At 65.4% G+C, this 53,877-nt stretch carries 50 protein-coding genes, 5 tRNA genes and 2 pseudogenes; 21 read left to right on the top strand and 36 right to left on the bottom strand.

Annotated features, from left to right (window positions below):
* Positions 1–325: 325 nt before the first annotated feature.
* The 4 genes from murA to BJF89_RS03760 form a co-directional block, all read right to left on the bottom strand.
* Positions 326–1,606, bottom strand: a complete 1,281-nt coding sequence (murA, locus tag BJF89_RS03775) for a UDP-N-acetylglucosamine 1-carboxyvinyltransferase (protein ID WP_075812371.1) — start codon at positions 1,604–1,606, stop codon at positions 326–328.
* Positions 1,607–1,627: 21 nt separating this feature from the next.
* On the bottom strand, positions 1,628–2,476 hold the full coding sequence (gene ramA, locus BJF89_RS03770; protein WP_075812357.1) for an acetate metabolism transcriptional regulator RamA: 849 nt from the start codon (positions 2,474–2,476) through the stop codon (positions 1,628–1,630).
* Positions 2,477–2,675: 199 nt separating this feature from the next.
* Complete coding sequence (locus BJF89_RS03765) at positions 2,676–3,158, bottom strand: DUF2505 family protein (RefSeq protein WP_075812355.1); 483 nt, start codon at positions 3,156–3,158, stop codon at positions 2,676–2,678.
* A 1-nt stretch (position 3,159) separates the two neighbouring features.
* A complete protein-coding gene (locus BJF89_RS03760) occupies positions 3,160–3,960 on the bottom strand; it encodes an enoyl-CoA hydratase-related protein (protein ID WP_075812353.1) in 801 nt (266 codons plus the stop codon).
* Positions 3,961–4,111: 151 nt separating this feature from the next.
* Between BJF89_RS03760 and cysK the strand changes: the two genes are divergently transcribed.
* Positions 4,112–5,047, top strand: a complete 936-nt coding sequence (cysK, locus tag BJF89_RS03755) for a cysteine synthase A (protein ID WP_075812351.1) — start codon at positions 4,112–4,114, stop codon at positions 5,045–5,047.
* A 155-nt stretch (positions 5,048–5,202) separates the two neighbouring features.
* Positions 5,203–5,786: pseudogene (gene epsC, locus BJF89_RS03750) on the top strand (serine O-acetyltransferase EpsC).
* Here the strand turns inward: epsC and BJF89_RS03745 are convergent.
* The 11 genes from BJF89_RS03745 to BJF89_RS03695 all read right to left on the bottom strand — a co-directional run bounded on the left by BJF89_RS03745 (position 5,783) and on the right by BJF89_RS03695 (position 14,169).
* The gene (locus BJF89_RS03745; RefSeq protein ID WP_158026030.1) at positions 5,783–6,070 is read right to left on the bottom strand and encodes a GNAT family N-acetyltransferase; all 288 of its coding nucleotides are present in this window, start codon (positions 6,068–6,070) and stop codon (positions 5,783–5,785) included. The pseudogene epsC and the gene BJF89_RS03745 overlap by 4 nt on opposite strands.
* Before the next feature lie 86 nt (positions 6,071–6,156).
* Positions 6,157–6,229 (bottom strand) — tRNA-Phe (locus tag BJF89_RS03740).
* A 32-nt stretch (positions 6,230–6,261) separates the two neighbouring features.
* Positions 6,262–6,338, bottom strand: a tRNA-Asp gene (locus BJF89_RS03735).
* An 88-nt stretch (positions 6,339–6,426) separates the two neighbouring features.
* Positions 6,427–7,362 carry an MsnO8 family LLM class oxidoreductase gene (locus BJF89_RS03730; protein ID WP_075812347.1) on the bottom strand — a complete coding sequence of 312 codons (936 nt, stop codon included), beginning with the start codon at positions 7,360–7,362 and terminating at the stop codon, positions 6,427–6,429.
* A gap of 83 nt (positions 7,363–7,445) precedes the next feature.
* Positions 7,446–7,519 (bottom strand) — tRNA-Asp (locus BJF89_RS03725).
* Between the two features lie 35 nt (positions 7,520–7,554).
* A tRNA-Glu gene (locus BJF89_RS03720) sits at positions 7,555–7,627 on the bottom strand.
* Between the two features lie 116 nt (positions 7,628–7,743).
* Positions 7,744–8,478, bottom strand: a complete 735-nt coding sequence (locus tag BJF89_RS03715; protein ID WP_075812345.1) for a YggS family pyridoxal phosphate-dependent enzyme — start codon at positions 8,476–8,478, stop codon at positions 7,744–7,746.
* A 28-nt stretch (positions 8,479–8,506) separates the two neighbouring features.
* Positions 8,507–10,543, bottom strand: coding sequence for an aminodeoxychorismate synthase component I (pabB, locus tag BJF89_RS03710; RefSeq protein WP_075812369.1), 2,037 nt, complete (start codon positions 10,541–10,543; stop codon positions 8,507–8,509).
* A 15-nt stretch (positions 10,544–10,558) separates the two neighbouring features.
* Positions 10,559–10,852: a metal-sensitive transcriptional regulator gene (locus tag BJF89_RS03705; protein ID WP_083650472.1), complete on the bottom strand. Its 294-nt coding sequence runs from the start codon at positions 10,850–10,852 to the stop codon at positions 10,559–10,561.
* Positions 10,853–10,890: 38 nt separating this feature from the next.
* The gene (gene ppsA, locus BJF89_RS03700) at positions 10,891–13,329 is read right to left on the bottom strand and encodes a phosphoenolpyruvate synthase (RefSeq protein ID WP_075812341.1); all 2,439 of its coding nucleotides are present in this window, start codon (positions 13,327–13,329) and stop codon (positions 10,891–10,893) included.
* 36 nt (positions 13,330–13,365) lie between these two features.
* Entirely contained in the window at positions 13,366–14,169 is an 804-nt protein-coding gene (locus tag BJF89_RS03695) for a pyruvate, water dikinase regulatory protein (RefSeq protein WP_075812339.1), read from the bottom strand.
* Positions 14,170–14,381: 212 nt separating this feature from the next.
* Between BJF89_RS03695 and BJF89_RS03690 the strand changes: the two genes are divergently transcribed.
* The 4 genes from BJF89_RS03690 (at position 14,382) to BJF89_RS19295 (ending at position 16,800) form a co-directional block, all read left to right on the top strand.
* Positions 14,382–14,933: an LppP/LprE family lipoprotein gene (locus BJF89_RS03690; protein ID WP_075812337.1), complete on the top strand. Its 552-nt coding sequence runs from the start codon at positions 14,382–14,384 to the stop codon at positions 14,931–14,933.
* A 35-nt stretch (positions 14,934–14,968) separates the two neighbouring features.
* Positions 14,969–15,361, top strand: a complete 393-nt coding sequence (locus tag BJF89_RS03685; protein ID WP_222843799.1) for a MerR family transcriptional regulator — start codon at positions 14,969–14,971, stop codon at positions 15,359–15,361.
* 252 nt (positions 15,362–15,613) lie between these two features.
* Positions 15,614–16,372: a DNA glycosylase AlkZ-like family protein gene (locus tag BJF89_RS19300; RefSeq protein WP_255372476.1), complete on the top strand. Its 759-nt coding sequence runs from the start codon at positions 15,614–15,616 to the stop codon at positions 16,370–16,372.
* Positions 16,261–16,800, top strand: a complete 540-nt coding sequence (locus BJF89_RS19295) for a DNA glycosylase AlkZ-like family protein (RefSeq protein WP_255372477.1) — start codon at positions 16,261–16,263, stop codon at positions 16,798–16,800. Before BJF89_RS19300 ends, BJF89_RS19295 begins: the two co-directional genes overlap by 112 nt.
* 251 nt (positions 16,801–17,051) lie before the next feature.
* On the opposite strand, the gene BJF89_RS18810 is transcribed toward BJF89_RS19295, so the two are convergent.
* The 3 genes from BJF89_RS18810 to BJF89_RS03670 form a co-directional block, all read right to left on the bottom strand.
* Positions 17,052–17,204, bottom strand: a complete 153-nt coding sequence (locus BJF89_RS18810; RefSeq protein WP_158026029.1) for a hypothetical protein — start codon at positions 17,202–17,204, stop codon at positions 17,052–17,054.
* A gap of 250 nt (positions 17,205–17,454) precedes the next feature.
* Positions 17,455–17,527: transfer RNA gene (locus BJF89_RS03675), tRNA-Lys, on the bottom strand.
* A gap of 49 nt (positions 17,528–17,576) precedes the next feature.
* Positions 17,577–19,079 carry an acetyl-CoA hydrolase/transferase family protein gene (locus BJF89_RS03670; RefSeq protein ID WP_075812335.1) on the bottom strand — a complete coding sequence of 501 codons (1,503 nt, stop codon included), beginning with the start codon at positions 19,077–19,079 and terminating at the stop codon, positions 17,577–17,579.
* Positions 19,080–19,299: 220 nt separating this feature from the next.
* On the opposite strand from BJF89_RS03670, the gene dusB reads away from it, so the two are divergent.
* Complete coding sequence (gene dusB / locus BJF89_RS03665; protein ID WP_075812333.1) at positions 19,300–20,499, top strand: tRNA dihydrouridine synthase DusB; 1,200 nt, start codon at positions 19,300–19,302, stop codon at positions 20,497–20,499.
* Between the two features lie 65 nt (positions 20,500–20,564).
* Complete coding sequence (gene phoU / locus BJF89_RS03660; protein WP_075812331.1) at positions 20,565–21,302, top strand: phosphate signaling complex protein PhoU; 738 nt, start codon at positions 20,565–20,567, stop codon at positions 21,300–21,302.
* Here the strand turns inward: phoU and BJF89_RS03655 are convergent.
* The 7 genes from BJF89_RS03655 to BJF89_RS03625 form a co-directional block, all read right to left on the bottom strand.
* Positions 21,299–21,817, bottom strand: coding sequence for a gluconokinase (locus BJF89_RS03655; protein ID WP_075812329.1), 519 nt, complete (start codon positions 21,815–21,817; stop codon positions 21,299–21,301). The genes phoU and BJF89_RS03655 overlap by 4 nt on opposite strands.
* Before the next feature lie 63 nt (positions 21,818–21,880).
* Positions 21,881–22,657: a phosphate ABC transporter ATP-binding protein PstB gene (gene pstB / locus BJF89_RS03650; RefSeq protein ID WP_038550043.1), complete on the bottom strand. Its 777-nt coding sequence runs from the start codon at positions 22,655–22,657 to the stop codon at positions 21,881–21,883.
* A gap of 12 nt (positions 22,658–22,669) precedes the next feature.
* Entirely contained in the window at positions 22,670–23,620 is a 951-nt protein-coding gene (pstA, locus tag BJF89_RS03645) for a phosphate ABC transporter permease PstA (RefSeq protein ID WP_075812327.1), read from the bottom strand.
* A 15-nt stretch (positions 23,621–23,635) separates the two neighbouring features.
* Positions 23,636–24,748: a phosphate ABC transporter permease subunit PstC gene (gene pstC / locus BJF89_RS03640; protein WP_075812325.1), complete on the bottom strand. Its 1,113-nt coding sequence runs from the start codon at positions 24,746–24,748 to the stop codon at positions 23,636–23,638.
* 1 nt (position 24,749) lies between these two features.
* A complete protein-coding gene (gene pstS, locus BJF89_RS03635) occupies positions 24,750–25,862 on the bottom strand; it encodes a phosphate ABC transporter substrate-binding protein PstS (protein WP_075812365.1) in 1,113 nt (370 codons plus the stop codon).
* 123 nt (positions 25,863–25,985) lie between these two features.
* Positions 25,986–26,957 (bottom strand): mycothiol synthase, encoded by a 972-nt coding sequence (gene mshD, locus BJF89_RS03630; protein WP_083650471.1) that lies wholly within the window; start codon positions 26,955–26,957, stop codon positions 25,986–25,988.
* 11 nt (positions 26,958–26,968) lie between these two features.
* Complete coding sequence (locus BJF89_RS03625) at positions 26,969–27,649, bottom strand: winged helix family transcriptional regulator (RefSeq protein ID WP_038550046.1); 681 nt, start codon at positions 27,647–27,649, stop codon at positions 26,969–26,971.
* 176 nt (positions 27,650–27,825) lie between these two features.
* On the opposite strand from BJF89_RS03625, the gene BJF89_RS18975 reads away from it, so the two are divergent.
* Together BJF89_RS18975 and BJF89_RS18970 are read left to right on the top strand one after the other, a co-directional pair.
* Complete coding sequence (locus BJF89_RS18975; RefSeq protein WP_255372475.1) at positions 27,826–28,680, top strand: DUF2993 domain-containing protein; 855 nt, start codon at positions 27,826–27,828, stop codon at positions 28,678–28,680.
* A gap of 30 nt (positions 28,681–28,710) precedes the next feature.
* Positions 28,711–29,367 carry an FABP family protein gene (locus tag BJF89_RS18970; RefSeq protein WP_187344670.1) on the top strand — a complete coding sequence of 219 codons (657 nt, stop codon included), beginning with the start codon at positions 28,711–28,713 and terminating at the stop codon, positions 29,365–29,367.
* Positions 29,368–29,395: 28 nt separating this feature from the next.
* On the opposite strand, the gene BJF89_RS03610 is transcribed toward BJF89_RS18970, so the two are convergent.
* Positions 29,396–30,292 (bottom strand): aminodeoxychorismate lyase, encoded by an 897-nt coding sequence (locus BJF89_RS03610; RefSeq protein WP_075812319.1) that lies wholly within the window; start codon positions 30,290–30,292, stop codon positions 29,396–29,398.
* Between the two features lie 60 nt (positions 30,293–30,352).
* Here BJF89_RS03610 and BJF89_RS03605 point away from each other — a divergent pair, with 60 nt between their 5' ends.
* Together BJF89_RS03605 and BJF89_RS03600 are read left to right on the top strand one after the other, a co-directional pair.
* Positions 30,353–31,582 carry a folate-binding protein YgfZ gene (locus BJF89_RS03605; protein ID WP_075812317.1) on the top strand — a complete coding sequence of 410 codons (1,230 nt, stop codon included), beginning with the start codon at positions 30,353–30,355 and terminating at the stop codon, positions 31,580–31,582.
* Between the two features lie 165 nt (positions 31,583–31,747).
* Positions 31,748–31,927, top strand: a complete 180-nt coding sequence (locus tag BJF89_RS03600) for a DUF3073 domain-containing protein (RefSeq protein ID WP_038553056.1) — start codon at positions 31,748–31,750, stop codon at positions 31,925–31,927.
* A 159-nt stretch (positions 31,928–32,086) separates the two neighbouring features.
* Here the strand turns inward: BJF89_RS03600 and purM are convergent, their stop codons facing one another.
* Together purM and BJF89_RS03590 are read right to left on the bottom strand one after the other, a co-directional pair.
* Complete coding sequence (gene purM, locus BJF89_RS03595) at positions 32,087–33,187, bottom strand: phosphoribosylformylglycinamidine cyclo-ligase (RefSeq protein WP_369803640.1); 1,101 nt, start codon at positions 33,185–33,187, stop codon at positions 32,087–32,089.
* A 93-nt stretch (positions 33,188–33,280) separates the two neighbouring features.
* Positions 33,281–33,676, bottom strand: coding sequence for a sterol carrier family protein (locus tag BJF89_RS03590; protein WP_075812315.1), 396 nt, complete (start codon positions 33,674–33,676; stop codon positions 33,281–33,283).
* A 133-nt stretch (positions 33,677–33,809) separates the two neighbouring features.
* Between BJF89_RS03590 and BJF89_RS03585 the strand changes: the two genes are divergently transcribed.
* Complete coding sequence (locus BJF89_RS03585; protein WP_083650474.1) at positions 33,810–34,775, top strand: acyl-CoA thioesterase; 966 nt, start codon at positions 33,810–33,812, stop codon at positions 34,773–34,775.
* On the opposite strand, the gene BJF89_RS03580 is transcribed toward BJF89_RS03585, so the two are convergent.
* From BJF89_RS03580 to BJF89_RS03550, 7 genes are all read right to left on the bottom strand, one after another.
* On the bottom strand, positions 34,776–35,123 hold the full coding sequence (locus BJF89_RS03580; protein ID WP_075812311.1) for a hypothetical protein: 348 nt from the start codon (positions 35,121–35,123) through the stop codon (positions 34,776–34,778).
* Between the two features lie 149 nt (positions 35,124–35,272).
* Positions 35,273–37,660 carry a phosphoribosylformylglycinamidine synthase subunit PurL gene (gene purL, locus BJF89_RS03575; RefSeq protein WP_075812309.1) on the bottom strand — a complete coding sequence of 796 codons (2,388 nt, stop codon included), beginning with the start codon at positions 37,658–37,660 and terminating at the stop codon, positions 35,273–35,275.
* Positions 37,661–37,675: 15 nt separating this feature from the next.
* Entirely contained in the window at positions 37,676–38,347 is a 672-nt protein-coding gene (gene purQ / locus BJF89_RS03570) for a phosphoribosylformylglycinamidine synthase subunit PurQ (RefSeq protein WP_075812307.1), read from the bottom strand.
* Positions 38,344–38,607 carry a phosphoribosylformylglycinamidine synthase subunit PurS gene (gene purS / locus BJF89_RS03565; protein ID WP_075812305.1) on the bottom strand — a complete coding sequence of 88 codons (264 nt, stop codon included), beginning with the start codon at positions 38,605–38,607 and terminating at the stop codon, positions 38,344–38,346. The genes purQ and purS overlap by 4 nt, the downstream gene beginning before the upstream one ends.
* A gap of 89 nt (positions 38,608–38,696) precedes the next feature.
* On the bottom strand, positions 38,697–40,112 hold the full coding sequence (locus BJF89_RS03560) for a cation:dicarboxylate symporter family transporter (protein WP_075812303.1): 1,416 nt from the start codon (positions 40,110–40,112) through the stop codon (positions 38,697–38,699).
* 103 nt (positions 40,113–40,215) lie between these two features.
* Positions 40,216–42,393 carry a S9 family peptidase gene (locus BJF89_RS03555; protein WP_075812301.1) on the bottom strand — a complete coding sequence of 726 codons (2,178 nt, stop codon included), beginning with the start codon at positions 42,391–42,393 and terminating at the stop codon, positions 40,216–40,218.
* Between the two features lie 36 nt (positions 42,394–42,429).
* The gene (locus BJF89_RS03550; protein ID WP_075812299.1) at positions 42,430–43,329 is read right to left on the bottom strand and encodes a phosphoribosylaminoimidazolesuccinocarboxamide synthase; all 900 of its coding nucleotides are present in this window, start codon (positions 43,327–43,329) and stop codon (positions 42,430–42,432) included.
* Positions 43,330–43,492: 163 nt separating this feature from the next.
* Here BJF89_RS03550 and BJF89_RS03545 point away from each other — a divergent pair, with 163 nt between their 5' ends.
* From BJF89_RS03545 to BJF89_RS03530, 4 genes are read left to right on the top strand one after another with little or no spacing between them, the layout of a single operon-like run.
* The gene (locus BJF89_RS03545; RefSeq protein ID WP_075812297.1) at positions 43,493–45,127 is read left to right on the top strand and encodes an ABC transporter substrate-binding protein; all 1,635 of its coding nucleotides are present in this window, start codon (positions 43,493–43,495) and stop codon (positions 45,125–45,127) included.
* Positions 45,128–45,129: 2 nt separating this feature from the next.
* Positions 45,130–46,056, top strand: coding sequence for an ABC transporter permease (locus tag BJF89_RS03540; RefSeq protein WP_075812359.1), 927 nt, complete (start codon positions 45,130–45,132; stop codon positions 46,054–46,056).
* Positions 46,049–46,990 carry an ABC transporter permease gene (locus BJF89_RS03535; protein ID WP_075812295.1) on the top strand — a complete coding sequence of 314 codons (942 nt, stop codon included), beginning with the start codon at positions 46,049–46,051 and terminating at the stop codon, positions 46,988–46,990. Before BJF89_RS03540 ends, BJF89_RS03535 begins: the two co-directional genes overlap by 8 nt.
* The gene (locus BJF89_RS03530; RefSeq protein WP_075812293.1) at positions 46,987–48,660 is read left to right on the top strand and encodes an ABC transporter ATP-binding protein; all 1,674 of its coding nucleotides are present in this window, start codon (positions 46,987–46,989) and stop codon (positions 48,658–48,660) included. The genes BJF89_RS03535 and BJF89_RS03530 overlap by 4 nt, the downstream gene beginning before the upstream one ends.
* A gap of 16 nt (positions 48,661–48,676) precedes the next feature.
* Here the strand turns inward: BJF89_RS03530 and BJF89_RS03525 are convergent, their stop codons facing one another.
* Positions 48,677–49,390, bottom strand: coding sequence for an ATP-binding cassette domain-containing protein (locus tag BJF89_RS03525; RefSeq protein WP_075812291.1), 714 nt, complete (start codon positions 49,388–49,390; stop codon positions 48,677–48,679).
* 225 nt (positions 49,391–49,615) lie between these two features.
* Between BJF89_RS03525 and prpD the strand changes: the two genes are divergently transcribed.
* From prpD to BJF89_RS03505, 4 genes and pseudogenes are all read left to right on the top strand, one after another.
* Positions 49,616–51,130 (top strand): 2-methylcitrate dehydratase PrpD, encoded by a 1,515-nt coding sequence (gene prpD / locus BJF89_RS03520; RefSeq protein ID WP_075812289.1) that lies wholly within the window; start codon positions 49,616–49,618, stop codon positions 51,128–51,130.
* Positions 51,131–52,045, top strand: a complete 915-nt coding sequence (gene prpB, locus BJF89_RS03515) for a methylisocitrate lyase (protein ID WP_075812287.1) — start codon at positions 51,131–51,133, stop codon at positions 52,043–52,045.
* 66 nt (positions 52,046–52,111) lie between these two features.
* Positions 52,112–53,272, top strand: coding sequence for a bifunctional 2-methylcitrate synthase/citrate synthase (locus tag BJF89_RS03510; protein WP_075812285.1), 1,161 nt, complete (start codon positions 52,112–52,114; stop codon positions 53,270–53,272).
* Positions 53,273–53,462: 190 nt separating this feature from the next.
* Positions 53,463–53,877 (top strand): annotated as a pseudogene (locus BJF89_RS03505) (biotin carboxylase N-terminal domain-containing protein); the annotation flags it as partial.

Here is a 53,877-nt window from a genome sequence, read left to right as displayed (position 1 = left end):
AAAGAACAATATTTAACAAGCAATCACGCTTGCCGGTACCATCCCAAACCACCGCGCCACACAACCGGTGCGACAAAAAATACTTGGTTTGTTACGCTATTGAGTTCTCAAACAACACACGCACACAACAACACCCACCAAAAAACAAGGGGGAAGCCACTGCGGCTGATTCACAAGGTACACCACCAGATTACCGGAAAGCAACCCGAAGGTTAACAACCGATCACGGCCAACCCTGCCGTCGCAACCACCAGAACATCATCCCGGCGTCTCGCTGACTCGCATCAATCTACACACACCCCCACCACACCCACAAACCCCCAGGTCAGTGCTTGTGATGGCGGCCTTCGCCCCCGGACTGCCGCTCGACGGTGGCGCCGAGCTCGACGAGCTTCTCGACGAACCCCGGATAGCCACGGTCGATGTGGAAGACGTCGTTCACCTGGGTGACACCGTCAGCACACAGGCCGGCAAGAACCAGACCTGCTCCGGCACGGATGTCGGAAGACCAGACAGGTGCGGAGCTGAGCTCAGTCACGCCTCGGATGCTCACGTGGTGCCCGTCGATAGTCATGTCCGCGCCGAGTCGCGTCATCTCATCGACGAAACGGAACCGCGACTCGAAGATGTTCTCCGTGATCACGCTCATTCCCTCACTCACCGCGCACAGCGCGATGGCCATCGGCTGCAGGTCGGTCGGGAACCCGGGGAACGGAAGGGTCTGGTAGTCCACCGCGGTCGGTCGCTCTTCCTGCGACACCCGGAACCCCGTCGGGTAGGTCTCGACCTTCGCGCCGGCCAACTTGAGTTTTTCAAGAACCAGGTGCAGATGGGCCGGGTCGATACCGCCGACCGTGATGTCGCCGCGCGTCATGGCCGCCGCATAGGCCCAGGTGCCCGCGACGATCCGGTCGCCGACGACCTCATGCTCGACCGGGTTCAGTTTCTTGACGCCGGTGACGGTGATCGTGTTACTGCCTTCACCTTCCAGCTGCGCCCCCATGTCACGGAGCATGAGACACAGGTCCACGATCTCCGGTTCGCGGGCTGCGTTGTCCAGGATCGTGGTCCCCTCGGCGAGCACCGCAGCCGTGAGGATGTTCTCCGTCGCCCCGACCGACGGGAAGTCCAGCATGATCTTCGCACCGGTGAGCTTCTCGGTCTCAGTGACGACGCAGCCGTGCTCGATGCGCGTCTTCGCCCCCAGCTTCTCCAGCCCCGACTGGTGCATGTCGAGGGGCCGGCTACCGATCGCGTCCCCACCCGGAAGTGCGACAACCGCCCGGTGACACCGGGCGGTCAAAGGCCCGAGAACGCAGACGGAGGCTCGGAACTGCCGGACCGCGTCAATGTCTGCGTCCGAGGAAATCTCGGCGGGTGTGTGGATCGTGACCGTCGACCCGTCGAGCTCGACCTTGCAGCCCAGCCCCCTGAGCACGTCCGCCATGTAGGGGACGTCCGCAATGTCGGGACAGTTACTCAGGACTGTCGTCCCCTCCGCGAGGAGCGCTGCCGACATGAGCTTCAGGACGCTGTTCTTGGCCCCGTCCACCCGGACCGAACCGTTGAGACGGGCACCACCAGTTACAAGGAAATGATCTTTCACCCGTCCCATCCTACCCGGGGATCAGGGAAGAGCACCGATCCTGCGAGCGGCGTTGACCGCCTCGTACCGCGTGTGGGCCCCGAGCTTGCGCATGACCGATCGAAGGTAGCTCTTCACCGTCTCCGCGCCGATTCCCATCTCCTCCGCAGCCTCCACGTTGGTGTGCCCCAGTGCAACGCAGGCGAGGACGTCGAGTTCACGGGCTGAGAGCTTCGTCGTCTGCTTGACCCGGACCGGGCTGACCATCTGATCGCAGAGAATTTCGAGGTCACGACGAATTTCGTCGTCGACGACCCGGTTGGCGAGCATACGCAGGCGCGAGTGAGTCGCCCTGACCTGCTCCCACTCTGCACCGGTCATCGACCGAGGTGGCTTCGCCGAGGACTCCCGGGCCCCTCCCCCCTCCGACCGACGCAGCGCGATATTGACGGCGAGATCCTGCTCCAGCACCCGGGCCGTCATCGTGACTTCCTCGAGCACCTTGTCCCCCATCCGTACCGGCGAGTGCACTCCCGCATAGAGGACCCCGCGCATGTCCCGTCCGACGATGACCGGGACGGCGACGATGGAGTGCAGCCCCTCGTCCCGCACGGGGCGGTCGTACTCGTGGGAGATGGATTTGGCACGTGCGTAGTCGGAGACACCGACCGGACGGCGGGTCGCCATCACCCGGCCCCCGACACCCTGACCGGAGTCGATGGTGAGGTTGTTGAGCGCCGGGGTACGTAACCCCACCCACTGGTTGATCACCATGCGCCCGTCAGGCTGGCACGACCCGAACATCGTGACGGGGATGCCCGTCGAGTTCTTCAGTGACGACAGAGCTGATCGGATGGCGTCGTCATCATCCCGGTGACGCTGCTGCTCCACGGCGCACCTTTCTGTTGTGATCGAATGTCACCCCCGATCAGGTCACACCCGAGTGCGGGGGAACACGGGGTTTACAGACCTTGAGTATAGAAAGGTCTGAGTCTTCCCCCAAAACACGCTGGTCCGAGCCCCACTCCCCCGTACCGGGGTTCGTTCCCCACCCCCGGGAAACAAAAGCCGGACACCCCCGTTTCCCTACCTACTCCGTGGCCAGGCGACGGATCCTCTCGAGACCGCCGTCGACCGTCTTGTCCGCGCTCTCCACGAGCTTCTTGGCGATCTTCCCTCCCAGCAGCGGAATTCCGACCTCGGCGATGACCTCCGCATTGACGGTGACGGAGGTGTCGTCGGCCCTCGTGTAGGCCATCACCACGGTCATCGTCCCCATCCCCTTGGGCAACGGAGTGACTGTCGTGGACGTGAAACCGTCATCCTCGATCACCGTGATATCCGAGGTCTGTTCCATACTGAATCCGGTGCTGCCGTCGTCCTTCTCACTGGCCGCGACGACGCGGGCATGCACCGAGCCGTCGTCGTTGACCTCCCGCTCTGCTTCCGTCACGACGAGTTTCGACGTCGATGTCTCGTCGACGGTCAGCAGGTAGGTCTCCGATGACGCGACCTCGTGGACCTTCTCCAGGGGCACGTCGATCGTCCTGGTGAGTTCTGCACTCTTCGACATGTCAGCGGTGCCTCCACTCGGGCTTGCGCTTCTCGACGAAGGCGCTCATCCCCTCTTTCTGGTCCTCGGTGGCGAACAGCCCCCAGAATGCCTCCCGTTCCTGACGCATCCCTTCGAGCAGCGGAGTGTTCAGCGCCGCATCAACAGCCTCCGTCGCCGCGGCCAGGGCCACCGACGACTGGGCCGCCACCGAGTCCGCGACGGTGGCGACCTCGTCGAGGAACCCGTCCGCCGCGAGCACGCGTGACACGAGACCGGAACGTTCGGCTTCCTCCGCACCCATCATCCGGCCGGTGAGGATCAGGTCCATGGCCTTGTACTTCCCGACGGCCCGGGTGAGTCGCTGTGTACCACCCATCCCCGGGATGACACCGAGCGTGATCTCCGGTTGCCCGAATTTGGCCTTCTCACTGGCCAGGATGATGTCGCCCATCATCGCCAGTTCACATCCGCCTCCGAGTGCGAACCCGGAGACGGCCGTGATGATCGGCGTCTGGACCGTGGTGACACGCTCCCACATGGCGTAGAAACGCTTCATCTTGATGTCCGGCCACGTCTGGTCCTTCATCTGCGTGATGTCGGCGCCCGCGGCGAACGCCTTCTCGGAACCGGTGATGACGATCGCCCGGACCGACGGATCGGCGTCGAACTGCTCGAGAGCACCGACGACCTCCTCCATGACGGTCTGATTCAACGCGTTGAGGGCTTTGGGGCGGTTGAGCGTGATGGTCGCGACCGCCCCGTCGACTCCCCCGGTACTCGTGATGATGGTTTCGGCGTCATGCCCTGTCTGTTCAGTCATAACCCGATTGTGTCACAGGATCCCGCCCTGCAGGCGTGCTCCACATTGATACCCGTGGCGAGGTGGGACAACATTGTGTACACTGGCCCCGGAATACAGACAGACCGATCGGTCTGTTGGCCTGAGGGAAACGAAAGGACCATTCACCAGCATGGCTAAGATCTACGAGAACATCACTGACCTGATCGGCAACACCCCTCTGGTGAAGCTGAGCAAGCTGACCGAGGGGCTCCCCGGCACCGTCGCGGTGAAGCTCGAGTCCGCCAACCCCGGCAACTCCGTCAAGGACCGTATCGGTGTGGCGATCATCGAAGCTGCCGAGAAGGACGGTTCCCTCAAGCCCGGCGGCACGATCGTCGAGGCCACGTCCGGCAACACCGGCATCGCACTGGCCACCGTCGGCGCAGCGCGCGGCTACAAGGTCATCCTGACGATGCCGGAGTCGATGTCCCTGGAGCGGCGCATCATGCTCCGTGCCCTGGGTGCCGAGCTGGTCCTCACTCCCCCGCCCGCCGGCATGCAGGGTGCCGTGGACAAGGCCAACGAGATCGTCGAATCGACCGAGAACGCGGTCCTGGCACGCCAGTTCGCCAACCCCGCCAACCCCGAGGTCCACTACAAGACCACCGGTCCGGAGATCTGGGAGGACACCGACGGCAAGGTCGACGTCTTCATCGCCGGCGTCGGCACCGGCGGGACGATCTCAGGTGCCGGCAAGTACCTCAAGGAACAGAACGAGAACGTCCGCGTCGTCGGTGTCGAGCCGAAGGACTCCCCCCTTCTCACCGAAGGGACGTTCGGTCCGCACAAGATCCAGGGCATCGGCACCAACTTCTTCCCGGACAACCTCAACAAGGACATCCTGGACGACGTCTACGACGCCACCATCGACGACTCCGTCAAGTACGCCCGCGAGCTCGCGGCCCAGGAAGGCATCCTGGTCGGCATCTCCACCGGCGCCAACATCTGGGCTGCACTTGAGGAGGCGAAGAAGCCGGAGAACGAAGGCAAGCTGATCGTCGCGATCGTCGCCGACTTCGGCGAGCGCTACGTGTCGACCCTCCTGTTCGACGACCTGCGCGATTAAGTAGACGGCGCACCCGACCCTCACGGCCCCGGAGCACGGAAACGTCCGTATCATCAGGTGACACCCACCTGCACGGACGTCACCGAGCACCGAGGCCGTTTTCCATGCAGAACCGAGAAACACCTTTACGCCCGAGAAGAAGGAGGACTCCACCGGTGAGTCTGCTGCGCACGATCAAGGAAGACCTGGACAACGCAAGGACACACGACCCCGCAGCGCGTGGGGACCTGGAGAATGCCCTGGTGTACTCCGGTCTCCACGCGATCTGGAGTCACCGGATCTCGCATCGCCTGTGGGAACGCGGCGCCAAGGGCCCAGCACGCATTCTCAGCCAGTTCACGCGGTTCCTCACCGGTATCGAGATCCACCCGGGCGCCACAATCGGCCGACGGTTCTTCATCGACCACGGCATGGGCGTGGTGATCGGTGAAACCGCCGAGATCGGGGACGACGTGATGCTGTACCACGGCGTCACCCTCGGCGGATCTGAGCTGGTCCAGCGTAAGCGCCACCCCACGATCGGGACGGCGTGATGGTCGGTGCCGGTGCCAAGGTTCTCGGCCCCATCACCATCGGTGCGCGCTCGGCCATCGGCGCCAATTCGGTGGTCACCAAGGATGCACCGGCAGACTCGATCCTCATCGGCGCGCCTGCGAAAGTCCGCCACCGTAAGGCAGAGGAGCGCACTCCCCTGGTCGACCCCGCCGGCTATGTCAACGACATGCAGAACAACATCTAGCGCACCATGTCGGCGTACTCGGGGTTCTTGGCAATGAACCCCTCCACCGCCGAGCAGCTCGGGAGAACCCCGAAACCCTCGGCGCGGGTGGCGTCCAATGCCGCGGAGATCAACGGGCCCGACAGCCCCCGCCCCCGGAATGCGGGGTCGATGAGTGTGTGGTTGAAGTCGCGGACCTGGCCCAGCTGGACGTACTCTGCGTAGCCGGCGACTGCGTCCCCGATCTGCAGGACGTAACGGCTGCCGTCGACGTCATGGGTCACGGAAATGTTCTCGGTACTCATGGTCACGAGTGTAGGCCTTCCCGCAGAGTGCACACCGAAAGGCAACATCCCCCTCGGCACCGGAGTACCGAGGGGGATGTTCGCTGTGCCCAGACCAGGGATCGAACCAGGGACCTTACACTTTTCAGGCGTACGCTCTACCAACTGAGCTATCTGGGCAAGAAAGCCCGGAGGAGGATCCTCGGACTATCTGGCGACCCTGACGAGACTTGAACTCGCGACCTCCGCCGTGACAGGGCGGCGCGCTAACCAACTGCGCCACAGGGCCATGCACCATCAGCGGTCTGACCTATGTCGATCGCTGTGCACGATGGGTTACTGTACACAGCACCCCGGTAGACAGACAAATGCAATGGTCAGCCGTCCGCGGCGGACAGAATCTCCGCCAACAGCCCGTCACTGCGCGCCTGCCCGTCGGGATCCGGAGATCCTCCCGTCACCAGGATCTCCGTGGCCCCGGTTTTCTCGGTGAGCGTAGTGACAGCGGCGGTGACGTCGTCCGGACTGCCGTATATCGTCGCCTCGAGCCCACGCGCGATACGGTGGCGCTGCTGGGCCGTCAGCTCGGCTTCGTCCAGTGCTGCAGCAGGCTGCAGCGGCATGAACCGTCCCGTACTCCTCGACAGCACCTGCGCCCACACCTCGGGCAGGACAAGTGCCCGTGCCTCCTCGCGGCTCTCCGCCACCGCAATCTGACAGGAGACGACGGAACCCTCCACGTAGGCGGGACGGGGCCCACCGAGGATGATGCCGAGCCCCAGCTGCCGGGCCGTCTCCAGGGACCGCGGCGAACCCCCGGTCAACAGAAACAGCGAGGGAGGATTGTCGACGGTCGGCCGCAACGTCACCGGCGTTTCCCCTCGCAGATACCGGACGACCTCACGGAGGTCCGCAACGAAGTCTGCGCGCGCGTCCCCGGCGTCCTCCGGCTGCCGGAGCGCCTGCCTGACTGCCGGGGTGAACCCCGGGGACGAGCCGAGTCCGATGTCGACCCTGCCGGGGAACAGGGACTCCAGCACCGCGGCCTGTTCAGCCACGACGATCGGCGCATGGTCGGGGACCATGATCCCGGCCGTCCCGAGCCGGATCGTGTCCGTCGCCTGCCCCACTGCGGCGGCGAGAATGCCGGGCGCACTGCCTGCGATGCCGGGAACAGCGTGGTGCTCGGCGACGAGAAAACGGTGGTAGCCGAGTTCCTCGGCGCGCTCCGCCCGGTCCACGACGGCCCGCACCGCCTCAGCGTCGGTGGAGCCGTCGACGGTGTTGGCCCGGTCAAGAAGGGAGTAGCGCATGTCCCCCAACCTAGGCCATCCGGGGGAAGCACGGACAACGCAGCGGGCACACACCGTGTGGTGTGTGCCCGCTGCGTTTACTGCGACCCTGACGAGACTTGAACTCGCGACCTCCGCCGTGACAGGGCGGCGCGCTAACCAACTGCGCCACAGGGCCATTATCTGGTTGTACGGAAGACGAATCTTTCGCAGTACTCCCAACGGGATTCGAACCCGTGTTGCCGCCGTGAAAGGGCGGAGTCCTAGGCCACTAGACGATGGGAGCCCTACCTCAAGCAGAAGAGCGCACGAGAACCGTGTCCGCTTCTGTTCGGCAGCCCGTTCAGAATAAACTACCGACCACCGATTCACCAACACGGAGAGCAAATGGCATGTCAGAGCCTATTTCTTCGAGTAGTCCCGGGCCCCGAAGATTGCCGTACCGACACGGACACATGTCGCTCCCTCCTCAATTGCGGTGCGGAAGTCGCCCGACATCCCCATGGACAGTTCGGTCAACAACTCCGGATCCACAATCCCCTCACGTCGCGTGCTGTCCCTGATATCCCGCAACTGGGAGAAACACCTCCGGACTTCGCCGATGTCATCGGTGTTGGAGGCCACGGTCATGAAACCGCGCACACGGAGACGGTCGCACCGGGCCGCCGCAGCGAGGATCGTCCCGACGTCCTGGGGTGCAGCACCTGTCTTCGCCTCTTCGCCGGAGGTGTTCACCTGGACCAGGACATCCAGCGTGCGGTCCAGCCCGTCCAGTCTGCGTTGCAGTGCCTCGGCGAGCCTGACCGAATCCAGCGCCTGGAACTCATGGGCGTGCTCCGCGATGACCTTGGCCTTGTTGGTCTGCAGGTGGCCGATCGCGATCCACCGCACCGGCAGGTCAGACATCTCGACCGCCTTCCGTTGGACCTCCTGCGGCTTGTTCTCGGCGAACTCGTGCATGCCTGCCGCCACCGCAGAGCGGAGACGCTCGACCGGCACCGTCTTGCTGACAGGCAGGAGCCGTACCTCCGCGGGGTCCCGTCCTGCCTCCAGTGCCGCAGCGTCAACCTGCGCGCGAACGGCGGCGACAGCGTCCCGGAGGTCTTTCACGTCGTCGTGTTCCCCATCGTTGTGCATACCGACCGAGACTAGTCGAGCATGCGCTTCAGAGTCTCAGCAGCGGCGTCGCCTTGACCACCGTCTCCTCGTACTCGCCGTCCGGCGTGGACTGGGCCACCACGGCCCCACCCACCCCGTAACTCAGACGTGCGAACGAACCGTCTCCGGCATACTCGGCGACGAGAGTCCGGATCACCACGGAGAGGTCCACGGAACCGTCCAACGAGAAGTACCCGATCGCACCGCTGTAGATCCCCCGCGGACGGTCCTCAATGTCCTCGAGGATACGCATCGTCCGTTCCTTCGGGGCGCCGGTCATCGACCCGGGAGGGAACGCGGCACGTACGGCGTCAGTGCCGCTGAGGCCGTGGGCCAGTTCCGCAGTGACCGTGCTGACCAGCTGGTGGACCGTCGCGTAACTCTCCACGGCGAAGATCTCCGGCACGTCGACGGTGCCCGGCGCGGCGACGCGGCCGAGATCATGACGGACCAGGTCGACGATCATGAGGTTCTCCGCACGGTCTTTCTCACTCGCACGGAGTTCGGCGCGGATACCCTCGTCCGCCTCGTCCGACTTCCCCACCGGCCGGGTCCCCTTGATCGGCGAGGACGTGACGTGTCCTTCCGCATCGACGCTGAGGAACCGCTCCGGGGAGGTCGACATCACCGTCGCACCAGGTAGGCGCAGGTAGGCACCGAACGGAGCCGGGTTGTCACGCCGCAACCGGTGGTAGATCTCCAGGGTGTCGGGTGGTCCCGACGCAGGAGCCGCCTCGAGCGTGGTCGTCAGGCAGGCCTCGTAGGTTTCTCCCTCACCGATCAGCCGTTGGATCTCCCGGACCTTGGCCGTGTAGTTGTCCCGCCCGTGGAGCTCGACGGTCAGGGAACCGTCGCCACAGTGTTCTGCCTGATCCACAGACAGCGTCCGCACGATACGGGCGACGTCCTCCTGCCACCGCTCACCGTGCGCCCCGTCAAGCGCCAGGAGTCGGACCTCGTCCTCCTCATGGTCGATGACGACGGCCCGGTCGAGGAACAGCAGACCGGCATCGGGTACCGGGGAGGCGTGCCGGTTCGCGGCGCCCTCTCCACCGGAACAGTCGCTCTTCACTCCGTAGCCGAGGTACCCGACCCAGCCGAGTCGGAAGCCACCGGTCGCCGACGGGTCGGAGGGGCCGTCGGTGATGTTCCACGTGGCCAGGTCCGCCTGCAGCCAGCTCAGGACGTCGTCGCCGACGACCTCCCGGTGGCCGTCCCGGGTGACCTCCAGCGTCCCGGCGCCGGCGTCGGCGGTGACGACCGTGTCCGAGGTGCCCATGATGCTGAACCTCGCCCGGGGGTCCCGGTCGCGGTTCCCGTCCAGCCACACCGCGTGCCGGGTGAGTGCGGCGTCGCCGTAGAGGCGGTGGAACAGTTCCTCGGAGAGGAGCCGGGAATCACCACCGGGCAGGGGTACCGTCCGCACCCGCACACGGCGGACCGTGCCGTGGGCCCGGGTCATGGCGGTGAAGTTCGCCAGCAGGTCACGACCGTGGCTGGACTTCACCGACTCCGGGTGGAACTGGACCCCCCACAGCCGCGCATCGGGGACGCTGAGGCCCATCACCGTCCCGTCGGCGCTGCGCGCGGAGATCTCGATGCCCGCTGGGACGTCCGACACTGCCAGCGAGTGGTAGCGCACGACGTCGAATGACGCGGGCAGCCCGTGGAACAGGTCACTGCCGTTGTGCTCGATACGGGAGAGTCGACCGTGCACGGGCTCCGACGCGGGACCGACCGTCGCCCCGTACATGTGGGCGATGAGCTGGTGCCCGAGACAGATGCCCAGCACCGGCAGACCGAGTTCCACGGCGCTGCGGATGACGTCCGTGCAGATGCCGACGTCGGCGGGCTTCAGCGGCGTTCCGGGCCCCGGCGAGATGACCACGTTGTCGACGGTCGCCAGGAGGTCTCGCCCGTCGGATGCCCAGCCGTCCCAGTCGTTCGCGACGACGACGGGGGCGACACCGTTGACCCGGGTGAGATCGTGCACAAGGTTCCAGGTGAACGAATCGTGGTTGTCGATGAGCAGCGTTCGGATCACCGGGATCACATTACGTCACGCCAGGGACAGGAAGAGCTTCTCCATCTCGTCCTCCCAGTCTTCCGGGACGTCGCCGTCCTCTGCGTTGAGGCAGTCCCGCATGCCGCCGGAGATCGCCTTGACCCCGGCGCGGTCCAGTGCGCGGGACACGGCGGCGAGCTGGGTGACGATGTCCCGGCACTCGCGGCCGTTCTCGATCATCGTGATGACCCCGTCGAGTTGGCCACGGGCGCGCCGCAGTCTCTTCAGAACGGCGTCGGACGTCGGATCGGTGAGTTTCACTGGAAGCTCCTGGAGAGGTCGGATCATGTGAGGGGGATACTTTCGTCACTATACCCGGGCCGACACTACGTGTTCCCGCCTCCGTCCGACTCCCCGGCCAGAGCCAGCCACGTCTTCACGACGGTGTCCGGTGTCAGCGACATCGACCCGATGCCCTGTCCCACCAGCCACTCCGCGAAACCCGGGTGGTCGGACGGTCCCTGCCCGCAGATGCCGACGTACTTGTCGCGCGCCACGCAGGTGCTGATGACCGATCCGATCACCTTCAGCACCGCCGGGTCACGTTCGTCGAAGTCGTGGGCGACCAGGTCAGAATCGCGGTCGACGCCGAGAACGAGTTGGGTCATGTCATTCGACCCGATGGAGAAACCGTCGACGTGGTCGAGGAACTCGTCGGCCAGGAGGTAGTTCGACGGCACCTCGCACATCATCACGACCTGCAGCCCCTTCCCCGCCGCGTCCTCTGCCCCGGATCCACGTTCCAGCCCGTGGGTCGCCATGACCTCGAGCACGTCCTGCAGCTCGTCCACGGTGCGCACGAAGGGGACCATGATGCGGACGTTGGTCAGCCCCATCTCCTCACGGACCCGTCGTAACGCCTCACACTCCAGGGCGAAGCAGTCCCGGAACTCCTCGGACACGTAGCGCGCCGCACCCCGGTAGCCGATCATGGGGTTCTCCTCCTTCGGCTCGAACTGCTCGCCGGCGAGGAGGTTCGCGTACTCGTTGGTCTTGAAGTCCGACAGCCGCACGATGACCGGTTTCGGGTCGAAGGCCGCGGCGATCGTCGACACACCTTCAGCCACCCGGCGGATGAAGAACTCCTCCGGGGACGGGTACGCCGCGGTGAGTTCGTCGACCTGTGTCCGCACCTCGTCAGACAGCGAGTCCCGTTCCAGTAGTGCCCTGGGGTGCACCCCTATCTGCCGGTTGATGATGAACTCCATCCGCGCCAGCCCGACACCTTCGTTGGGCAGTGACGAGAACGCGAACGCCTGGTCAGGGGTCGCGACGTTCATCATCAACTTCGTCGGGATCTCCGGCATCGCGTCCAGCCGGGTCTCCTTCTCCTCGAAGGCGACGGCACCGCGGTAGACCCGGCCCGTGTCTCCCTCGGCACACGAGACTGTCACCTCGTCGCCGTCGGGCAGTACGGATGTTGCGTCGCCTGTACCGACGATGGCGGGGATGCCCAGTTCCCGGGCGATGATCGCGGCATGGCAGGTCCGTCCCCCACGCTCGGTGATGATCGCCGACGCCCGCTTCATCACCGGTTCCCAGTCCGGGTCGGTGATCTCGGCGACGAGCACGTCCCCGGTGTCCATCGTGTCCATGTCGCGGATGGAGCGCAGGACGCGCACCGGGCCTGACCCGATACGTTGACCGATGGACCGGCCTTCCGCGAGGACCTCGGCTGAGTCGGCCGCCGCGCGGTCGATCTCGAACCGGGTCAGGACCTGACCGTCCTGCCCCCTCCGGGACACCACGGTTTCCGGCCGGGCCTGCAGGATGTAGAGCTGACCGTCCACCCCGTCGCGCCCCCACTCGATGTCCATGGGGCGTCCGTAATGCTCCTCGATCGCGACGGCGTGGCGGGCCAACGCGGTGACCTCGTCATCGTCGATGGAGAACTGTACGCGGTCGGCGGGGTCGACGTCCTCCCACCGGGTCGCTGAATCTATGCCGGTCCCTTCTGCATAGCGCATCGCGACCGCCTTCTCCCCCACGGTGCGGGAGAGGACGGCGTCCTTGCCGGACTTCCCGTCCTTGATCGCGGGCTTGTAGACATAGAACTCGTCCGGGTTCACGGCACCCTGCACCACAGCCTCACCGAGACCGTAGGAGGAGGTGATGAACACCGCGCGGTCGAATCCGGACTCCGTGTCCACAGTGAACATCACGCCGGACGCCCCGACGTCGGTTCGCACCATCCGTTGGATGCCGGCGGAGAGGGCGACGTCGGCGTGCACGAACCCGTGGTGGACACGGTAGGAGATCGCCCGGTCGTTGTAGAGAGAGGCGAAGACCGCCTTCACCGCCTCGAGAAGGTTGTCGATACCCCCGATGTTCAGGAAGGTCTCCTGCTGACCGGCGAAGGACGCGTCCGGGAGGTCCTCGGCCGTGGCGCTGGAGCGGACCGCCCAGGTGACGTCGTCCGGGTGGGGGTCGGCAGCGACGAGGTCCTCGTAGGCGTCCCGGATGTCGCGTTCCAGCTCCTGTGGGAAGGGCTGATCCAGGATCCATCCGCGGATCTGCTCCCCCCGTCGGGAGAGTTCGGTGACGTCGTCGGTGTCGAGGTCCTCGAGTATCCCCTCGATCTTCTTGTCGAGGCCGTTGACGGCGAGGAAGTCACGGAATGCGTCCGCGGTGGTGGCGAAACCACCGGGGACCCGTACTCCGGCGTCGGCGAGATTGACGACCATTTCACCGAGTGAGGCATTCTTGCCGCCGACCTGGGCGACGTCGTCCATGCCGATGTCAGTGAACGCGAGGATGGTGGTCATGGTGGTGTCCTGTTCATTTCCGGGGATGGTGGGTCCCTACGGCTGTCGCAGATTCATCCTGGTGAGAATGACGCTGGACATCTCCTCGACGCTCATGGCATGGGAGTCGACGTAGGGGATCTTGTGGGAACGGTAGAGTTTCTCCGCCTGGCGGAGTTCCGTACGGCACTGGGGGACGCTGGCGTACCGGCTGCCGGGTCGGCGTTCCCCGCGGACCTGGCTGAGCCGTTGCACCGTGGTGGTCAGTCCGAACAGTCTGTCCTGGAAGGCTGCGACAGCGTCCGGGAGGTGACCGGGGGTGTCATCGTCCGTCAACGGGTAGTTGGCGACCCTCAGCCCGTGCTGCAGTGCCAGGTACATCGCCGTCGGTGTTTTTCCGCACCGGGACGGGGCGAGGATGATGAGGTCCGCACTGTCCAGGCCGCGGAAACTCGCGGCATCGTCATGCTCGATGGTGTACTCCACGGCGTTGATACGGTCGTGGTAGCGGCCGGGGTCACCAACCCGGTGATACTCCGTCGCCGTACCCGTCCGCTCTGCGCCCAGGAACTGTTCCAGGTGGGTCAGATGGGTACCGAGCAGGTCGATGACCTCGCCGGAGGCTTCCGAGACAATGTCCGCGACCGCGGCATCCCTGATCGTGACGAAGACGATCGGTACGTCGCCGTCCTCCCCCGCGATCGTCGTGACCGCCCGGGCCGCGGCTTCCACGGAGTCAACGAACGGGAGGACCCGTCTGCGGAACGAGAACCCGGGGAACTGGGCGAGCAGCGCATTACCCTGGGTCTCCGCCGTGATGCCCGTGCTGTCGGACACGAAGAAAACAGGCCTGGGCACCATGCGCCACCACCTCCACCTTCCGTATAGACGCCAGCACGAGACCACCCGACTTTAACACCGGACCTTGTCGCAGATGTCCGAATCCACCCCCGTTCAGGCCTAGCTGTCGCCGGTTGGACATGTAACGTTCCACCCCTGACGTTCGGTCGCACCAGGTGCAAGGCTTTCACCATCATCACAGCACCACTGATGTTCCGGAAAGGAGTCGAGCAATGACCTCCCGGACACATACGACACACCACCCCCGGATCCTTGCGGCCACAGCGGCCACACTTCTTGTCGTCGGCGGAACCGCTGCGACTGTCGCCACCAGTGCAGCGCAGGGGCCGCCCCCGTCCGCCACTGTTCCCGCACCGGGCGCGCCCTCGCCCGAGGAGGCGGCACAGATCGCCGCAGCGCGGACCCCCGCCACCAGTCTCGGCCCGTGGACGGCCGAGGGTGCCGACACCACCGCCTACAACCCTGACCTGCCGCTCTCGGCGGTCGTCCTCAACCTCGACGGCGCAACCGGAAGCTCACCGCAGCAGGTCGCCCTGTTCGACCACGGCGTATACGTCGGTACCACCGTCCCGGACAGCTACCCGTACCAGCAGGTGACCCGCACCGCCGGCAACATCGTCCAGGTTGACTACCGGTTCCTGCTCCCCGGAGACACCACTGCAGATCCGAGCGGTACGGCAACGTCCCACTACGTCCTCTATCCGCAGCACATCGAACGCACCGGGGCACTACCGCCCGGCGGTGGTGTGCCCCCGGCCAGGTGACACCGGAACCTGGCTCGGCACGTACTGCGACGGGCATGGCTGACGATGAACCACTGGGGATCGGTGACCTGGCGGAGCGCATCGGGGTGACACCCCGTGCACTGCGACACTACGAACAACAGCAGCTCATCTCACCCGGACGCATGGAGAACGGCTACCGGTTCTACGACCGGACGCTGGCGGTACGTGCCGCCAACATCACGAAGCTCTTCGACCTCGGACTCAGTGCCGACGACATCCGTCCCCAGGTCGACGAAGGGTGTCTCGACACCCCCATCGAGCAGCGTCCTGCATGCCAGGCGGAACTCGCGCCGATTCATGCACGACTGGACACGCTGGATGAGCTCATTGCCCGTCTCGATCGGTCCAGGGACCGGTTACGGAAGCATGCGGACAGCATCGCCGCCTCGCTCGGCCAGCCCCACTGACCCGGGCGTCCGCGACCTCTCCGTCGTCTCATTCCCCGTCGGGTTGACCCTGACGCTAGCGGCACAGTCCTACGTTCGTTCGATCAGACGTTCCCGACCCAACGAGGATCATCCCCATGCCCGCATCCCCGCGCCCGACCTCGGCAACTCCGTCCATGAGATGGCTACCTGGTCTGTTGCTCGCGACGTTCGTCATCGGGACGGACGATTTCATCATCGCTGGCATCCTCTGACTCGCGGTAGGCTGAAGCGATGAGCGTACAGGTGTCCAGAGACGATGTCATCGCTTTCCGGCTGCGTGCACACCACCTCGCCGGCCGTCTGGACCAGGGCGGCCTGCTCGATGCCGTCGGAGCGTGCGGCATCCAAAACAGCCCACCGGGGTCGGCACTGCTCGCGCTGCATGCTCGGGCCCAGAGCGTCTCCCAGGAGAAAGTCGACGAAGCCGTCGCAGACGACAAGAGCCTGATGCAGAGCTGGTGCATGCGCGGCTCGCCGTTCTACTTTTCGACCCGCGACGCACCGGTGTTCACCACCGGCGTGCTCCCGCCGACCGAAGATGCGATGCGCCAGTTCATCCGCGGGGCCGGTTCCTCGGTGGACAAGCTCGATCTCAGTCTCACCGACGCCGTGGACCTGACCAAGGCTGAGGTCGGCACGGTGCTGGCCGGTCGCTGCCTGGCGATCGACAAGCTCGGGGCCGATATCGCGGAGCGGATCGCCGACACTCTCCCGGCGGAGCAGCGCCGCCTGTGGAACCAGGAGGGCCCTCATGCCGCCGGCCAGCCCCTCGGCGAGGCCATCGTGCACTTCTGCACCCGGATCCTCACTCTGCAGGGCGTCGTCTGCTTCGCTCCCCGGAGGACAACACGGCCCCGTTCGTGCTGGTCGAGGAGTGGCTGGGCGAGCCGATCCCGGACGTCGACCCGGAGACGGCGCGGGCCGACCTGCTGCGCCGCTACCTACACTGCTACGGCCCGTCGACCAAAGCCGACTTCGCGACCTGGTTAGGCGTCCGAGCCGGCGACGCCAACCCCTGGTGGGACCGTGTCGAAAGCGAACTAACCGAGGTCGATTTCGGGCGAAAAACGTGGATCCTGACCGATGACGTCGACGCTCTGCAGTCGCCCCGCGCAGTGCGGGGCGTGCGCCTGCTCCCGCCCCGCGACCCGTACACGCAGATGCGTGACCGCGAGACCATCGTCGACAAGAAGCACCACAAGGCAGTGTGGAAGACCGTCGGCGCCCCCGGCACGATCCTCTCCGACGGTGCGATCATCGGCACCTGGCGCCCGCGTAAGAACGGGAAGAAGTTGACGATCACAGTCACACCTTTCGAGGGTCTCGACGCGAGCGTCGAGAAGCAGCTCCGTGCCGAAGCCGAGCAAGTCGCAACACTGCGCGGTGCCTCAAAGCTCGACGTCGAGTTTGATGCCTGAATCGCTTCGCGCACGAAGGTCATCGGACCATATTCTGAAGGGACATTCTCTACCGACAACTGCTCAGCTGCCGACCGCAGGTAGCGCAGCCACCGGCTGAGGGTCGGCCCGCTGTCCCGCGCGTAAGAGCTGCGTCGAGGTGGGCAGCTCAGGTCGTCATCACAATGCCCGTGCCGAAGATGCGTACATCGATGCGCAAGCGCGGCAAAGGGGTCGGCCTCCAACGTCTTGCACACAGCTTTCACTGCGTCCTACTGCTGTTCGGTCGCTTCCGCCACGGCGGGAGGTCTCGCCCCGTCTGAGCGCAGCGGTCGTGCCATCGGCATTGTCGCAGCGGGGCTCATGGTGTCCCTGGCCGTCCGTCGTTTCACCGCCAGCGCATCTGCCGACCAGTGACGTGCCATGGATCATCATGGTCAGCCCTCTCCCCTCCTCTCGAAAGCGCGGAACTCCCGGCGCGCTCAGACTGCCGACACGACGCTGAGAACAAATCAGCGTTGAGACGACGACCTCAGGGTGGGTTTGACGTCCAGAACCACCCCCTCGTGGTCGTCTCAGCCCCATGCCCACGCAGCGCCCGCATCCCGCCCCGTGTCCCGGTACCCAGTAACGCAAAACCCCCGGTCAGTCAGTGACCGGGGGCTGTGCTGTTTGTGGGCCCTGTGGGGCTCGAACCCACGACCTGCGGATTAAAAGTCCGTAGCTCTACCAACTGAGCTAAAGGCCCGCAAACGCACCCCGCCGGGCGAGGTGCGTCGTTCAGTCTAGTGCATGCACTACTTCTGCATCGAACCGGTCTCCAGGAACCGGGTGTGGAACTCGAAGGCCTTCGACAGGTCGTGCGGGGTCTGCTGGAACTTGCTCTTGGACGCGGCCTCGACGTACTCCTCCAGCAGCGGCTTGTAGGAGTCGTGGGCGATGTCGATCATCTTCTTCACGCGGTCACGCGGTGCCAGGCCACGCAGGTCGGCGAATCCGTTCTCCGTGATGATCACCATGGCGTCGTGCTCGTGGTGGTCGATGTGAGAGGCGAAGGGCACGATGGCGGAGATGTCGCCACCCTTGGCGACCGACGGACTGATGAACGAGGAGACCTGCGCATTACGGGTGAAGTCACCCGAGCCGCCGATGCCGTTCATCACGCGCGAACCCGACACGTTGGTGGAGTTGATGTTCCCGTAGATGTCGGCCTCGATCATGCCGTTGGTGGCGATCAGTCCGAGTCGGCGGATGACCTCAGGGTGGTTGGAGACCTGCTGCGGGCGCAGGATGATGTTCTCGCGGTAGCGTGCCGCCTCCGAGTTCATCTTCTCCGCGTACTCGGGGGACAGGGAGAAGGAGGTCGCCGAGGCGACGGTCATCTTGCCGGCGTCGATCAGGTCGACCATGCCGTCCTGGATGACCTCGGTGTAGGCGGTGATGTTCTCGAACTTCGAGTCCAGGAGCCCCGCCATCACGGCGTTGGGCACATTGCCCACACCGGACTGCATGATGTAGCGGTCGTACGCCAGACGACCGGCACGGACCTCGCCCTCCAGGAAGTCGAGGAAGTAGCCGGCGATCTTCTTCGAGGTCTCGTCCGCCGGGGTGAACGGTGCGTTGCGGTCAGGGCGGTCGGTCTCGACGACGGCGACGACCTTGCTGGTGTCGAACTCGAGGGCCGTGCCGCCGATGCGGTCACCCGGGGCGGTGATGCCGATGGGGGTGCGCTGCCCGGCAGGCTCGATGCGGTAGATGTCGTGCATGCCCTCGAGGTCGCGGGACTGCCACTCGTTGATCTCGATGATCACCTTGTCCGCGGCGTCGATGTACTCGATGTTGTTGCCCACCGCCGAGGACGGGACGACCGTGCCGTCCTCCCGGATGGCGACAGCCTCGATGATGGCGACGTCGAACTTGCCGAAGAAGCCCTCCTGCACCTGCTTACCGAGGTGGGAGAGGTGAATGTCCCAGTACTTCGCCTCACCGGCGTTGATCTGCCCACGCAGGACCGGGTCGGAGTTGTAGGGGGTACGGAAACTGATGGCGTTGGCCTCGGCAAGGACACCGTCGCAGTCGACGGCGGTTGAGGCGCCGGTGAACAGCTCGATCTGGAAGTCGTCACCACGGTCGTGAGCCGCCTTGGCGCGCTCGGCGATGGCGGTCGGGAGGGCCTTGGGGTAACCCGCCCCGGTGAATCCGGAGGTGCCCACCTTGTCACCGTTGTTGACGAACTCCGCAGCCTCCTGCGCGGTCATGACCTTCGACTTCAGCCCGCTGTGTGCGATGCGATCAGACACTCTTTCTCCTCAATTTGTCCCGTTGTAATCGGAATTATCTCTGCAAATATCACAATTTGTTTCTGTAGCAAACGTGACCTCTGCCACCATTGATAGCACACCAGTGCCGAACGACGGCAGTTCACAGGACTGTGCGGGTGTGACCACACACTCCCGAGTGTAATAGCCCTCCAGATCACATCGCTTTGCACCTCCCCCGCCCTGGTGTGAGAATCAGGGGGTGAGCACCCCAACGACCACCGCACCTGCACCCGCACTCTCCATCGGCCGCTTCGACCTCGACTCCCCCGTCGTCCTGGCTCCGATGGCAGGGGTGACCAACGTCGCCTTCCGGACGCTGTGCCGGGAACAGGAACGCGAACGCATGGGAAGTGTCGCCGGGCTCTACGTCTGTGAGATGGTCACCGCACGCGCACTGGTGGAGCGCAATCCGAAGACGATGCACATGACCACGTTCGCGGCGGACGAGGACCCCCGCAGTCTGCAGCTCTACACGACCGACCCGGAGTACACCTACCGTGCGGCGCGGATGATCGCCGAGGAGGACCTCGCCGACCATATCGACATGAACTTCGGTTGCCCGGTCCCCAAGGTCACCCGGCGCGGCGGCGGCTCCGCACTACCGTTCAAGAGGCGCCTCTACGCGTCCATCGTGCGGGCGGCCGTCAGGGGCGTCTCGGACGCCGGGCACCCCGAGATACCGGTGACGGTGAAGTTCCGCGTCGGGATCGACGACGAGCACCACACCCACCTGGACGCCGGACGTATCGCCGCCGACGAGGGCGCGGCAGCCGTCGCATGTCACGGTCGTACCGCCGCGCAGCGGTACTCGGGTACCGCGGACTGGGAGCAGATCGCCCGGTTGGTGGACCACATGGACGGCACCGGTGTCCCTGTCCTGGGCAACGGCGACATCTTCAAGGCGTCCGACGCAGCGACGATGATGGCCCGGACCGGATGTGACGGAGTCGTCGTCGGCCGCGGGTGTCTGGGCCGGCCCTGGCTCTTCGCCGAGCTCTCCGCCAACCTCCGTGGACTCCCCGTCCCCGAGGAGCCCACCCTCGCCGAGGTCTGCCGCATCATCATGCGGCACGCCGAACTCCTGTCCGCCCATGAGGGCGAGAAGTACGGGGTACGCGAGATGCGCAAGCACATGGCCTGGTACATGCGCGGCTTCCCCGCCGGCGGGGACGTCCGTCGGCAGCTCTCCCAGATCACCGACCTGGAGTCACTGCGCACGGTCCTCGACCCGATGTGGGATTCGGACGCCAGGGCCGTTGACGCCGACGGTGCCCGCGGCCGCCAGGGATCGCCCGGCAAGGTCGCCCTGCCGGACGGCTGGCTCGACGACCCCGAGGACCTGAGCAGTGCAGTTCCGGAAGATCCCGAGGCCGACGGAGCAGCCACCAACGGCGGTTAATGACTCGGGCAAAAGTACCCGGTATTCACCGAGCGGAATAGCCCTCTCACCCGTACACTGGCGCCATGCGTACCGTGTATCAGGAACAGATGCGGATCTTCGCCCATGAACTCGCGGTCATGGCCGACCAGGTCCGGCAGATGATGTCGCAGGCGTGTGACGCCCTGTTCAACCAGGACATCGACACCGCAGAGCAGGTCCTCACGTCGGTCTCGGCCATCGAGGAGCTCCGCCAGAGTGCTGAGACACGGTCCTTCGAGCTGCTGGCGTTGGAGGGCCCCGTCGCCCGCGACCTCCGGCAGGTCGTCTCCGGTACCTACATCGTGGAGGATCTCGCCCGTATGGCGACCCTCGCGGTCCACATCGCCCGTACGGCCCGCCGCAGGCACCCCGAGTCCGCGGTACCGGAGATCACGCAGCCCTACTTCCGTGAGATGGCACGGCTGGTCGACGGCATAGGTGAGAAGTTGCATGATGTGCTTGTGACCTATGACCCCGAAAAGGCGATGGAACTGGCTCTCGACGACGATGCGGTCGACGACCTCCACGAGCACATGTTCCACATCACCGGCAAGAAGGAGTGGCCCTACCCGGTCTCCGCGGCGGTGGATGTGACGCTGCTCTCCCGGTTCTTCGAACGCTACTCGGATCACGCGGTGAACATCGGGACCCGCGTGGTCTACCTGGCGACCGGGAAGCGTCCCCAGGAGTACGAGCTGTCACGCCGCTCCGAAGAGCAGCAGGAGACGATGCGCGAGCAGTTCGACGAGATCCGTCGCCGTTACGGGTCTGACTCGTTCTAGTCGGCCCGACTGGCCACGGACAGCGCCGCCAGCGCGGCGTCGGCCAGGACCTCCGGGGGTTGTGCAGCATCCACCCGCACTCCCGGTTCATCTGCCCGGAGACGTTCCAGTTCGGCGTACTGCGCCTGCAGGACGTCCTCCTCAGGATAGGCCCCGGTACGCTTCAACGACCGCTCCCGGATGACGTCGGCGGTGCCGTGGACGTGCACGAAGAACACGAAACCTTCTGCTTCACGGAAGATGTCCCGCGCGCGGCGCCCCAACCCCAGGCTCACCACGACCGTCGAATTCCCCTGCTCCGCCTGCTCGGTGAGCCAGTCACGGATGGCGTAGGCCCACGGCAGCCGTTCCTCCGGCGTGAGAAAACCACCCTCCTGCATCTTCCGACGGACGTCATCGGGCTGCAGGTCCACCGCAGTGGCCGCGGTGAAACCGGTGCGCTTCTGCAGTTCTGCGGCGAGCGGCGCCTTGCCACTGCCGCTCACCCCCATCAGGACGATATGTACCGGTGCCATCACCGACTCCTTTCCACTGTGCCCCCACTCTGGCACAGAACGGGCGACGGGGGTGGAGAAGGTCTAGCCGAAGCGTCCTGAGATGTAGTCCTCGGTCTCTTTACGGTCGGGGCTCTCGAAGATCTTCTTCGTCGGGCCGACCTCCACCAGGGTCCCCGGCTTACCGGTGGCCTCCAGTGAGTAGAACGCGGTCTGGTCGGAGACCCGCGCAGCCTGCTGCATGTTGTGGGTGACGATCACGATGGTGAACTCCTCTTTCAGCTCGTGGATGAGATCCTCCACGGCCAGGGTGGAGATCGGGTCCAGGGCCGAACACGGCTCGTCCATCAACAGGACCTCGGGTTCCACCGCGATGGCGCGGGCGATGCACAGGCGCTGCTGCTGGCCTCCCGAGAGACCTCCCCCCGGCTTGTCGAGCCGGTCCTTGACCTCCTCCCACAGGTTCGCCGACCGCAGGGAGCGCTCGGCGACCTCACGCAGCTTCTTCTTGTTCTTCTCCCCCGAGAGCTTCAGTCCGGCGATCACGTTCTCCTCGATGGACATCGTGGGGAACGGGTTCGCCTTCTGGAAGACCATGCCGATCGTATTACGCACGGCGACCGGGTCAATGCTGCGACCGTAGATGTTCTCCCCGTCGAGCAGGACGTCCCCCTCCACGTAGGCGCCCGGAATCACCTCGTGCATCCGGTTCAGGGTGCGCAGGACAGTGGATTTACCACAGCCGGACGGGCCGATGAACGCCGTCACCGAACGGGGCGGCACCTCCAGGTTGACGTCCTTCACCGCGTGGAAGTCGCCGTAGTAGATGTTCACGTCGTGGAGATCGAGGCGTTTCGCCATGGGACAGTTTCCTTAACTGGACTTGATCGAGAACTTGTTGGAGATGATCCGGGCACCGATGTTCAGTGCACCGATGAGGATCACCAGGGTGAGCGCCGCCCCCCAGAGTCGGGACAGCACCTCGTCACTGGCCTGGAGCTTGTACATCTCCAGCATGAACAGGGGCAGGGAGCTCTGGTTGCCGTCGAAGACGTTCCAGTTGATCACCGGTGTCGCCCCGACCAGGATCAGCACCGGGGCGGACTCCCCCATCACGCGCGCGACGGCGAGCATCACACCGGTGACGATGCCGGACAACGCGGTGGGCAGCACGATACGTACGATCGTCTTCCACTTCGGCACGCCCAGGGCGTAGGCCGCCTCACGCAGATCCATCGGGACGATGCGCAGCATCTCCTCGGTGTTACGGACGATCACCGGCACCATCAGCAGCACCAGCGACAGGGAGACGGCGAACCCGGAGCGCTCGAAACCGAACATGGTGATCCACATGGCGTAGACGAACAGGGCCGCCACGATGGAGGGCACACCGGTGAGGATGTCGACCATGAACGTGGTCATACGCCCCAGCCAGCCGCCCCGGGAGTACTCCACGAGGTAGACGGCGGTGAAGATACCGACAGGCACCGAGATGACCGTGGTGACGGCCACCTGGGTGAGCGTTCCGATGACGGCATGCACGATACCGCCACCGGCGACATTCGAGAGCTGCCCGAACATGTCGAAGACCCACCAGTCGACGCTGAGCAGGGCGGGGATGCCCCGCTGCACCAGGACGAACAGCACCCACACCAGCGGGAGGATCGCCAGTCCCATGGTCGCGTAGATGACCGCGGTGGCCATGGCGTTGCGGGCTTTGCGTCCGGTGGAGATGTCACTGAAACCGCTCGGCGCAAGTGCAGAGTGCGGACGGTTGTCGAGATCAGTGGGCCCGGTGAGTCCACTAGGTACAGACGTGGCCATCGCTGTCGTCCTCCACTACTTCCTGTTGTTGACCAGAGACCGGGCAGCAGCATTGACCAGGAAGGTCAACACGAACAGCACCAGTCCGGCGGCGATGTAGGCGCCCGCCTTGAGGTCGTCGTTGAATTCTGGCGCGGCGTTGGCGATGGCGGTGGCGAAGGTCGTTCCACCGTCCATCAACGAACCGCGGAAACCTGGCGCCGAGGCGATGACCATGTAGAGCGCCATCGTCTCTCCCAACGCCCTGCCGAGCCCCAGCATTGCGCCGGAGATGTAACCGGACTTGCCGAATGGCAGCACTGTCATCCGGACGACCTCCCACCGGGTCGCACCGAGTGCGAGCGCGGCCTCGACCTGTCCACGGGGGGTCTGGACGAAGACCTCACGGGCGGTCGCGGCGATGATCGGCAGGATCATGATCGCCAGCACCACGCCACCGGTGAAGATGTTGCGGCTGGTGGAGAACGCCGGGGACGTCCCCTGTTCCCAGTCGAAGAGGATGAAGCCGCCGGCCCAGCCGACGAGCCACTCGTAGAATCCGCCGAGGGCAGGCCCGAGGACCTGCATGCCCCAGATGCCGAAGACGATCGACGGCACCGCCGCCAGAAGGTCGATGACGAAGCCCAGGGGACGCACCACACGCTTCGGGCAGTAGTTCGACAGGAAGACCGCGACGCCGAGCGCGATGGGCATCGCGATGACGAGCGCCAGCACGGAGACCATCACCGTGGTGAAGAACATGTTCGGGATGCCGAACTGCATCCAGCCGCCGTCGTTGGAACTGTAGTTCAGGTCCCACCGGTCACCGTAGGTGAAGAAGCTGAACAGACCGTCGCGCTCCCGCGACAACGCCGGGATGGCCTGGAGAAGCAGGAACAGTCCGATGGCACCGATGATGACCGTGATCAACACCGCAGCACCGGTGGACAGCGACTCGAAGACCCGGTCGCCGGTGCGTTTCACCGCTCCTGCGGCACTACCCGTGCCTGCACCACCGAGGCCGTTCGCGCCGCCGGCGCCGTCGGAGCCACCGGCCACGGTTGTCCCCGGAGACTCCCGGTCCTGGCTTCCGTCCTGTGGGGAGCCGGCGTCCGTTCCGGACTCCGTCCCCGGGTGTGAGTTGGTCATACTACTGGAGTGCGTCCACGGCGGTCTCGAGCTTCTCCTTGAACGATCCGCTCAGCGGGATGTAGCCCGCCTCTTCAAGCTGATCGTTCTGGTTGTCGAGAATGGTGTGCAGGAAGTCCTTGACCCGGGCACCGGTCTCTTCGTCGTAGCCGGCCGAGCAGACGATCTCGTAGGTCGTCAGTGCCAGCGGGTAGGCACCTTCCTCCTTCATGCCGAAGAGCGCCTCGGAGTCGACGACGAGGTCGTTGCCCTCACCGGAGAAGGCGACCTGGTCCAGCGCCTTGTTCACGGTCTCGGCATTCAGCTCGGTCGGGCCCGCACCGAAGTCCAGATTGGCAATGCCGAGGTCATTGGCGGTCGCGAAACCGGACTCCACATAGGTGATGGAGCCGTTGGTGGCCTTGACCTGGTCGGCGACGCCCGAGGAGCCCTGTGCACCGGAACCGACGCGGGTGGGGAAGGTCTTGCCCTCGTCCTCCCACAGGCCGTCGGTGGCGGTCTTCAGGAAGGACTGGAAGTTGTCGGAGGTGCCCGATTCCTCGGCACGGTAGAGCACGTCGATGGGCTGGTCGGGAAGATCCACGCCCTCGTTCTCCGCGGCGATGGCCTCGTCGTTCCAGTTGCGGATGTCGCCCTTGAAGATCTTGGCGACGGTGTCGACGGAGAGGTTGAGGTCGTCGACGCCGTCGAGGTGGAAGGCCACCGCGACGGGCCCGACGACCATGGGGAGGTGCCAGGCGGGATTGTCCTCGCAGCGCTTCGCAGCCGCCGCGGCCTGTTCCTCGTCGAGGGGTGAATCCGATCCGCCGAAGTCGACCTGGTCGGCGATGAACTGCTTCTGACCTGCACCGGAACCGGTCGCGTTGTAGGCCAGCACGGCACCGGGGACGGAGGACGAGTAGGAGACACCGAACTGCTCCATCGCCTTCTGCTGGGAGCTGGCGCCCTCACCGCGGAGTTCACCCTGGGTGTCGGAGAGTTCGTAGGAGCTCTCGGAGGTGGTGCCCCCCTCACTGTCCCCGGAGTTCGAGTTCGAACAACCGGTGAGGACGAGAGAGCCGGCGGCGACGGTCGCTGCCGCGGTGGTCAGCGTGCGGCGGCGGGTGGTCGAGATCTTCACAGTGGGTAGTCCTTACACATGCGTTGTGGGTTGACGACGCACCGTACGTTAACGCCCCTTGGTGGACGTCAGACACCGTGAAAGTGAACGGAAGATGAATACTCCGGCGGGTACCGGTCAGATCAGGCCCCGGTAGACCACGTCCCGGTGCACGACGTCGAACCCGAGACGCCGGTAGGTTGCCACCGCCGGAACGTTGTCGCCCTCCACGTAGAGGTCCACTGCATCCGCACCACCGTCGAGCAGGTACCCGATCCCGAGCAGGGTGACCGGTCCACCGAGGCCGCGGCCGCGTGCGGCGTCAGCCAGGCACACCACGTAGACCTCCCCGTGCGGGTCGCCGTCGGGACGTTTCGTCCAGTGGAAACCCAGGCACTCACGGTCGTCGAAGAGGAAGATCACACCGTTCGGGTCGAACCAGTCCGCGCTGCGTGCCTCCTCCAACTTCCCCAGGTCCCAGCCACCCTGTTCCGGGTGCCATGCGAACGCCTCGTTGTTCACCCGGAGCCATTCGGTGTCGACATGCTCCACCCCGAATGCCTCGCACGCCGCGGGGTAGTCCAGGACGGTCAGCCCTTCGCGCTCCACGGTGGCTTTCGCCTCGTCCCGTCCGGCGAGCAGTGTGGTCCGGCGGTCGGCGTCGGTGCAGTCGACCGACATTTTCAGCAGTTCCCGCACGGTCCTCGCGCGCCGACCGTCGGCGAAGTTCCTCGCCGAGTCCAGGTCGCCGTGCGACCAGACGCTGAGCTGGCGCTCGACATCCAGGTGGCGACCTATCTCCCGCAGCATCCCGGTCGCCACTCCACGGCGACGGGCATCCGGGTGGACGGCCAGTTCGGCGACGTAGGACGGGTTCACCGACACCACCCCGACGAGTTGTCCGTCGACCTCGGCGGTCAGGTGACGGTAGCCGTCCTCACCCACCTCGATACTGCGCAGGAACGCCTCGCTGTACGCCGGTACTCCGTCCGCCTCTTCGACGGCGGCGAGAAGGCTCCGGATCTGTTCGGCGGTCCCGTCGTCCCGCGCGGCATCATCGGGGAAGAACTCCCGGTGCACAGGGTTCAGCGGCTTGTTCTTCGCGTTCATCGCGGCTCTCCTCAGGGGGCGTCGAGTTCCACAGCTTTGTACCCCACATTACGCACCGTGGCGATGACCTTCTCGTACTCGTGACCGAGCTTCGCCCGCAGTCGACGCACGTGCACGTCGACGGTACGGGTTCCTCCGAAATAGTCGTAACCCCACACGTCCTGCAGGAGCTGCTCACGGCTGAAGACCCGCCCAGCATGCTTGACCAGGAAGTACAGCAGCTCGAACTCCTTGTACGTCAGGTCCAGTGGGCGACCCTCGACACGTGCGACATAGGTGACCTCGTCGACGATCAGACCGCCGATGGTGGCGACCTGGCTGTCCTCGGCCTCCTCGACGGGGACGGGACGCCTCGTCATCAACATCCGCAGGCGCGCGTCGACCTCTGTCGGGGTCGCCGAGGGGAGAAGGAAGTCGTCCACCGCCCACGAGCCGTCCAGGGCGATGACACTGGTCTCCTCGATGGCGACGGACACCGGCAACGTCGGGTACGCGGCAGCGACCGACCGGCAGAGGTCCCTGGCGCCCAGAAGGTTGCTTCCGGTGACGTCGATCATCACGACCTCGGCGCCGCCGATCTCCTTGACGGACCCCGGCGCCGGCGGGAGGAGCACCACCTCATGGGACAGCAGGGCCAGCGACGGAAGCACCTCTGAGACCTCATCTTTGTCAGAGAGCACGGTCAGTTTCACGGCCGTCGTCCTTCCTTCGGTGTGTCTCGCCGGGAACGCTCCGCTCCGGCACCGTCACCACTTTACACCGGCCGGACCTGCACAATCCCGGCGACCGACCACTGCAACAGCATCGAAACGAAGACGTAACAATGCACTCATTCGGCGCAGCCCCCACCGCTTTGTATGCTGGGGCGGTGACCGAGACCACCCGCCAGAGCACAGGACGCCGCCCCCGACGGACGGTGACGACCGTCGTCCTGATCGTGGTCGCCGTGCTCGCGGCGACTCTCGGAGTCGCCGTGGTGGCGGACAGCCTGGTGGCCGCGCGGGTGGAGAAGAAGATCTCGGACCGGATCTTCCGGGAGTCACACCTGGCCACGCCTCCCCACGTCCAGGTGACCGGGCTTCCCTACCTCGCCGCCGTCTTCACCCACGAGGTGCCGTCGATCCAGGTGGAGTCCACGGACGTGGAGATCCCGGGATTCGGACGGGTGACGGTGTCCTCCTCCGCCACGAAGATCACGCTGGGCAAGGACGCCGTGTTGTCAGGGGACTTCACCGACGCCCCGGCGCGCGAGGTCTTCACCCGCATCCAGATGGACACCGTCGAGCTCGGCGACCGTATGGGCATCGACGACCTCGGGCTGGCGTCCCAGGACGACTCCTCCCCGACCGGCGGCTGGGAGACCGAGGCATACCTCTCCGGCTCTCCCGACGGCCTGCCGGACGAGGACTCCGGACGCTACGAGGTCGGGGTCCGTCTGCGTGTGTGGCAGGGCGACGTCTACCTGACACCGACGGAGATCACCGACACCCCGAACTCCGCCTCCCCCGATGACCTGGACCACGACGTCACCGAGCGGGTCCTGGACGCCTTCACGCTGGAGCTTCCCGGCGAGAACCTGCCGTTCCGCAGCCCCCCGCGACGGGTGTACACCGCCGGCGGAACATTGTTCATCGAGGCAGAGCAGAACTACACACGCGTCAGCGTGGCGGACCTGGCACCGCAGTCGGGCCCGCTGAACGAGGACGAGCAGGCGGGACTCTGATCCCCGGGGCGACCCGGTACGCTGTCAGACATGACTAGCGACAACCCCATTTCAGGTAACGAGGCCGTCGCCCGCGCGGAAGAGCAGGCCAAGCAGACCGCCGGGCGCAACATCCCCACCATCGGTGACCTCCCCGTCGCCGAGGACACCGCCAACCTCCGTCAGGGGCCGAACCTGCACGACGGGCTCCTGGCGCTGCTGCCGCTCGTCGGCGTGTGGCGGGGCGAAGGCCACGCCTCCCCCGTCGGAGGCTCCGACGAGTACGCGTTCGGCCAGCAGATCGTCTTCGCCCACGACGGCGAGAATTACATCAGCTACAACTCGCGGATCTGGCGCCTCGACGACAAGGGCGAGGCCACCGGCCAGGACGTCCGGGAGACCGGTTTCCTCCGCATCAGCGAGAACGACGACATCGAGTTCCTCGCCGTGCACAGCACAGGTGTCGTGGAGGTCATGTACGGTCGCCCGCGCACCGAGCGTGCCTGGGAGCTCGAGAGCGCCTCGACCCTGGCGTCCGAGACCGGCCCTCGTGCTTTCGGCCCCGGTAAGCGTCTCTACGGGCTGATGCCGAACAACAACCTCGGCTGGGTCGATGAGCGCATGGCGAACGCAGCGGACGCGGCGGACGGCGGCAGCGGGGAGCTGGCTCCCTGGATGTCCGCCGAGCTGTCGCGCGTCATCGGGTAGCCGTCCGGTAACCGTCGGGGGTTCCCGCTCAGGCAGTGGCCGCCTCGACGGCCATCGCCTCGACGTCGTCAGCGACCGCGGGTCGAGGCAACTCCACCCCGTCCAGTTCGGTGACCCTGGCGTGGATACGCACCGAGGACACCAGCCAGACGCCGTCGGCGGCCCTCAGGTCCGCCACCGTCAACGGTCGCTGCTCCGTCTCCCATCCGTTCCGGCGTGCCAGTGCGAACAACGCCGCCTGGGTGGTACCGGGAAGGACGCCCGCCTGCTGGCTCGGGGTGACCATCGTCCTGCCGGTCACCGCGACCACCGTGGAGGTGGGGCCCTCCAGGACGCGGTCGTCGTCACCGATGAAAATGACGTCGTCCAACCCCTGCGAGGCCGCGTGTCGGAGAGCAGCCATGTTCATCGCGTAGGACAGCGTCTTCGCCCCCACCAACGCCCAGGGTGAGTCGTCGGAGATGCTGAGACTGAAACCCCGGTGTGCGGTCATGACCCGTACCCCCTGCTCGCGCTGGCGCACCGCGGAGGGCGACTCGGCGCTGACCGTCACCCACCCGGTCACTCTGCCGGTCGACTCACGCCCCCTCGAGTACATCCACCGCAGAGCCGCCTCCCCGCCACCGAGGTCCTCCCACGCGGACAACGCCATGTCGGTGGCCTGCACCCACCGGTCGACGTCCGGAGCCGGCAGATCGAGCAGTGACGCACCCCGGACGAAACGGTCCCGGTGGAGGTCGAGATTCCGGACGCGTCCGGCCCGCACCATCATGGTCTCGAAGATGCCGTCGCCGCGTCGGGCCGCCAGATCGTCGATGTACATCACGGGCACGGTCGCGTCGATGACCTCCGGCGGCAGGTCCGCTGCGGGGCGGACGTCGACGGCGATGTCACGGGGGTTCTCGGCGGTGTTCGCGGCAGTCATGGCGACCAGTGTAGGGGTTCGCCCCTGACACGGGGCCCGATCGGTACTAGGCTGGTTGGTGTGAGTCAGACGCACAGCCCCCTGGTCGACCACGTTCCAGGGGCAAGCACGGAAGATGGTTCAGGCTTCGAGGGGCACCAGGGACTCCTGGTGGCTACGGCGAGGCACTACGGACGGCCGCTCATCGAGCAGTCGCTCGTGGACGAGGGTGGCACCGGGGTCATCGACGGGTGGTCGCACACGGCGATCATGGTGACAGGGCCGGATGCCGCCACCTGGCTGAACGACCTCATCTCCCAGAAGGTCGACGCCATGACGGTGGGTTCGTCGACGCACGGCCTGATCCTTGACGTCCAGGGACGTGTCGAGCACGCTTTCGGGATCTCCGCCGTGGCCGACGGCACATTCCTGTTGGACGCTCCGGGGGACTCGGATGCCACGGCTCTGGCTGACTTCCTGTCCAGGATGGTGTTCTGGTCACAGGTCGAGGTCTCGACGCCCGAGCTGTCGCTCATCAGCGTGGTCAACCCGGACGCGTCACCTGCCGCTGCCGCCGGCACAGGTGTTCCCGAGGGAGTCTCGGGGCTGGCCGGGGGCTCGGCGGCTTCCGCCCGGTACTGGACGGTCCGCACCCTCGGCGGGCACCCCGTGACCGACGTATGGGTCGACACCGCGGGGCTGGCAGCCTGCTGGGACGCTCTGGTCTCGGCAGGGGCCCAGCCGGTCGGCGGTTGGGCTGCGGACGCGTTGCGGATCCGTGACCGCCGACCACTGCTCGGCATCGACACCGATGAGCGGGTGATACCGCACGAGGTGCCCGGTTTCATCGGTGGCGATACCCCGAGCGCACACGGAGCCACGCAGCTGGCACGTGCGGACGACGGCCCGACCACGTCGGCGGTGCACCTGAACAAGGGATGCTACCGGGGCCAGGAGACGGTCTCCCGCGTGCATAATCTGGGTCGCCCCCCACGACAGCTGGTGGTGCTGCAACTGGACGGCTCCGGGCAGGCGCTGCCCGAGGTCGGTGCGGCAGTGCTCGCGGGCACGCGGAGCGTCGGACGGATCGGACTCACCGTCCAGGACGCTGACGACGGACCGGTGGCACTGGCACTCGTGAAACGGCAGGTCATCGAGAAGCTCGCGGCGGACCGTGAGACGGGTGGGCACGAGGCTCCCCCGTTGACCGTCGACGGCGTCGATGCCGCCGTGGACCCGGACGACATCGTCGTCGACAACACCGTTCGACCGGGCCGCGCCGCGGTGGACAGACTGAGGGGAAAAATCTGACCGGCATTCACCTGCGCATACAGTGATGGCACGCGATTCAGGGCGGGTCTGGTTCTGACAACTGCGCCTACACCCGCTATGGTGGGGACAGAACAGAATCACTGAAAGATGCGAGAGCAGCTCAAATCCCTGGCTGCTCCATTGACAACCCGAGGGGGTCAGGCCATGGGTCGCGGCCGTGCCAAGGCAAAGCAAACCAAGGTTGCCCGTCAGCTCAAGTACAGCTCTCCAGACATGGATCTCGAGAGTCTCCAGCGTGAGCTGTCCACTGAGAGTGGGCATTCCACCGAGGACGACTACGAGGAGTGGGACGACTGGAGTGCCGAGGAGGACGAGGGTCGCTGACGGCCCTTCTCCGTCCTTTCATGCAGTGAACACCGGCGCCTGCGCCGGTCCATACCGCTGAATCAGCGATGTGGACCGACCCGGACGCCGGTTTTCGCGTACCCCGACAACGGACAGAGGGCGGCTTCCGTACCCGGAAACCGCCCCGGCCCGCCCACGTCAGGTGCGCGGGTACTCCCCCACCAGTTCCGCGCGGGCGGCGGACTCGTTCTCCGAGCCGTCCTCAGCCGCCAGCCGGACATGGCCCAGATTCCAGGCGTCGATGTGGCGGGCGGTGAGCATGGCGAGCGCACGCTCCGCATCGTCCTCACCGACGACGGCCACCATGCCGACGCCCATGTTGAAGGTCTTCTCCATCTCGTCCTGCGATACCTTGCCCAGCTGGGCAATGGTGCGGAACACCGGGGCGGGCTCCCAGGAACCGCGATTGAGCTCGGCGACGAGCCCCTCGGGGATGACACGGGCCAGGTTGGCGGCCAGGCCACCTCCGGTGACGTGGGAGTAGGTGTGGACGTCGCACTCGGCTGCGAGGGCGAGGCAGTCGAGCGCGTAGATCTTCGTCGGCTCCAGCAGTTCCTCACCGAGGGTGCGCCCGAAGTCGGAGACGTAACCGTCGAGTTCCAGACCAGCCTTCTCGAGGAGGACGTGGCGGGCGAGGCTGTATCCGTTGGAGTGGAGTCCGGAGCTGGCCATGCCGATGACGACGTCACCGTGCCGCACCCGGTCGGGCCCCAGCAACTTGGCTTCCTCGACGACGCCGACGGCGGTCGCGGAGACGTCGTACTCGCCGGGCTCCATCAGCCCGGGGTGCTCTGCGGTCTCCCCGCCGAGGAGGGCACAACCAGCGTCGATGCAGCCGGCGGCGATACCGGAGACGATCTCGGCGACGTGCTCCGGCACGACCTTGCCGATGGCGATGTAGTCCTGCAGGAACAGCGGCTCAGCGCCGCAGACCACCAGATCGTCGACGACCATGGCGACCAGGTCGCGGCCGATGGTGTCGTGTTTGTTCATGGCCTGGGCCACCGCGAGCTTCGTCCCGACGCCGTCGGAACCTGAGGCCAGGAGGGGCTTGTCGTAGTCCCCGAGGGCGAACAGGCCGGCGAATCCACCGAGCCCGCCCCGGACCTCGGGCCGGGTGGCTTTCTTGGCCAGGGGCGCGAACATCTCGACGGCACGGTCGCCGGCCTCGATGTCCACGCCGGCGGCAGCGTAGCTGGCGCCGCCGGAGTTGTCGCGGGGATCGGTCAGGTCAGTCAAAGTAATACGCCTTCACTCGCGGTGATTGTCGTGCAGGATTCTCCTGCATTTAGCCGAACCCAGCCTACCCGGTGCGGTGTCTGATCCTCCTACTCAGATACCCCGGACCACGGGAATCCAGTGCGATACATCGCCTGCGTGTGCACCTGAGACCTCCGCACCCGCGGCGACGGCACCGTCGACGTCGATGATTCCCCCGGCCAGTCGCAGCCACGTCAGGGCATCACACTGGACCACGTTCGGCGGTGTTCCCCGTCGGTGCACCGAACCTTCGACACACTGGACGGCGGCAAAGGGCGGCACCCGCACCTCGACACTGTGCCCGGGGGCGTCCTGCTCCAACTGGGCGGTCGTGAGCCGCACCGCGGCTGCTACGGCACTGCGTGACGGGCGGGGCTCATTCTCGGGATCCTTCACCCACGGCCACACCTCCAGCAGCGCCGTCCGCACTGCGGCGGGGTCTGTCGTCTTCGTCGACCTCTCTGGCATGACCTCGATGATACGGGGATAACCCGGACTGTAGGATATTGGACATCACCAGTGAGACGAAAGGCAGATTGTGGCAGTAACAGGCGCAGACGAGCAGGGGCGGACGCTGCAGTCGGAGACGACACTCCGGTTCATGGCGGCGCCGACCGACGTCCTGATGCAGGGTGCCCGGGGTGTCCACGGCGGTCGAGTCCTGGAGTGGATCGACAAAGGTGCCTATGCCTGTGCCGTCGGCTGGTCCGGCGCGTACTGCGTGACGGCGTATGTGGGCCACATCCACTTCACCCGCCCGATCCCTTCCGGCCACATCGTGGAGGTCCGGTCGCGCATCGTCTACACGGGTCGTTCCTCCATGCACATCGTCAACGAGGTGCTCTCCGCGGATCCGCGGGAAGGTGTCTTCACCCGTGCGTGCGACTGTCTCGTGATCTTCGTGGCCATGGACGAGAACCGTAAGTCGATGCAGGTTCCCCATTTCGAGCCTGAGACCGAGGCCGGCGTTCGGATCCAGCAGGCTGCCCTGTCGCGTGTGCAGCTGCGCAAGGCGATCGAAGAGGAGATGCTGAAACAGAGCTACTCCTCCGATCCGGCGGCGACCACCGCGCCTCGCATGACCCACCGGTTCATGGCCAAGCCCACCGACGTCAACTGGGGCGGGAACGTCCACGGTGGCACTGCGATGGAGTGGATCGACGAAGCAGCGTCCGCCTGCACGTCGGCGTGGACCGGTGAGCGCACCGTGGCTGTCTACGCGGGAGGATTCCGCTTCTACCGCCCCGTACACATCGGCGATCTCGTCGAGGTCGAGGCCCGGGTGATCCGCACCGACGTGCGCAGCATGTCTGTGTCGGTGCACCTGCGCGCCGGTGACCCGCGCGAGGGGACCGGCAATCTGCCGGTCGGCATCCACGCGTCAATGACCTACATCTCGACGGACATCGACGGCAACCCACTGGCCGCCCGGCAGTTCACGCCCACCACCCCGGAGGACAAGCGGCTGTCCCAGCACGCCGCCACGCTGCGCGAACTACGCACCAAGTACCGGCCGATGCCGCTGGTGGAGCCGCTGCGGGACGAGAGCCAGTACCCGATGAACTGATCAGCGGGCGAAGATAGCTGCGAGCTGGTAATCACCGTCCCGGGCGAACTGCCCCGCCTGCTGCTGGAACTGTCGTCCATTGCCTGCAGGCCCGTCGACCTGAAGTGCAGCGAGCTCTTTCAGTGACGCCACGTCAATGTCTTCGGCGTTCGGATCGTCGAGCCGCTGGTCATACAGTGACCGTCGGGTGTCATTACCCACCACAGCCCTGGCGGTGGTCAGTTCGTCGACAGCGGCAGCGTCGTCCTGCGGTGCCACTGCCAGCCTGTCGGCGAGTTGCCGGTCGAGCTCCCCGGTGGGGGCACCCCTGTCCAGTCCCAATGACTGGTAGATGTCATAGTGCGCCATGAGAATTCTTCCCTCTCGGAAACGTCGGGTGCCGCACAGGCACCCGTTGAAGTCAGAGGGAGCTTACCAATGTCTCAGCAAGAAGACGGCCCGTTGTGAGGAAATCTCCCCACAACGGGCCGTCCACCCGGGCGACCTGTCGCCCGGTGTTACTCCACGACGGAGTTCGCGCCGACCGCGTGGCTGAACAGGGAGGGCAGCGTCCCCTCCCAAGCCTGCCTGGCGTCGGCGACCGGCACCGTGAACTCCGCGTCGGCGGTGGTGACGGCGATCTGCGCGGCAGCCACCGAGCCAGCGCCGTTGTCCCCGTCAGCCGAGACGCTGGAGCCGATGCGGCTCACCGGGACACCATGCCCGGTGAAGACGGCCTCGACCTTCTCCACGGCGGACGGGTCCGCGGCGTCGACGGCCACGAGCACGCGAGTGGCGGTCTCCGAGAACAGGCCGGTGAACAGGTCGGCGACAGCATCACCGGTCGTGGCCTCCGCGGACAGGGCAGCGACCGGGTCCACGGACACCGACGCCCCCGACTGCACGGCGTACTCCACGACAGCCTGCGAGAGGCCTCCCTCAGACAGGTCATGAGCCGAAGCGACCACACCACGCAGTTCTCCGAGCGCAGCGCCGAGACGTTGCTCTGCCGACAGGTCCACTACCGGGGGCATCCCGGCAAGCGCGGAGTGCGCGACCTGCTGCCAGATGGAGCCGCCGAGTTCATCGGCCGTCTCCGCACCGGCGAGCAGGAGCACATGGTCCCCCGCTTCGGGGCGTGTCGGGATCCGGGTTGCGACGTCGTCGATCGTGCCGAGGACGGCGATCACCGGGGTCGGCAGAATGGCCTCCGCACCGGTCTGGTTGTAGAAGCTGACATTGCCGCCGGTGACCGGGACAGCCAGTTCCGCGCACCCGTCGGCGAGACCGTGGACGGCCTCACGGAACTGCCACATCACGCCGGCGTCCTCCGGGGACCCGAAGTTCAGGCAGTTCGACACCGCCACCGGGGTTGCGCCGGTCACCGACACATTGCGGTATGCCTCCGCAAGTGCCAGGCGGGCACCGGTGTTCGGGTCGAGCTTCGTGTACCGCCCGGAGGCATCGGTCGACACGGCGACACCGCGGCCGGTCTCCTCGTCGATGCGCAGCACGCCGGCGTCCGCGTCCTTCGCCAGGACGGTGTTGCCACGCACGTAGCGGTCATACTGCTCGGTGATGAACGCACGCGAGCACAAGGCGGGCGATGCCGCGAGGTCGAGCATCGTCTGACGGACCTCATCGACGGTGGTCGGGCGGGTAAGGCCGGGTTCGGCGTTCAGGGCGTCCTGGGTCTCCGGACGGGCGACGGGACGCTCGTAGACGGGCCCTTCATCGGCCATGGTGGCGGCGTCGGCGTCGACCACTACCTCTCCGCGGTGCTCGATGACCAGGTGTTCACCGTCGGTGACTTCACCCAGGTCGGAGGCGATGACCTCCCACTTGTCGCAGATGGCCATGAACGCGTCGACGTTGTCCGGGGTTACCACGGCCATCATGCGTTCCTGCGACTCCGAGGAGAGGATCTCCGCGGCGGTCATTCCTTCGGCACGCAGGTGCACCTTGTCCAGGTTGACGTGCATTCCGCCGTCACCGGCTGCGGCGAGTTCGGCGGTGGCACAGGACAGGCCCGCACCGCCGAGATCCTGGATACCGACGACCACCCCGGCGTTGTACAGGTCCAGGCAGCATTCGATGAGCACCTTCTCTGCGAAGGGGTCACCGACCTGCACGGCCGGGAGCTTACGCTCGGCACCTTCCTCAAAGGTGTCGGAGGCGAGGACGGACACGCCGCCGATGCCGTCCAGTCCGGTGCGGGAGCCGAAGAGGATCACCCGGTTGCCGACGCCGGAGGCGAAGGCGAGTTTGAGGTCATCACTCTTGAGGGTTCCCACGCACAGTGCGTTGACCAGTGGGTTGCCCGCGTAAGACTCGTCGAAGACGGTCTCACCGCCGAGATTCGGCAGACCGAGGCTGTTGCCGTACCCGCCGACACCGGCGACCACACCGGGCAGCACGCGCTGGGTGTCCGGGGCATCGGCTGCGCCGAAGCGCAGCTGGTCCATCACGGCGACCGGACGTGCGCCCATGGCCATGATGTCGCGGACGATGCCACCGACACCGGTCGCCGCGCCCTGGTAGGGCTCGACGTAGGACGGGTGGTTGTGGGACTCGACCTTGAAGGTGACGGCGTTGCCGTCCCCGATGTCGATGACGCCGGCGTTCTCGCCGATACCGGCGAGCATCTTGGACTTCATCTCTTCGGTGGTGGTCTCACCGAAGTACCGCAGGTGCACCTTGGAGGACTTGTAGGAGCAGTGCTCCGACCACATCACCGAGTACATCGCCAGTTCGGCGTCCGTGGGACGACGGCCGAGGATGTCACGGATGCGCTGGTACTCGTCGGGCTTCAGGCCCAGTTCGGCCCACGGCTGGTCGAGTTCCGGGGTGGTGGACGCGTGGGCGACGGTGTCATTCACGACGTTCACGGGATTCTCGTCAGTCATATTTGTTGTATCTCCTCAGGCTGCCACGGAACCGACGGCGGACAGGAACATCTGCAGACCGTCCAACGACGGTCCGGTCAGGGTCTCGACAGCGTGTTCCGGGTGCGGCATCAGGCCCACGACCCGCCCGTTGGCGGAGCTGATTCCGGCGATGTCATTGACCGACCCGTTGTAGTTGTCGGTGTAGCGGAAGACGACACGTCCCTCAGCCTCAAGCTCGGCGACAGTATCGGCCGACGCCTGGAAGCGTCCTTCACCGTGCTTGGAGGGGATGAGGATCTTCTGGCCCGCCTGCAGCGAGCTGGTCCACGCGGTTTCCGCGTTGACGACCTCCAGGACAGCATCGGTGCAGTGGAAGTGGAGTCCCTGGTTACGGGTCAGCGCACCGGGCAACAGGCCTGATTCGGTGAGAATCTGGAATCCGTTGCAGATACCGAGGACCGGCATTCCCCCGGCCGCCTTCTCGACCACGGAGCGCACCACGGGCGCCTGGGCGGCGATGGCCCCGGAGCGCAGGTAGTCCCCGTAGGAGAACCCTCCCGGGACGACTACGGCGTCAACCTCTTTCAGGTCTGCATCCGCGTGCCACAGCTCGACGGCCTCGGCGCCGGCGATACGCACGGCGCGTGCGGCGTCAACGTCGTCCAGCGTCCCGGGAAAGGTGATGACACCGATGCGCGCGGTCACTCGGTGACCCCGGCGGATCCGGCGATCTCGGCGGACACGACCTCGTAGTCCTCGATCACGGTGTTGGCGAGCAACGTCGAGGCGACGCGCTCGAGGTCCTCGGCAGAGACGGAGTCATCGACCTCCAGCTCGAACCGCTTGCCCTGACGGACATCGTTGACTCCGGAGACGCCGATACGCCCCAGCGCACGGACGACGGCCTGTCCCTGGGGATCCAGGATCTCGGCTTTGGGCATGACATTGACTACGACACGTGCCACGAGTTTCCTCTTGTTTCCTTGCTGTTAGCTGTAGGTGGGGAACAAGGCACAACCATACCGGGTGGCACGGACATCGCGAACCGACGGTCTCAGGGCTGCCAGCGTTCCGTACTGGGCTTCTGGTCCGCAGGCTGCGGAGAAGCGCCCACAGGCTCCACGATCTCGTCGTCGGGTGAGTACTCGAAAGTCTTCTCCCGGTCCAGGACGGCATTCGCCTGGTCCATGTCCAGCGACTTCGTCCACTTGCCGACGAGGAGGGTCGCCACGGCGTTGCCCGTGAAGTTCGTCAGAGAACGTGCTTCGGACATGAACCGGTCGATACCGACGATGATGTCGACCCCGCCGAGCATCTCCGGACGGTGCGCCTGCAACCCCGCGGCAAGGGCTGCGATGCCGGCCCCTGAGACGCCCGCAGCACCCTTGGAGGCGATGATCATGAACACGAGTAGCCCGATCTGTTCACCGAGGCCCATAGAAATATTCATTGCATCAGCGATGAAGATCGAGGCCATGGTCAGGTAGATGGCGGTGCCGTCCAGATTGAAGGAGTAGCCGGTCGGGACGACGATGCCGACAGTGGCCTTGTCGACGCCCGCGAACTCCATCTTCTGCATCAGTTGCGGCAGTGCCGACTCCGACGACGAGGTACCGACGATGAGCAGGTACTCCCGACCGAGGTAGCGCAGGACCTTGAAGATGCTCAACCCTGTCGAGGCGCGGAGGATCGTCCCCAGGACAAGAACGATAAAGAGCACACACGTGATGTAGAAGCCGAGCATCAACGTGATGAGCTGCCAGACAGCGTCCATCCCCGTGCCTCCCACGACACCGGCCATAGCTCCGAAAGCGCCTACCGGCGCAACCCAGAGGATCATGGACATGACCTTGAAGACGACCTTCTGTGCCAACTCGATACCGTACAGGCAGGGGCCGGCGATCTTGTTCGGCATCGACTGCAGTGCGAAACCGACGAGCAGCGCCACGAACAGGGTCTGCAGGACAGCCTGTTCGGGGTCAGTGAAGGCAGAGACGATCGTGTCCGGAATGATGTTCTGAATGAAGCCGAAGAAGCCGCCTTCACTCTCTGCAGCTGTATCAACATCGCCGCTACCAGCGGAAATCCCCAGCCCCTCACCTGGCTGGATGAAGTTCCCGACGAGGAGCCCGATGCCGAGAGCGAACGTAGACATGATGAGGAAGTAGACCAACGCAATACCGCCGGCCTTACCGACGGTGGCTGCCTCGCGAACATGGCCGATACCGATGACGATCGTGCAGAAGATGATCGGTGGGATCACCATCTTGATCAGGCTCACGAACATCGTACCGAGGGGTTTGAGGCCTTCTCCGACCCCAGGAGCCAGCAACCCTACGGTGATTCCGGCGATCACAGCGACAATGACGCTGAGGTACAGCCAGTGAGACCTGTCTTTCGGCTTCGAGTTCTTCCCGGCGTCTGCACCTTGTGTGGTGGCAGTCACCTCGGGACGGTGTTCGTTTGTCATGGAACAGCAACCTACGCCTGAACACCCCCTCCCACAAAGCGAGGAAGGTCAGGTGAACTTGGTTTACCGCACGATCAGGGGTGCAGAATACCCCCGGAGGCACTCAGTCCAGCAACTCCGTCGCACCCATCCGGTCGAGCTCCCAGGCGGTCTCGAAGGCGGACTGCCGCCACTTCTCGTAACGCCCCGACACTCCCCCGTGCCCGGAAGTCATGTCCGTCTTCAGCAGGAAGTCGCCACCGCCGTCAACGTCACCGGCAACCTCGCGCAGCTTCGCGATCCACTTCGTCGGCTCCACGTAGAGCACCCGGGTGTCGTTGAGACCACTGATCGCGAGGATCGGCGGGTACGCCTGGGCGGTCACGTTCTCGTAGGGAGCGTAGGTCGACATGTAGTCATACACGTCCGGATCATGGTAGGGGTCGCCCCACTCCTCCCACTCGGTCACCGTCAACGGAAGCTCGGGCATCAGGATGCTGGTGAGCGGGTCGACGAAAGGCACCACGGCTTCAATACCGGCGAAGCGGTCGGGCGCCATGTTCGCCACGGCACCCATGAGCAGACCGCCGGCGGAACCACCTTCCGCCACCATCTTCTGCGGCGAGGTGATCCCCGCGGCGATCAGGTCGTCGGCCACGGCGATGAAGTCGGTGAAGGTGTTCGTCTTCTGCAGCATCTTGCCCTGCTCGTACCAGTGGCGCCCCATCTCCCCGCCGCCACGGACGTGCGCCACCACGTACACCACACCGCGGTCCAGCATCGACAGCCGGAACACCGAGAAGTACGGGTCCATACTGGCCTCGTAGGAACCGTAGCCGTACAGCAGAACAGGGTGCACAGTGCCTTCAGCCAGCGGATCCACGTCGGTGCGGTGGATCAGCGACACCGGAATCCGTGCTCCGTCGGACGCGGTAACCCACCGACGCGATGCGGTGTAGCGTGACCGGTCGAAGTCGCCGAGCACCGTCTGCTCACGTCGCAGCATCCGCTCCCCGGTCCGCAGGTCGATCTCCCACACCTGCGCCGGTGTGACGTAGCTGGTGTAACTGACGCGCAGAACCGGAGACTCCCACTCCGAGTTGCCGACGGTCCCGGCCGAGTAGATCTCCTCGTCGAACTCAATCGGTTCAAACCGTCCCCAGCCACCGGCGGCGTCCGAGACATCCATCAGGGACAGCTGCTCGATGGCGTTCTCCCGGGTGGCGAGCACCAGGTGGTCGGCGAAGCAGTCCACCCCCTCAATCCGCACGTCGTCACGGTGGGGAACAAGAACCTCGTAGGACGCATCGTCGAAGCCGGCGATCGTACCCACCGGGCAATGGCCGACCTCACCGTTCGGCAGGCCGTCGAGTTCCTCCCGGACGACCAGCCAGGCGTCATCCCCGCCGACGACGACGTGGTCGACGTCGTACTGCACGTCTTTCTCCCGCGGACGGATACAGGTCAGTTCGCCCTCCGGGTCACCTGTCTTCTGCGAGACGTCGAGGTACCAGGTTTCGGATGTCGTCTTCGAGGCGGTGGAGACCAACAGGAAGTGCTCGGAGCGGGTCACTCCGAGACCGGTCCAGTACGCTTCATCCTCCTCACGGAAGACACACACGTCCTCACTCTCCGGCGTACCGATCTTGTGCCGCCAGATCTCGTGGGGACGCCATGCATCGTCGACCCGCTGGTAGAAGAGGTAGTCGTCGCCGACCCACGTGGCACCGTAAGCGATGCCTTCCAGGGCATCCTCCAACAGGACGCCGTTGACCAGGTCCTTGATCCGCAGGGTGAACCGCTCGTCGCCGACAGTGTCGGTCGAGTACGCCAGCAGGGTGCCGTCGACGGTCACGCTCGCCGCACCGAGACTGAAGAACTCCTCACCTTCCGCCAGGACGTTGCAGTCCAGCATGACCTGTTCACGGGCCGCGGGCTCCCCGGGGACGATCTCGGGCGGGGTCCAGGACGCGCTCGCATCGGCGGTATCGACGGGGATCCGGCACATGGTGGGGTAGCTCTTCCCCTCCTCGGTGCGGGAGAAATACCACCACTGCCCCGAGCGGACCGGAACCGACAGGTCGGTTTCCCGGATCCTCGACTTCACCTCATTGAAGACCACGTCCTCCAGGGGCTTGAGGTGGGCCGTACGTGCGTCGGTGTACGCGTTCTCCGCGGTAAGGTGTGCCAGGACCTCAGAGTTGTCCTTGTCCCTCAACCACTCGTAGTCGTCGACGACATCACGGCCGTGGAAACTACGGGTGACGGGCTTCTTCTTCGCTACCGGTGGGTTCGCATCCATGGGACACGATCGTAGCGCCCACAGACCGGTGGCCGGTCAGCGGTCGGTGCAGGTGCCGATCCAGTCGGCGAAACGCTGGCCGGAGATCCTCTCGTAGGCGTCCACGTAGCGTTCGCGGGTCGCCTCGACCACCGGCCCCGGAAGCTCGGGCGGCGGGGTGCCCTCGTTCTTGTCCCACCCCGACTTCGGCCCGGTCAGCCAGTTGCGCACGTACTGCTTGTCGAAGCTGGGCTGGACCTTGCCCTCCTCATAGGAGTCGGCCGGCCAGTAGCGGGAGGAGTCGGGCGTCAGTACCTCGTCACCGAGCACCAGGTTGCCGTCGGTATCCAAGCCGAACTCGAATTTGGTGTCCGCCAGGATGATGCCGTGTTCCGCCGCGATCCCGGCCGCCTGGGTGTAGATCGCGATCGAGGCGTCGCGCAGTTCCTCGGCACGTTCCCGGCCGAGCCCCTCGACAACGACGTCGAAAGAGACGTTCTCGTCGTGGTCGCCGATCTCAGCCTTGGTCGCGGGGGTGAAGATCGGCTCTGGCAGCTTGGACGACTCGGTCAGGCCGTCCGGCAGTTCCACGCCGCACACCGACCCGCTCTCCCGGTACTCTGCGAGCCCGGAACCGGTGAGGTAACCGCGGACGACGCACTCGAACGGGAGCATCTCCAGCTTGTGGCAGATCTGTGCCCGTCCCAGGGACTTCTGCGGGATGCGCTCATCGTCAGCGGGGCCGGCAAGGTGGTTCGGGAAATCAATGCGGCCGAAAAAGAAGTCGCTCATCGCGGTGAGCACCCGCCCCTTGTCCGGTATCGGGGTCTCGAGCACGAAGTCGAAGGCGGAGATCCGGTCGGTGGCCACCATGAGCAGGGTGTCCTCGTCGATCTCGTAGATCTCGCGGACCTTTCCCGCGGAGAAATGGGTGTAGTCGGACAAGTCGGGTCGCATGGCCTGCAGAGTCTAGCCCTCACGACCGGCAATCTCCACGCGCCCCCGCGGACCCCACACGAGACGCACCGACGGGGTTTTCTGTTTCACCATGCGAGACAGGGCAGAATCACTAAACTTTCCATTTTCGACGTTTCCTGTACACCTCACGAAAGTGCCATCCATGAGAATCCGACCCCGTCGGGCACTGGCGGCGACCCTCACCGGGCTTGCCCTGCTGCTCTCCACGACGGCGTGTGTACCGGACCGGGACGACATCCCGTCCGACTACATCACGTTCTTCGGCGGCGAACCACAGAATCCGCTGCTGACCACCAACACCAATGAAGTCCAGGGCGGTGAAGTCCTCCGTGCCATGTACACCGGCCTGGTGGGCTACAGCCCCGACGGCGAGCCGTACAACGCCGTCGCCGAGGACATCGAACCGAACGACGACTCCTCCAGCTTCCACGTGACCCTGAAGGACGGCTGGACCTTCACCAACGGTGAACCTGTGACCTCCGCCAGTTTCATCGACGCCTGGAACTTCGGCGCAACCTCGGCCAACGCCCAGCTCGGTGCAGACTTCTTCTCCGCCATCGAGGGCTACGACGACGTCGCTGGCGAGGATGCCACAGCGACGGAGATGTCCGGGCTCACCGAGATCAACGACCATGAGTTCACCGTCGACCTCTCAGCCCCGGATGCATCCTTCCCCACCCAGCTGGGGTACTACGCGTTCTCACCGCTGCCAGAGGTCGCCTTCGATGACACCGATGCCTTCGGTCAGCACCCGATCGGCAACGGTCCCTACATGCTCGACGGGGACGACGCCTGGCAGCACAATGTATCGATCCAGTTGAAGGCGAATCCGGACTACGCCGGCGACGACAAGGCTCAGAATCCGGGCATCGCCTTCAAGCACTACGCCGACGTGGCCACCGCCTACGCCGATCTGCAGTCCGGGGACCTGGACCACATGCGCGAAAACGTCGGTCCGAGAGCTCTTCCCAGTTACCGGGCGGACTTCCCCGACAGCAACGATGACGCGCCCTACGCCGCGATCCAGAACTTCACCATCCCTGAGAACCTCCCCGGTTTCCAGACGGATGAGGAAGGTCGGCTGCGTCGTGCCGCGATCTCCATGGCCATCGACCGGGATCTGATCATCGACAAACTCTTCTTCGGCGGACGGCAGGTCGCCGAGGACTTCGGCGCTCCCACCCTCGAAGGCGGTATCGCGGATGTGACGGGCAAGGAGGTGCTGACCTTCCAACCGGACAAGGCCCGTGAGTTGTGGGAGAAGGCCAATGAGATCCATCCCTACAGCGGTGAATCGTTCCAGATCGCCTACAACGCCGACGGCGGGCACCAGCAGTGGGTCGAGGGCGTGACCAACAGCATCCGACAGGTGCTCGGGATCAAGGCCTCCGGTAAGGCCTACCCCACCTTCCAGGCCCAGCGTGACGCGATCGTCAACCGCACCGTGGGTTCCGCCTTCCGGTCCGGATGGAACGCCGACTACCCGTCGATCTCGTCCTTCCTTGTCTCCAACTACCGCACCGGCGGTGGTTCGAATGACGGTGACTACTCGAACCCTGAGTTCGACAAACTGCTCGCACAGGCCTCGTCGTCCCCCGATTCGGACGCCGCCCAGACCTACTACGACGAGGCGCAGGCGGTACTGATGGAGGACCTTCCGCAGATTCCCCTCTGGTACTACGCGGCGACCACCGCCTGGAACCCTGACCTGCACAACGTGGAGACGAACTGGCAGGGTATGCCGGTCTACACCGAGATCACGAAGGACGGTGAGTGACCGTGTGGTGGTACCTCGGTAAACGACTCCTCCAGCTCATCCCCGTCTTCTTCGGGGCGACATTCCTCATTTACGCCATGGTCTTCCTCATGCCGGGAGACCCCGTCCTCGCGTTGGCCGGAGACAAGGCCGCTGAACCGGCCGTCCTCGACCAGATCCGCGCCGACTACAACCTGGACAAGCCCTTCATCGTCCAGTATCTGCTCTTCCTCGGCGGCTTCTTCACCGGTGACATGGGCACCACCTTCTCCGGCCGCGCCGTCACCGACGTCCTCGCCGAAACCTTCCCCATCACCATCCGACTGGCGCTGATGGCTCTGGTCATCGAAGCCGTGCTCGGCATCATCTTCGGCCTGATCGCCGGGCTGAAGAAGGGCAAGTGGTTCGACTCGACCCTGCTGGTCGTGTCCCTGGTGATCATCGCCGTACCGACCTTCGTCATCGGCTTCGTCGGACAGTTCCTCTTCGGCATCCAGTGGGGTGTCGTCCCCCCGACGGTCGGCTCCGACGGCTCCTTCAGCCGACTGCTGCTGCCCGCCATCGTGCTGGGAATGGTCTCCTTCGCCTACGTCCTCCGGTTGACCCGGTCGGAAGTGGCGCAGAACCTGCGCGCTGACTTCGTACGCACCGCGTCTGCCCGCGGGCTCTCCCGCGGCGTCGTTGTTCGCGACCACGTCCTGCGCAACTCGCTGGTCCCCGTCGTCACCTTCCTCGGCGCCGACCTCGCCGCTCTCATGGGCGGCGCGATCGTGACCGAGGGCATCTTCAACATTCACGGTGTCGGCGGCCTGATCTTCCAGTCCGTCAGTATCGGTGAGGCCCCCACCGTCGTCAGCGTCGTCACGATCCTCGTGGTGATCTTCGTCGTGGCCAACCTCATCATCGACCTGCTCTACGCCCTGCTCGACCCGAGGATCCGATATGCCTGACATCCACAACCGCAATGAACGCTGGACAGCAGAGGTCGTCACCGAGGACGTCCTGACCCGCGACCAACTCCTCCCCGAGGACGCACCCGCCGGATTCTGGGGGACGGCGTGGCGGAATCTCCGCCGACGTCCGATGTTCTGGATCTCGACGGTGATCATCCTCGCGGTTCTCCTTGTGACCGTCTTCCCCGGCCTGTTCACGTCGACCGACCCCACGACCGCGACCCTGGAGGATTCCCTCGAACCCGCCAGGGACGGCCATCCCTTCGGCTTCACCCAGCAGGGGTACGACGTCTTCGCCCGCACCATCTACGGAGCACAGGCATCTGTGGTGACCGGGCTGGTGACCACCCTCGTCGTCGCCGTTCTCGGCGTGGTCGTCGGCTCTCTCGCCGGCTACTTCGGCGGGTGGGTGGACGCGCTTCTGTCCCGCCTGACAGACATCTTCTTCGCGGTCCCGCTCTTGCTCGCCGCCATCGTGCTTATGCAGCTTTTCGACGTCCGCAACGTATGGACGGTCGTCCTCGTGCTCTCCGCCTTCGGCTGGCCTCAGATGGCCCGCATGGTCCGTGGTGCTGTGCTGCAGGCCAAGAACAACGAGTATGTGCAGGCGTCCCGCGCTCTCGGGCTGACCCGCGGCAGGATTCTCGTCCGACACATCCTCCCCAACTGCCTCGCCCCGATCATCGTCATGATGACAACCAACCTCGGCATCTACATCGTCGCCGAGGCGACATTGTCCTACCTTGGCGTGGGACTGCCGCCGGACACCGTGTCATGGGGAAATGACATCTCCACCGCGCAGGACGTCCTGCGGCTCTCGCCGGAGATCCTGTTCTACCCGGCCGGTGCGCTCGCGCTCACCGTCCTGGGATTCATCCTGCTGGGCGACACCCTCAAGGACGCCCTCGACCCGAAGGAGCGCACCCGATGAGCGACCAACCACTGCTGTCCATGCGCGACGTCGACATCGCCTTCGGCACGCACAAGAGCCCCACACCCACGGTCTTCGATGTCAGTCTGGACATCTGGCCCGGTGAGACTGTCGCCGTCGTCGGTGAATCCGGATCCGGCAAGTCCACCAGTGCCATGAGCATCATGGGCCTGCTGCCCGGCGGCGGGCATGTCACGGACGGCACCATCACCTTCAAGGGCGAAGACATCACCCACGCTTCGCCGAAGCGGTTCACCGAACTGCGTGGCGACAGCATCGGCCTGGTCCCCCAGGACCCGATGAGCAACCTCAACCCTGTGTGGACGATCGGTCACCACGTCAAGGAAGCACTGAAAGCCAACGGCATCGCGACGGGGTCCGCGGCACACAAGCGTGCCGTCGAGCTGCTGGAGGAAGCGGGGCTCTCGGACGCTGAGCACCGCATCAGCCAGTACCCCCACCAGTACTCCGGCGGTATGCGTCAGCGTGCGCTGATCGCCTGCGGGCTGGCAGCGCGTCCGGACCTGCTCATCGCCGACGAGCCGACCTCCGCACTGGACGTCACCGTCCAACGCCAGATCCTCGATCACCTGCAGGGTCTGACCGAGGAACTGGGAACCGCCGTCCTGCTGATCACCCACGACCTGGGACTCGCCGCCGAGCGTGCCGACCGCATCGTGGTGATGAGTCAGGGGCACGTCGTGGAGTCCGGTCCTGCCCTCGAGATTCTGCAGGACCCCCACCACCCGTACACCCGCAAGCTCGTCGCCGCAGCACCCTCCATCGGTGCGCGACGCAGCGAGGTCCAGGTGTCGGAGCCGGAAGACGTCGGATCCGGTGACACGTCCGATGCTTCCCCGGACGCCGACAACCCGCTGATCACCGTCGAAAATCTCAGCAAGGTCTTCCAGGTGCCCGGCGACAAGCCGTGGCGAAAGAAGGATTTCACCGCCGCAGACGACATCAACTTCTTCCTGCGCCGGGGGCGGACTCTGGCCTTGGTCGGCGAGTCCGGCTCCGGTAAGTCGACCGTCGCGCAGATGGTGCTCGGCCTGCTGGAGCCCACCTCCGGGAAAGTCACCTTCGACGGTACCGACGTCACCGACCTGGACCGGAAGGCAGAACTCGCCTTCCGCCGACGCGTCCAGCCGGTGTTCCAGAATCCCTACGGCTCGGTGGACCCGATGTACTCGGTGTTCAACACGATTGCCGAGCCGTTGAAGATCCACGGTGTCGGCTCGAAGAAGGACCGTGAGAAGCGTGTCCGGGAACTGCTGGACGTGGTCGCCATGCCGCAGTCGATGATGTCACGCTTCCCCGGGGAGTTGTCCGGGGGTCAGCGCCAGCGTGTGGCGATCGCCCGCGCCCTGGCGCTGGGCCCGGACGCACTCATTCTCGACGAAGCGGTCAGTGCACTCGACGTACTGGTGCAGTCGCAGGTCCTGGACCTGCTGAACCAGCTGCAGCGGGACATGGACCTGACGTACCTGTTCATCACCCACGACCTCGCGGTGGTCAAGCAGATCGCCGACGAGACCCTGGTGATGCAGCACGGCCGGATCGTGGAGCGTGGCGAGACCGACGATCTCTTCGATCATCCGGAGCAGGAGTACACCCGCCGACTGCTCGATTCCATCCCCGGCGGGACGATTCCCCTGCACCAGGGGTAGGTGCAACGGCGCCGGCTCAGAAAAGATGCCGGAGGAAGCTCTCCGGCTCACCGAGGAACCGGCGCCAGTTCTGCACGAGAGCGAGGTCGTCGTAGTTCTTCCGGTGAATTCCGGTGTCGTCCAACTCGAATATCTCCGCCTCCGCCGCCGAGGCGAGAAGTGGCGAATGAGTGGACAGGATGACCTGCGAGCCCCGGTCGATCAACTGGGCAATCTGTGCCAACAGCATGAGGCACCCGTTGAACGACAGGGCTGACTCTGCTTCGTCGAAGATCCAGAGTCCCCTGATTCCTGCTCTGTCAGTGAAGAACTCGATGAACGACTCGCCGTGACTCTGGAAATTGTGCCGTCCCATGCTGCCGATGCCGTCCAGGTAGGAAAAGTGGCTGTGCATGGTCTCGGCACGGAGGAACACACCTTTCCTGGGAGCACCTCCGGCACGGATCAACTTCAGGTTGTCGGCGAGACCAGACTCCGTCCGCTGGGTCGAGTGCATGGCATTCCGTGTACCACCTTCCGGGTTGAGACCGTAGGCCTCGGCGACGGCTTCGACGAGCGTCGATTTCCCCGAGCCGTTTTCTCCGACGAGGACTGTCAGCCGCGACAGATCGATGCCGTTGTCAAGCACATCCGCGACAGCAGGAACCGTGGCAGGCCAGGCGTTACGGTCCGCCGGGTAGACGGCCAGCTCCTCGACCCTGCGTACCGGAAGTGGAGTCGGGTAGGGCATGGGACCAGTGTATCGTCCCCACCCCCGGGCGTCCCGGCATCAAATGAGGTACCGGACGACGTCGGGGGTGACGCCGGACACTCACCCCAGCCACCGTTTCCGAAACAGAACCATTGGCCCAGAGACCGATGGCATAGTGGACGCTGAAACCATGTGTCAGCAGTCACAGCGCCGCCTGGGGCCACTGGCACGGTCACGCACCCGAGCCTCTAGGAGTTCCACCCCGTGGAGAAGCACACCGTTCGCGTCCATCCTTCTGCTGAAGAGTTCCCGAAGAAGGAGCACCTGGCCTGGAAGGTCGCCGAAGTCGCGGCCGACCCGGTGGCCGTCCCGCAGGACTCCGCCGACATGGCGGTCAACCGCATCATCGACAACGCATCGGTGGCGGTCGCGTCAGTGCTGCGCCGTCCCCCGTCGACGGCCCGCTCCCAGGCGCTGAGCCACCCGTATTCCCCCGGCTCAACAGTCTTCGGTGTTCCGGGCACCTACTCGCCGGAGTGGGCCGCCCTGGCCAACGGCACCGCCGTGCGCGAGCTCGACTTCCACGACACCTTCCTGGCCGCGGAGTACTCCCACCCGGGTGACAACATTCCGCCGATCCTGGCCACCGCCCAGCACAAGGGCCTGTCCGGTGCCGAGCTGGTCCGTGGCATCGTCACCGGCTACGAGATCCAGGTGGACCTGGTCAAGGGCATCTGCCTGCACGAGCACAAGATCGACCACGTCGCCCACCTCGGCCCGTCGGTCGCCGCCGGCATCGGTACGCTGCTCAAGCTCGACACCGAGACCATCTACCAGGCGGTCGGACAGGCGCTGCACACCACCACCGCAACCCGCCAGTCCCGCAAGGGCCTGATCAGCTCCTGGAAGGCCTTCGCCCCGGCCTTCGCCGGCAAGATGGCCATCGAGTCCGTCGACCGTGCGATGCGTGGCGAGGGTGCACCGTCACCGATCTGGGAAGGCGAGGACGGGGTCATCGCCTGGATGCTGGACGGCAAGAACGCCGAGTACATCGTGCCGCTGCCGGGTGCCGGCGAGGAGAAGCGGGGCATTCTGGACACCTACACCAAGCAGCACTCTGCGGAGTACCAGTCCCAGGCCCCGATCGACCTGGCACGTCGCATGGGCAAGCAGCTCCGCGACCAGGGCCAGGACCTGTCGCAGATCGAGTCGATCGTGCTGCACACCAGTCATCACACCCACTACGTCATCGGCACCGGCGCGAATGACCCGCAGAAGTTCGACCCGGACGCGTCCCGTGAGACACTGGACCACTCCGTGATGTACATCTTCGCCGTCGCGCTGGAGGACGGTGACTGGCACCACGAGCACAGCTACTCCCCGGAGCGTGCGCACCGTCCCGAGACCATCGAGTTGTGGAACAAGATCAGCACCGTCGAGGACCCGGAGTGGACCCGCCGCTACCACTCCACCGACCCGAATGAGAAGGCCTTCGGCGCCAAGGCCGTCATCACCCTCAAGGACGGGACGGTCCTGGAGGACGAGCTCGCCGTCGCCGACGCCCACCCGCTGGGAGCACACCCCTTCACCCGGGAGCAGTACATCGGCAAGTTCCGTACGCTGGCCGAAGGCCTGGTCGACGAGAAGGAGCAGGACCGCTTCCTCGAGGCCGCCACCAACACCCTGGAGCTCGGTGCCGGCGACCTCAACCAGCTGACTGTCACGTTCTCCGAGGATGTGCTGGCACGCGCACCGAAGATCAACGAGGGGCTGTTCTAGATGCCCGGCCTGTTCTCAAGCAACGTCACCCCCACTGACCGGCGTACCGCGTTCCGGCAGGCATTGACCTCCGGCACGATCCAGCGGTTGCCGGGTGCTTTCTCACCCCTGGTGGCCCGTGCGATCCAGGAGGCCGGACTGGACGGTGTCTACGTCTCAGGCGCTGTCGTCGCAGCGGACCTCGCGCTCCCGGACATCGGACTGACCACCCTCACCGAGGTGGCGGGGCGCTCCCGCCAGATCGCCCGGGCCACGGACCTGCCTGTCCTGGTCGACGCTGATACCGGCTTCGGTGAGCCCATGTCAGCCGCCCGTACCGTCAGCGAGCTGGAGGACGCCGGTGTGGCCGGCTGCCATCTCGAAGACCAGGTCAACCCGAAACGCTGTGGGCACCTCGACGGCAAGGAGGTCGTCCCGACCGAGCTGATGCTGCGCAGGATCACCGCCGCGGTCAACGAACGCCGCGACGATTCCTTCGTCATCTGTGCCCGTACGGACGCCGCCGGGGTCGAAGGCATCGACTCCGCCATCGAGCGGGCGAAGGCCTACGCCGACGCCGGGGCGGACCTGATCTTCACCGAGGCACTGCACACTCCTGCGGACTTCGAGAAGTTCCGTGCAGCGGTCGACACTCCCCTGTTGGCGAACATGACCGAGTTCGGCAAGACCGAGTTGCTCAGTGCGGCCACGCTGCAGGACATCGGCTACAACGCGGTGATCTATCCCGTGACCACGCTGCGCATCGCCATGGGCCAGGTCGAGGCGGCGCTGGGCGACATCGCCGAGACCGGCACCCAGACCGGCTGGATCGACCGCATGCAGCACCGTTCCCGACTGTATGAACTGCTGCGCTACAGCGAGTACAACGCCTTCGACACAGACGTCTTCACCTACACCAGGCCGGACGGGAGCTAGCGGCGTCCGGCACCACCGCCCTGCACCACCGCACGGTTGTCACCACCAACTGAAAGGACTTTCCTGATGAGCGAGAACAACCCCAACAACTCCCCGGAGATCCGCAAGGGGCTCAACGGCGTCGTCGTCGACTACACCGCCGTGTCCAAGGTCAACCCGGAGACCAACTCCCTGACCTACCGCGGTTACCCTGTCCAGGAGCTCGTGGAGCACTGCAGTTTCGAGGACGTCGCCTACCTGCTCTGGAACGGTGAACTGCCCACCTGGCGCGAGTTCCAGGAGTTCGGCCAGCGTGAGCGTGCCCTGCGTCCGGTCACCCGCGGCCTGCTGGACCTGATCGCCTCGTTGCCCAAGACCGCCCACCCGATGGACGTGGTACGTACCGCGGTGAGCTGGCTGGGCACCCAGGACGTTACCAACGCCGACAACAGCTCGGACACGGTGCGACGCACAGGCCTGAGCCTGCTGGCCAAGCTGCCCGCGATCATCGCCTACGACATGCGTCGTCGGCACAACCTGGAGTTCATCCCGCCGTCACGCACCCGGGACATTGCATCGAACTTCCTGTACATGTGTTTCGGTGACGGCCCGGACTCCCCGGCCAACAACATGGACGACGTCAAGGCTTTCGACCAGTCCCTGATCCTGTACGCGGAGCACTCGTTCAACGCCTCAACGTTCACCGGTCGCGTGATCACGTCGACGACGTCGGACGTCTACTCGGCGGTCACCGGTGCCATCGGTGCGCTGAAGGGCGCACTGCACGGTGGCGCCAATGAGGCTGTGATGCACAACTTCCTTGAGGTCGACGACCCTGCCAAGGCCGAGGAGTGGGTCCTGGACAAGGCCGACAACAAGCAGAAGATCATGGGCTTCGGCCACCGCGTGTACAAGAAGGGCGACTCGCGGGTTCCGTCGATGGAGGCCGCGATGCGTCGCACCGCCAAGAACCACGACGGTGACAAGTGGGTCCAGATGTACGACAACATGCAGGCTGCGATGGAGAAGCGTACCGGCATCCTGCCGAACCTGGACTTCCCTGCCGGCCCGACGTACTACATGCTCGGTATCGACATCCCCTTCTTCACCCCCATCTTCGTGATGGCCCGCGTTGTCGGCTGGACGGCCCACATCGTGGAGCAGAACGAATCCAACGCACTGATCCGCCCGCTCAGCGCCTACAACGGCGAAGATCAGCGCGTCGTCGAGGAGAAGATCGGACGCTGACGGGAGGCCGGGTTCCGCTGGCTCTCCCCGATTCTCGCACGCACCCGTGCTGACGGTCACCACCGTCGGCGCGGGTGCGTTGTCATCCGCACCACCTCTCGACAGTGGCGTAGATCACCAGTATTCTTTAAGGCTGGTCTGACCACAGAATTCCGACTGAACCCACCAGTACCTGGAAAGGACGCCTCACATGGCTGACCCTGCGACCCACACCGGCACCACCACAGCACTACCCGCCTTCTCCAAGATCCTCGTCGCCAACCGCGGCGAAATCGCCGTCCGCGCCTTCCGCGCCGCCTTCGAAACCGGCGCATCCACCGTCGCGGTCTACCCACGCGAAGACCGCAACTCCTTCCACCGCTCGTTCGCCTCCGAAGCCGTGCGCATCGGCGCGCAAGGCTCCCCAGTCAAGGCCTACCTCGACATCGACGAAATCATCCGCGCCGCGGTACAGACCGGCGCCGACGCGATCTACCCCGCTACGGCTTCCTATCCGAAAACGCGCACCTGGCCCGACGCTGCGCCGACAACAACATCACCTTCATCGGCCCCGACCCCGACACCCTCGACCTCACCGGCGACAAAGCCGCCGCCGTCGAGGCTGC

Origin of the sequence: Corynebacterium sp. CNJ-954, from assembly GCF_001942345.1 — a bacterium.
Classification (GTDB): Bacteria; Actinomycetota; Actinomycetes; order Mycobacteriales; family Mycobacteriaceae; genus Corynebacterium.
Note: the sequence above shows the minus strand (reverse complement) of the source record. Positions and strands in the feature narration are given on the sequence as shown.

Excerpts from the sequence above, each read along its gene's own strand:
- BJF89_RS03690 (WP_075812337.1), top strand. The coding sequence starts at position 14,382 with ATGACCTCCCGGACACATACGACACACCACCCCCGGATCCTTGCGGCC.
- BJF89_RS03685 (WP_222843799.1), top strand. The coding sequence starts at position 14,969 with ATGGCTGACGATGAACCACTGGGGATCGGTGACCTGGCGGAGCGCATC.
- BJF89_RS03760 (WP_075812353.1), bottom strand. The coding sequence starts at position 3,960 with ATGACTGAACAGACAGGGCATGACGCCGAAACCATCATCACGAGTACC.
- BJF89_RS03590 (WP_075812315.1), bottom strand. The coding sequence starts at position 33,676 with ATGCCAGAGAGGTCGACGAAGACGACAGACCCCGCCGCAGTGCGGACG.
- BJF89_RS03555 (WP_075812301.1), bottom strand. The coding sequence starts at position 42,393 with ATGGATGCGAACCCACCGGTAGCGAAGAAGAAGCCCGTCACCCGTAGT.
- BJF89_RS18810 (WP_158026029.1), bottom strand. The coding sequence starts at position 17,204 with ATGGCACGTCACTGGTCGGCAGATGCGCTGGCGGTGAAACGACGGACG.
- phoU (WP_075812331.1), top strand. The coding sequence starts at position 20,565 with ATGCGTACCGTGTATCAGGAACAGATGCGGATCTTCGCCCATGAACTC.
- BJF89_RS03550 (WP_075812299.1), bottom strand. The coding sequence starts at position 43,329 with ATGCGACCCGACTTGTCCGACTACACCCATTTCTCCGCGGGAAAGGTC.
- BJF89_RS03560 (WP_075812303.1), bottom strand. The coding sequence starts at position 40,112 with ATGACAAACGAACACCGTCCCGAGGTGACTGCCACCACACAAGGTGCA.
- BJF89_RS03610 (WP_075812319.1), bottom strand. The coding sequence starts at position 30,292 with ATGACTGCCGCGAACACCGCCGAGAACCCCCGTGACATCGCCGTCGAC.
- BJF89_RS03545 (WP_075812297.1), top strand. The coding sequence starts at position 43,493 with ATGAGAATCCGACCCCGTCGGGCACTGGCGGCGACCCTCACCGGGCTT.
- pstB (WP_038550043.1), bottom strand. The coding sequence starts at position 22,657 with ATGGCGAAACGCCTCGATCTCCACGACGTGAACATCTACTACGGCGAC.
- BJF89_RS03535 (WP_075812295.1), top strand. The coding sequence starts at position 46,049 with ATGCCTGACATCCACAACCGCAATGAACGCTGGACAGCAGAGGTCGTC.
- purL (WP_075812309.1), bottom strand. The coding sequence starts at position 37,660 with ATGACTGACGAGAATCCCGTGAACGTCGTGAATGACACCGTCGCCCAC.
- BJF89_RS03510 (WP_075812285.1), top strand. The coding sequence starts at position 52,112 with ATGAGCGAGAACAACCCCAACAACTCCCCGGAGATCCGCAAGGGGCTC.
- BJF89_RS03745 (WP_158026030.1), bottom strand. The coding sequence starts at position 6,070 with ATGAGTACCGAGAACATTTCCGTGACCCATGACGTCGACGGCAGCCGT.
- BJF89_RS03530 (WP_075812293.1), top strand. The coding sequence starts at position 46,987 with ATGAGCGACCAACCACTGCTGTCCATGCGCGACGTCGACATCGCCTTC.
- mshD (WP_083650471.1), bottom strand. The coding sequence starts at position 26,957 with ATGAACGCGAAGAACAAGCCGCTGAACCCTGTGCACCGGGAGTTCTTC.
- ppsA (WP_075812341.1), bottom strand. The coding sequence starts at position 13,329 with ATGACCACCATCCTCGCGTTCACTGACATCGGCATGGACGACGTCGCC.
- BJF89_RS03600 (WP_038553056.1), top strand. The coding sequence starts at position 31,748 with ATGGGTCGCGGCCGTGCCAAGGCAAAGCAAACCAAGGTTGCCCGTCAG.
- pstC (WP_075812325.1), bottom strand. The coding sequence starts at position 24,748 with ATGACCAACTCACACCCGGGGACGGAGTCCGGAACGGACGCCGGCTCC.
- cysK (WP_075812351.1), top strand. The coding sequence starts at position 4,112 with ATGGCTAAGATCTACGAGAACATCACTGACCTGATCGGCAACACCCCT.
- BJF89_RS03655 (WP_075812329.1), bottom strand. The coding sequence starts at position 21,817 with ATGGCACCGGTACATATCGTCCTGATGGGGGTGAGCGGCAGTGGCAAG.
- BJF89_RS03765 (WP_075812355.1), bottom strand. The coding sequence starts at position 3,158 with ATGTCGAAGAGTGCAGAACTCACCAGGACGATCGACGTGCCCCTGGAG.
- BJF89_RS03705 (WP_083650472.1), bottom strand. The coding sequence starts at position 10,852 with ATGATCCGACCTCTCCAGGAGCTTCCAGTGAAACTCACCGATCCGACG.
- BJF89_RS03695 (WP_075812339.1), bottom strand. The coding sequence starts at position 14,169 with ATGGTGCCCAGGCCTGTTTTCTTCGTGTCCGACAGCACGGGCATCACG.
- BJF89_RS19300 (WP_255372476.1), top strand. The coding sequence starts at position 15,614 with ATGAGCGTACAGGTGTCCAGAGACGATGTCATCGCTTTCCGGCTGCGT.
- BJF89_RS03585 (WP_083650474.1), top strand. The coding sequence starts at position 33,810 with ATGGCGGCGCCGACCGACGTCCTGATGCAGGGTGCCCGGGGTGTCCAC.
- BJF89_RS18970 (WP_187344670.1), top strand. The coding sequence starts at position 28,711 with ATGACTAGCGACAACCCCATTTCAGGTAACGAGGCCGTCGCCCGCGCG.
- BJF89_RS03730 (WP_075812347.1), bottom strand. The coding sequence starts at position 7,362 with ATGCGCTACTCCCTTCTTGACCGGGCCAACACCGTCGACGGCTCCACC.
- BJF89_RS03580 (WP_075812311.1), bottom strand. The coding sequence starts at position 35,123 with ATGGCGCACTATGACATCTACCAGTCATTGGGACTGGACAGGGGTGCC.
- prpB (WP_075812287.1), top strand. The coding sequence starts at position 51,131 with ATGCCCGGCCTGTTCTCAAGCAACGTCACCCCCACTGACCGGCGTACC.
- pstA (WP_075812327.1), bottom strand. The coding sequence starts at position 23,620 with ATGGCCACGTCTGTACCTAGTGGACTCACCGGGCCCACTGATCTCGAC.
- BJF89_RS03715 (WP_075812345.1), bottom strand. The coding sequence starts at position 8,478 with ATGCACAACGATGGGGAACACGACGACGTGAAAGACCTCCGGGACGCT.
- BJF89_RS03525 (WP_075812291.1), bottom strand. The coding sequence starts at position 49,390 with ATGCCCTACCCGACTCCACTTCCGGTACGCAGGGTCGAGGAGCTGGCC.